Consider the following 56,543-nt stretch of genomic DNA (forward strand, 5'->3'; position numbering starts at 1 on the left):
CGCGGGCCGCAGGGGCCTATTGCAAGAGCTTGCAATGAATGCCACCGGCTGCGCCACCCAGAGCACTCAGTTTCTTATTGGCTTGGAAAAGCGACCCGAGGCGCTCGAGCATGGCGCGGTACTGATCTCTGGCATCTTTGCGATCGCGTCGTCCATGAGGGCGGCGGGCGGCTTGTCGATAGGCCTCCTGCTCGAAGAGCAGGTGCGCAACTATGAAACGGTGGTCGCGAGACTCGGCGACGAGCGTGATGTGCCGATCATCACCGACGCATTGCCGAAGCTGAGAGAGGCCGTGGCGGTGCTCAAGGAAGCAAATTCAGTGGCAGATCCACACCGCGACCCTTCCCCAGACACGGCCGCTGCTCGATCTGTTTCGGAAAGTGGCGGTGGTACTCATCCATCCACATCTGATTGATCTCTTCCAGCGCCGGCATGCCGGCCACGCGCATCCATGTCACGATGGTGTAGCGATGGCCGGACGTGACCGGGCGAACGCCGTGGATGTAGTTGTGATCGGAAGGGAAACACACCAGCGTGCCGGCTTCGGGCTCGATCGCGAGATCCAGGGCGGGAAAGAACAATTCGCCGCCCGCGAAATCGTCGTTGATGAAATATACCACTGACAGGTCGCGATCGAGCGTCTTCTCCCACAGCTCGAGTCCAATGTCGTCCTTGTAGAGCGTCTCCGCGTCGACGTGCGGAATGTAGTGGCCACCGACGCCGTAGTGCAGGATCTGCGACGGCTCGCGCTCACCCACCTCGACTTTGTAGAAGGGGTTGATGAACGACGCGATGCTCTTGTCATCGAGCGCGCGCAGTTTCTTTTCGATGGCTTTGGTGAGCCTCAGCTGCTGAGTGTCGCGGATCTGCTTGTTGACCACCCACTCGACCTCGCCGGTATCTTCGCTTTCGAAGTTCGACACCGGTGATTCGACCTTGACGGCGCTGTGCACGAAATCGGAGAGCACCGCCAGGTCCTCGGACCCGATGGCGCCGCGTTGAATCAACACTCCATCCAGCAATTGTTTGTTCGAACTCATGACTCGCGACGTGGTCGCCGAAAAACATCGGCGTCATCGTAGAAGCCGGGCGCCTCGTTGGCGGGCCACCATCCTGGCACGCCGAGCACCGGCAGGGGCAGAAAATCTTTCGCGGCGAGCCGCGAGGGATCAAGGCTGGCCGCCAGCGACTCGTCGCTGATGGCATCGACAACCCAAACATGCGCCGTGATGGCTTTGTAAGGCTGCAGCAACTTTTCCATCAGGGCGTGTCCAAAAATCACCAGCCGAGCCGCGGCCCACTGCTCGCGCTGATCCAGGAACAAACCCTTCCAATTACGCTGGCGCAAGGCTTCCAGCAGCGGTGTCGGAGCACGCAGTATGGCCGCGTTCTCGTCGAAGAGGGTCAGCGCATCCCGCAACGGGCCGCGCGAGCCGGGATTACCCCGCGTGGCGAGCTGCTGCGCCTGAAGGATGTTCAATTGGCGCTTGGTTTGTGGGTAGCTCAACCACATCAGACCGTTGAACAGATCGTGCAAGTTGTCGCGCGTGGGAATGCAGCCAGTGCGGAATATGAAAGATTCGTAGGGCTCGCCCTCGGGCAGGGCCGTCTGCGCCACAAAGCGCAAATCCTCCAAGCTAGCGCCGCGCGCGGTATTCAACGCGTCGGCGACCGAGCCGGACGGAGCAGCACTCGCCACCTGTCCAGCGATGGCAATGTAGGGATCGAGCCAGGGCGTCGGAGTTTTTAAAGCCTCGCCGAGCGATGCGAGTGCAGGCGTCATGACCGCACATATTACGCGGCGCTCGTGACAGTTCCACGCCACAGACGAAGAAGGCAATCAGCCTCAAGCGGCCGGGCCGCTGCTTTCCCTGACCGCCATCCACAAATCGCGCACGTAGTCGAACAACCAGCACGCCAGCTCGAGTCGGTGCCAGGTGGTCAGCTCGGTGAGCGCGGTGTAAGCGGCCAGCAGCTGTTCGCGCTGCAGCTTGTCGTACTTGTGATAAACGCACACCGACGCCAGATCGAACAATCGCTGCCCGACGCCGGCGTATTCCCAATCGATCAAGCGCAGCTTGCCGTCGTCGGTGACGTTGAGATGATGCACGTCGTTATGACACAGGGTGGCCGCGGAGTTCTCACGCAGCTTCAAGGCGACCTGCAGCGCCCGGTCGCGCAGGGTCTTGCTCGTCAGAGCTGGCTGGATGCCGCGCTCCTGGAGCGTGCGGAAATAACCCTCGAGCGTGTCGTTCAGCTCCACACGCCGTACGCCGGCGGGCGGCGGCACTCGATGCAGGCGACGGAACAACTGCCCGAGCCGCTGGATGTTCTGATCGTTGACCGCGTCGGCTTCGGCCCAGGTGTCACCGAGATAGCGCGTGACCAGCACACGCTCGGCCGGGTCGCATCGGATCACTTCCGGCCCGATGCCCGCCTCGTCGACTGCGGCCAGCACCAGCGCCTCGCTCTCGCGATCGATCTGCAACGCCTGCTCGGCCGTGTTGCTGATGCGGACCACCACGTCGTCCTGCTTGGTCCGGACCAGCCAGCTTTGATTGGTGAGCCCGTGCTTGATGGCCTCGCAGGAAAGAATCGCCTCGGCGGGGATCCGCAATGTTCTCGCCGCGACATCCACTGCGGCCGCGGCGTTAGCAGCCGCCGTCATGTCGGCTCAAATCGATGGCGCGGCAATCGCCGACTTGGTCTGCAACACCTGTTCCCGCCGCCACACAAAATATCCACGCACCACGATCCCGAGATAGATGATGAACAATATCGTGGTGGCGAGCAGCCCCTGGCTGAAATACAGCCAGGCGGCGGCGGCGTCGACCACGATCCAGTACAGCCAGTTCTCGATTATGCGTCGCGCGACCATCCAAGTGGTAACGATGCTGCCCCAAGTGACGAAAGAATCCAGGAAGGGCGCGGGCGAGTCGGTCCAGCGGGACAGGGCCCAGCCGTTCAATGCGCTCGCGATTATGACAAGCACGGCCACCGTCACGTGCTGGTTCACACTCCACGACTCGATGCGCACGTCGCCGGATTCAGTACGCCCGCGCTTCCAGTCGATGAAGCCGTACACCGCCATGACCAGGTAGAACACATTCAGCACCACCTGCATGTACAGCGAAGCCTTGACGAACAGCGCGATGTAAATCGAGGTGCTGACGAACGCGCACAGCCAGCACAGCAGGTTCCGTCGGACGGCGAGCAGCAGATAGGCGAGACCGAGCAGCGACGCCGCGGCTTCCCACGGCGACGTTGCGAGGAATTGCTCGACCACCGTTTGCCACATCGACGCCGGAGCAAGCGCTGTATTGAGGACGGCTTCTTCCATGGAAGCGCTCAGGCGTCCGGCACGGTGCCGCCGAGCACCTTCATCACGAACACCTTACGGCCCTGCTCGCCGAAGCTGACGGCAGTTTCCTTGCCGAGGATCTCAAACAAGCGCGCATGCTCGCCCGCGATCTGCGTGCTCATGGCGTTGGTCGTGACCTGCAGCTCCGGATAACGGTTGAGCCGATCGATGAAATCCTTGATGGGCGGAATGTAGTCCGAGTCGAGCGGATACAGGCTGATTTCGATAGCGGTGCGCATCAATTGAACTCCCAACGGAAGGTGACTCCGAACTGCCGCGGCTCGCCGAGCTGCGTGTAGCGTTGGTTGGCGAAATCGGGCGGCTCGTTGCCGAAGAAGAAACCTCGCACGACATAGTCCTCGTCGAACACATTGCGGCCCCAGGCGTACACGGCCCAGCGCTCGCCTTCGTAACCCGCTTTCAGATGAGTGAGCGAGTACGCTCCGGAGCGATAGCTGTCCTTGGCCGAGTCGGCGTCGGGCACGTCGAAGTAGTAGTTGTCGGACGCGATCACGTCGAGCCGCGCCATCCAGCCGAGCGGATGTCGCCACGTCGCATTCACGGACGCTTGATATTCCGGCGCGTGCGCCTGCTCGCGATTGCTCGGCCCGCTCTCATCGTCCGGACGGAAGCCCGAGTATCGAGTGCGCAGCAGTCCGAGCGTGCCGCCGACTTCCAGTTGATCCGTCGCTCGCCAGCGCACGCTGCTTTCGATGCCGGTATTGCGGCCGCCGGAGGCGTTGTCCGTGTACAGCAAATAGCTGCTCGGATCGCCGCGCACGAGTTGCCTGCTGATCGCCACCTGCATGTCGGTGCGCTTCATATGGAAGGCGGTGATATCCGTGTACAGCCGACCATCGAGCCACTCGGCTTTCATGCCCACATCGAGCCCGACCAGATATTCGGGCAGGAACTCGGCTTTGGCGTTGGCGGCGTTGCCGATGTTGAAGCCGCCGGCCTTGTAGCCACGCGAAACTGTTGCGAACCAGCGCATGTTCTCGCGCTGATCGAAATACACCGTCGCTTGCCCACCCCACATGGTGTCGCGCGCCGATTCGTCGATGTTGGTCACATCGCCCTCGTCGTTGCGAACATCGCTGTAGTCGGCATTGCGCTGCTCGCCGCGCAAACCGAATGACCACCCCCAGCGTTCGTTGAATGGCGCCTCCACTTGCGCATAGGCGGCGACGTTCTGCGCGTCGTAATCGCTCACCACACGATTGTTCGTGGAGCTGGACCAATCAGGGTTGAACGGATCGACATACACGCCGACGGACGTTGAATCGAGCTGCTCGTCCACATCGAGCCCATAGATGCCAGCGACCCATGTCAGTCCGTGCGCGGAGGCAGCCGAGTCGGACGTGAGGCGCGCTTCGAGGCTGCGCCCGCGACGATCGCGCTCCTGGCGATCGAAATAATCATAGGTGTAGGGCGCCCAGCTCTCCGGGTTGCCCCAATCGGAATCGAAGCTGTATTCGGTTTCGCTGTCGGACAGCGTCGCGGTCACAGTCAGTCGCCCGAGCCGCCCAGCCGATGTATCGACGCGAAGCGCCGCGCCGTCGGACTTCTGTGCATCCTTGCCTGGACGGTCGGCGAGCGACCTGCGTGTGTTATCGATCGACCATGCGTCGTAGCCATTGTCGAGATCGGCGTGCAGCCAGGTCAGATCGACCGTGGTGCTTTCGCTAGGTTGCCAGCGCCACTTGGCGCGAGAGGTGAGCTCGTGGCGACCCATGGTGTCGTCGCGGCCAAGATAAACATCCTCGCGAAAGCCGTCGCTGCGAAAGTTTTGAACAGCCACGCGCCAGGCCGAGTTCAGCGAGTCCACCGGCCCGGTGGCCACGGCTCCGATCGAGCGGCTGTTATATTCGCCGTACGACGCTTCGCTGGAGAAGCCGAACTCTTGTTCCGGGTCGCGGCCGCGCATCACGATGAGACCGCCGAGCGCGTTGGCGCCGTGGTGCAATCCTTGCGGCCCCCGCAGCACTTCGATGCGCTCGACATCGAACAACGTGGCGGGCATACCCATGCCGCTGAAATCGATGTCGTCGATCAGGAAGCCCACCGAAGGGTTCGGCGCGCCCTGCCATTCCTCGCGCTCACCGATGCCGCGAATCTGGAAGAAGCGCGGTCGTGAAGTACCGCCGGCATAAGAAAGGTTGGGCACGGCCGTGAGCACATCTTCGAAGTGCTGACGACCGGCGTCCTGCAACGTTTGCTGGTCGAGCACGGTCACGCTCACCGGCGCTTCGACCAAGGATTGCTGACGCAGTGTGGCAGTGACGACCACCTCTTCGATGAGCTTGTCGTCGGCGGCTACGGCGGCTGTCCCGCCATGCAAGCCCAAAACCATGGTGACAGCCGCACAAGTGACAGCCGCACAAGGGCGGCTTTTCATCGCTTTGTATTTATCGACAGGCATCGCCAGATCCTCACGGTGGAAGATCCGGGCACGAGCGCGAAGCAGAGGAGAAATGAACGGACTGCGAGTCACGACCTGCTCCCTACGCCGGTACTAACCGGATCAGGTTCAACGGGTCCGCCGATGAGCCCCAGCGCACGCTGGGCGGTCGGCATCTCAGGCCCCAGTCAGGGCCACCCCAAGGCGAGCGCGATTGTAACAGAGAGCGTCACTCACTAGGCATTCATCGCGTGTAGCGCTATAAGAGCGCTTTGTTTTTTTCTGGCTGCAACACCATGCCCAACCGACATTGCCGGCTGTTTCACGTCGACGCGTTCACGCGCACACGCTTTACCGGCAACCCCGCCATCGTGGTGCTGGACGCGGACAATCTGACGGACGAGCAGATGCAGACCATTGCCACCGAAGTGAATGGCGAAACCGCATTCGTGCTGGAAGCGGAATCCGGCGATCACGACCTGCACGTGAGATTCTTTACGCCGCGCCATGAAGTGCCATTCGTCGGTCATGCCACCGTTGCCGCGCACTACGTCCGGGCCAAGGCCGACGGCAAACCGGTCGGCAAGCTGCGGCAACGCACGGGCGCGGGCATCGTGGAAATCGAAGTCACCGAGGCGGACGGCGATCTGCGCATCGCCATCACCCAGAATCCGCCGTCGCTGGGACCTGTCATCCCGGAGCATCACCGCCGCCAGGTGTTGAACGCGCTCGGCATCTCCAGCCCCAGCCTGCACGTGGACTGTCCGTTGCAAGTGCTCACCAAGGGCGGCTCGCGACTGCTGGTCGGTCTGAAATCCAACGAACTGCTCGGCGCCATCAAGCCCGATTTCGAAGAGCTGGCGCGCCTGACTTCGCACGTGGGTGCGGAAGGTTATTTCGTATTCGCGATGGTCGAGCAGAACGGCGTCATCGGCACCGAGTCGCGCATGTTTGTTCCGGCGCTGGGCATTCGCGAGGACGCGGTCAGCGGCAACGCGCACGGCATGCTCGGCGTGTACCTGGTGAATCACGGTCTGCTGGCGCCGAAGGACGGCCGCGTCGTGTTCCAGGGTCGGCAAGGCATGTGGATGCGTCGACCCGGCATGGTTCAGGTGGAAGTCGAGTCCACCGGCAAGGTGGCCCAGTCGGTCCGGATCGTGGGCGACGCCGTGATCGTGTACGAGGCCGATATTCAGGCCTGAACGGCCCCACCGCCCGGGTTTTCGACAGAAAAACGCCTACTGACAGCCACTTGGGCCGGCCGACGTACGGCCAGCCCCCAGTCAGGGCTCCGGAAATTCCCGGCAACCTCGGAAAATTTTCTTTCGTTTACAACGACTTCGGCGGAAATTTCGGGTAGAATGCGCGCCCTTCGCCCGGGCGCCCCGGTTGGGATCGGCCTGGGTAACAGCATTGGCGCGGTTTTCCGCTAGAATCCGCGCCCGCCCAAATGACCCACAAACTCAACGCGCCGAAACCGTAACGGAACTTTGACATGCCCCGTACCACTGCCCTTGCCGATATTCGCAACATCGGCATCATCGCCCACGTCGACGCCGGCAAGACGACGACCACCGAACGCATCCTGTATTACACCGGTCGCAAGCACACCATTGTCGACGTTCACGACACCAAGGATTTGAAGTCCTCGACCACCACGGACTACATGGAGCAGGAGCAGAAGCGCGGCATCACGATTCAGTCGGCCGCGGTGTCGACCTTCTGGCGCAAGAAGAAGATCAACGTCATCGACACTCCGGGCCACGTCGACTTCACCATCGAAGTGAATCGTTCGTTGCGCGTGCTGGACGGCGCGGTCGTCGTGTTCGACGGCGTCGCCGGCGTGGAGCCGCAGTCCGAAACCAACTGGCGTCTCGCCGACAACTACGGCGTGCCGCGTATTTGCTACGTCAACAAGATGGACCGCAGCGGCGCCAACTTCCTGCGCTGCGTGGACATGATCAAGAAGCGCCTCGGCGCCCGTCCGCTGCCCGTCCAGCTGCCGATCGGCTCGGAAGACAACTTCAAGGGCATGGTCGACCTGGTGGAGATGAAGGCGCTGGTGTGGGAGTCCGACGAGCGCGACGCCGTGCCGGTCGCCCACGAAATCACGCCGGACCTGGCCGACAAGCTGGGCATCAGCGTGCCGAGCGATCGCAAGATCCTGGCAGACATCGAGAAGTTCCGCTCCGAGCTGGTGGACACCTGCCTCGAGATGGACGATGCCGCGATGGAAGCCTATCTGAACGACGGCACCGTGCCGTCGGCCGAGACGCTGCGCAAGGCGCTGCGTAAGGGCACCATCACGTCCGCGTTCAATCCGGTGCTGTGCGGCTCTTCTTATAAGAACAAGGGCGTGACCCAGATGCTGGACGCCGTGGTCGACTACCTGCCCGCCCCGACCGACGTCGAAGCCATCAAGACCGTGGACCAGGACGGCAACCCGAACGGCGAGCGCAAGAGCTCGGACGACGAGCCGTTCGCGGGACTGGCGTTCAAGGTGATCAACGACGCGTACGGCGCGCTCACCTTCGTGCGCGTGTATTCGGGCGTGCTCACCAAGGGCATGTCGGTGATGAACTCGACTCGCGGCAAGCGCGAGAAGATCGGCCGCATGGTGGAGATGTTCGCCAAGGAAGCGAACCCGATCGAAGAAGCCCGCGCCGGTGACATCATCGCGCTGGTGTCGCTCGCCGAAACCGAAACCGGCGACACGCTGTGCGATTCCAGCGCGCCGGTGATCCTGGAGCGCATGCGCTTCCCGGATCCCGTCATCAGCGTGTCGGTGCGGCCCAAGAACAAGGCCGACCAGGAGAAGTTCGGCGCCGCCCTCGGCAAGATGGTCCGCGCCGATCCTTCGCTGTATCTCGAAACCGATCGCGAAACGGGCCAGACCATTCTGCGCGGCATGGGCGAGTTGCACCTGGAAGTGACGCTCGACCGTATCCGCACGGAGTTCAACGTCGAAGGCGTCATGGGTCAGCCGCAGGTGGCGTACCGTGAGACCTTCACGAAGCCGATCTCCGAGCAGTACGTCCACAAGAAACAGACCGGCGGTTCCGGTCAGTTCGCCGAAGTGTGGATCACCTTCGAGCCGCTGGAGCGCGGCGCGGGCTTCCAGTTCGTCGACGAGACGGTTGGCGGCTCGGTGCCGAAGGAATACGTGCCGTCGGTGGAAAAAGGTCTGCGCATGCAGATGGAAGACGGCGTGCTCGCCCACTTCCCCACCGTGGACTTCAAGGCGCGCCTCACGGACGGCAGCTACCACGACGTCGACTCGAACGCGCTGACGTTCGAAATCGCCGCCAAGGCCTGCTTCCGCGAAGCCATCCGCAAGGCCGGCCCGATCCTGCTGGAGCCGGTGATGAAGGTCGAGACCGTGACCCCGGCCGACTACCTGGGCGACGTGATCGGCGACATCAACCGCCGTCGCGGCATGATTCAGGAGCAGCTGGAGCGCGGCACCAACATCGCCGTGGTGTCCACCGTGCCGCTGTCGGAAATGTTCGGCTACATCGGCCATCTGCGTGGCATGACCTCCGGTCGCGCCTCGTACACGATGGAGTTCTCGCACTATGACCCAGTGCCGAAGAACGTCGCCGACGTGGTGATCGAGGAAGCGAACAAAGCGCGCTCGGCGCCGAAGGCGTAACTTTCTCGTAACTCGCACGAACAAGGGCGGTGTCGCAAGACACCGCCCTTTTTGTTTGTTCGCTGTTTAGCGGGCCGGGTGCATCGCCGGCAGCAGCCGATCGCGCAGCCAGAACATCGGCTCGAGCATATCGGCCCGATTGAAGCGAGTGCCGGTGGTGACCATCACGGCCTTGAGCTCCGGCATGATCATCAGCACCGAGCCGCCATTGCCTTGCGCCCACCAGAGTCGAGTTTGCGGCAGCTTCGCGTCCTTGGTGTGATCCAGCCACCACAGATAGCCATAGCGCTGGCTCATGTTGGGAATCGTGGTGTGCTCTTGAGTCATCGCATCGATCCAGGCTTCCGACACGATGCGGTTACCTTTATATGTGCCGCGCGTGAGCATCAGGTCGCCGATCTTCAGCAGATCGTCGGGCTCCAGCCGCAAATGGCCGCCCGTGTCGACGCCACGCTTGTTGTCCCAGTACTGCCACTCGGCGCGCCGCGCTTCGATCGGGATGAACAGATATTTGAGTGCGAACGCGTCGGCGGATATGTGAACCGCCGAGGCCAGGATCTCACCCAACGCCACCACGTTGCCGGTGCAGTAGGAGAACTCCTTGCCTGGCTCGGCGCGCATGCGCTGTTCGCTCCAGAAAGCGACCCAGTCGCGCTGACGATACATTCGATCCTCGTGGCCCGCTGACTTCGGATCCCAGTCGTTGCAATCGAGCCCGCTGCGCATGGTAAGCAGATCTTCCAGCGTCATCGCCGCTTTGCGGGGATCCTGCTCGAAGGCTGTGCGATGGTTCGGCAGCAACTCCATCACCTTCGCTTGCACCGACGGAATGGCTCCCTTATCGATGGCGATACCGATCAGCAGCGCGGTAATGGATTTGGTCGCGGAGCGCAGGTCCGGCGGGCGCCTGGACAGCGTGGATGCTACGGAACGACCGACGACACGGCCGTCGACCTGCATGATGAACGACTCGAAGCCGGGATGAATGCCGCTGTCGACTTCATCGGCGATTTGTCTGGCGGGCGGCAACGTTGCATCGGCCTGCGAAACGCCGACGCACAGGAAAAGAAACAACGACGCCCCTATCGATCTCAGCATCGGCAGCCTCTGAAGTCCATTGCGGCAAGCGATGCTAGTCGATGTCGAAGAGCCGTAGCTGCCGCTTGTATCGATTCGCAACGCATGCCTCCTCGCAGCGACGCGCCAACTGGAGCCGCTCGCGAGTCGCTCCACCTTGCCGGGGCTGGCTACCAGCTGAAATCGATTGCGCCTGCTCCGCATTGGCGAGGCCGCTACCATTCGAAGTCGATTGCGACCTGCCTCATCTTGGCGAGGCCGCTACCAGCTGAAATCGATCGCGACCTGCTCCGCCTTGCCGCCGCGGCCGATGCGTAGCACATGTTTGACGGCCGGCACGATGTCTTCCGGATCGTGCACGGCCATCACGATCTGCGTTCCTTGCTCGGCCAGCTGCTCGATGAAGCCGAGCACGGTAGCTCGCACATCGCCGTCGAGGCCAGTGCACGGCTCGTCGAGCAACAGCAACTCCGGGTTGTTCATCATGGCGCGCGCAAAGAGCGCCATCCGCATTTGGCCGTACGAAACTTGCCGTGGCCCGCGAGCACGGAGGTGTTCGATATTGAAGAATTCGAGCCAGCGGTCGGCGACCTTGCGATCCGCGTCGGTTGGCGCGTCGTTCAGGCCGACGCTGGCGTAGCGGCCCGAAATCACGATCTCCTCGATCGACGTGGCTAGGTAATGATCCGCCTGCAGTTCGGGCGACACCCAACCGACGCGATGTTTCCAAGCTTCGATGTGCGTGCCCTTGGGAACACCGTCGCGCTCGATGCTTCCGCCCAGCGCAGGATGCAGATCGCCGTAGATGAGATTCAACAGCGAGCTCTTGCCCGAGCCGTTCGCGCCGAGAATGGCCCAGTTCTCCCCACGCGCGAGCGTCCAATCGAGGCCACGAATGACGGGCCGGTAGTCGCGATAGATGTCGGCGTTGCGAATCACGACCAGAGGTTTCAACTTAGCCCCGGCCGGAGTGTCGCCTTGATGCTGCGCGTTGGCGGCTCCCCTCGGCCGCGCCACTAGTTTCTCGCGCGCCTGCCCGGAAATACCGCGAAGCCGATTCGCCGCCTTGGCGGCTTCCCTCAGCCGTGTCGCTAAACCTGGTTTCTCGCGGCCAGGCTCGGAAACATCCCGCGGTTGGCTCACCGCCTTGCCGAGATGTCTCGGCGGCGAGGGTTGTTCGGTGTGCGCGATGGCGTGCTCATGGCCGATCGGCCCAGCCGACACGATGCGACCGTGTTCGAGGTGCGCGACGTGCGTGACGTTCTTCGGCAGCTCCTTGGGTCGATGTGACGTCAAGATCCAATCGTGCCCACCACGCGGTTGCTCGAGCGCTTTGCGAAGCTTTTCCTTGGCGCGCACGTCGAGGCCGTTGAACACTTCATCCAGCAACAACACCGGCGCGTTGCCAGCAAACAAACGCGCCACCAAGGTGAGCCGCCGCTGCCCATAAGACAGTGTCAGGATGCGCCGCTGCCTCAACCCCCACAGGCCGAATCTCTTCAGCACGCGCGTGACCCGCTCGCGTTGCGCCTGGGTAGGCTTGGTGAGCGGAATGTCCTCATCGAACAATCCCGTCGTGACGACTTGCGTGACGGTGAGATTCCAGCCGTAGCGAACATACTTGTCCTGCCGATCCGGCCCCACATACGCGATTTGTTCCTTCGCAAGCGAAGACGTGCGGCGCTGCCGACCGGTGGGCGTCGGCCACATGTCGCCGCGAAGCATCTTCAACAGCATGGTTTTGCCGGAGCCATTGGCTCCGATCAGCGCCCAGCGCTCGCCTCGCCGCAAGGTGAAGCTGACTTCGTCGAGCGCCTGGTGCGCATCGAAGATCAGCGAACAATGGGCAAGCTCGATCAGCGGGGCGGATGCGACGGATGTTTTAGCGACCACAGGGCGTTGCTGTCGGACGAGTCGCGCAGGACCCGACCGTCTTGTTCCAGTTTGAGCAGATGGGCCAGCAGCGAGCCTTGCGCCACTGGATGCAAACGAGGATCGACATCGTCATAGACGCTGACGACCAGGGTAGCCACGCTCGAGGAGCCGAGGCGGCTCAGCCGCTCGACCACCTTGGCTTCGCGCTGCAGCCGATGCGCGACGATGCGCACGATCTCGGCTTGCGCATCTTCGATCACAAGTCCATGGCCGGGTGCGATGCGAGTCGCGGGCTCCTTCTGCAGCCGCTCGAGCGAACGCAGGTAATCGCCCATGCTGCCGTCCGGTGGGCCGATCACCACGGTGGAGCCTTGCATCAAGTGGTCGCCGGTGAACAGCAGGCCGGCGCCTTCGAGCAGATAACAAAGATGATTCGAAGCGTGACCCGGTGTGTGCAAAGCACGCAGCGCGTACTCACCGACTGTGACGCGATCGCCATCGTTCAAAACATTGCTGGGCGCGAACCCGGCGTCCTGGCGGCCATGCACCGGGGCGGGCTTGCCCATCACCTTCGCACCGGTGGCCCGAGCGAGCGTGCCCGCGGCAGGCGAATGGTCGGGATGCGTGTGAGTCGCAAGCACCGCTTCGATGTGTCGGCCGGTCTCCTGCAGGATGCGCTCGATATGGACCTCATCCTCGGGGCCCGGATCGATGACCAGGTACGGGCCATCGCCGACCAGGTACGTGTTGGTGCCCGGCCCGGTCATGAACCCTGGATTGCGCGCCACCAGGCGACGCACGCCGGGCGCAATGTGATCCAGTTGACCTGAGGACAGAGACATGGGGTGCAAGATTAACACCACCGTCGCCGGCGATGCTGCCCGGCGGCCGCCCGCGAGCGCGGCGAGCTGCTGAAAAATGCGGTGCATGACCGTCGCCCGGCGCAGCACTTGGGTATCATCGGTGCACCCAAAGAGCTTCCATGAATTCGCAGCGACAGATCTTTAGCTGGCGTTAGCTGGGCTTGAGAGGAGCGACGGCGAGCGTGACCCTGACAATCGTTCTCATTGCGGCCGCGGTCGGCCTGGCGCTTTTCATGCTGGGAGTGCATTACTCGGCGGCGTCATCGAAACAAGCTTCCCGAGATAGCGCCCCTCCTCGCGCAGCGCCCGCCCTTGCGGCCCCGCCGGTCCTGGAAGGCTCGCCGTTCGAAACGGAAGCGACCGCCAGCGCGCTCGCCGAGTACTACAAGCTCGCGTTCAACGTATCCGCCTTCGATTACGACATCTCCGGCGAGCACGCCGCGATTCTGTCCAGGGTCAACGACAACGCCGCCGCGGCAGTCCATCAGCGTGAATATTTCCCGCGTCGGCCCATGCTGCTGCCGAAGCTCCTGCAGGTGCTCAACGACGACGACAGCACTCGCAAGGAACTGGTGCGACTGTTACTGGAAGATCCGGCACTGGCCGGCAGCGCGTTGCAGAGAGCCAACAGCGCGGCCTATCGATATTCGCCCGAGCCGGTGGATACGCTGGATCGTGCAGTTGTGATTCTCGGCAACGACGGCCTGCGCAGCCTGCTGGCCACCGCCATCCTGCAGCCGGTGTTCCGGCAGCCCAAAGGTTATTTCGACAACTTCGCCACGATCACTTGGGAACATGCGAGATGCACGGGCGCGGCGGCCGAAGCGTGCGCTCGCGCGCTTGGCAAAGCCGATCCATTCATCGCACAGGTGATCGGCCTGCTCGGACCGCTGGCGCGCATCGTGCTGTTTCGACTGACCATGGAAACATATCGCGAACATCGCGACCTGCAGCCACGCGCCGAAGTATTCATTCGCGCCATGCAACTGCATGCGCCGAACGTGGCCGGCTTCATCGCCTCGACCTGGGAGTTGTCCGATCCCTCGATCCGCGCCCTGCAGGAACAGACGGACAAGATCGCGCCCGCCACCATGAGCCCGCTCGGTCAGACCATTTATTTCGGCGAGCTTTGCGGCGCGCTGGCGCTGCTGGCCAAGCGCGGCAGTTATTCCGAGGATGGCGCCAAGGCCCTGCTGATGGAACAAGGCCTGGGCCGCGACACGTCCGGCAAGATCTGGCAGGCCGCGATGGCCGCCGCCGAGCAGGAATAACCCGGGGACCGGCCCGGAACCGGCTCGCAACGACAGCCGTTCACTGCATATCTGTAGTGAACGAGACCCCGCCATGCCTCCGAACCGACCGGAGCGCCCGCCGCCGGGCCTGCATCGACTGCTGAATTACGGGCGCGAGCGGGGTAAAGTGGGTTGGATCCTGCTATGGCTGCTGGGAGTCCCGATCCCGGTGCTGTTTGTACTGTTCCTGATCCGCGGCTGCACCTGAAGCCCGGATCGACTACCGAGACACCCTCGCCGAGACAAAGGACATGCTGGTCACCTTCCGCTCGACTGCCACCGAATCCATCACCATGTTCGAGGACGTGGCGGTTCAGTTGCTCAAACTCATGGGCGCCACTGGCCGCATCCCCGGTGCGCTCGGGCCGGACGACGTGGTGCTGGCGCTGCGCCAGCTGGAGCACGCCACCGAGCAGATCAAGGCCGGCACGCACGTGACCCCGGCGCGCCCGGCCGACAACGAAGACTCCAAGAACGAGGACGAAGACGACGAGGATCGGGAGCCGCCGGTGGATCTGGCGACCCGGGCCGTGCCGTTGTTGAGCATCCTCAAGCGGGCCGCCGCCGCCAAGGCCGAGGTCATGTGGGAAGCCAAAGGCAAATAGCCGCCCCGCCCTCACCCCGCTGATCTATCGGTCCCCGTCCCCTGACCTCGGCCTCCGACCGGGGTGCTAAACTGTGCGATCAGTTCATGGGAGCCATTCATGGGCCGCATTTTCGAAGTCAGAAAGCATGCGATGTTCGCGCGCTGGAACCGCATGGCGAAGCAATTCGCGCGCATCGGCAAAGACATCACCATCGCCGTGAAGGCCGGCGGCCCCGACCCGAACACAAACCCTACTCTGCGCCGCGTGATCCAGAACTCACGCGCCGTGAACATGCCCAAGGACAAGGTCGAAGCGGCCATCAAACGCGCCTCGGGCAAGGACGCGACCAACTTCACCGAAGTGCTGTACGAAGGTTACGCGCCGCACGGCGTCGCCGTGCTGGTCGAAACCGCCACCGACAATCCGACCCGCACGGTCGCCAACGTGCGCAGCATCTTCACCAAGCACAACGGCAATCTAGGCACCGCCAACAGCGTCAGCTTCCAGTTCAAGAAAATGGGCGTGTTCCGCCTCAACCCGGACGGCATCGACCAGGACGATCTGGAGCTGTACCTGATCGACCACGGCCTGGAGGAGATGGGCGAGAGCACCGGCGAAAAAGGCGAGCCGCAGATCGTGGCGCGTTGTAACTTCCCGGAGTTCGGCCAGATGCAAAAGGCGCTGGAAGATCGCGGCATCGCGCCGCTGTCGGCCGAGCACGAATACATCTGTCTGACACCGACCGAGCTGCCGGAAGAACAGGCCACGGAGGTGCTGGAAATGATCGACAAGCTCGAGCAGGACGATGACGTCCAAAAGGTCTACCACACACTTCTATGACTCGGGATCGGGCATTGCGCCACGACCCTGAGTTTGGAGTGAGCCCGTGTCCCTGAGCCGGCTGCAGGTCGCATTTGGCGATGACCTGTTCCTGGCCGCGCAGCAACTGGCACGCGGCGGTGCTGTCAGCGACCTGCGCATTCTGCAATCCGGGCTGGTCGTTACCGGGCAGGTGGCGGAAGGCGCGGCGGGACAGCGACATCGCGTTTACATCCGGCACGCGGCGCCCAAAGATTCACAAATTGCCGAGGCTGAGTGCAGCTGTGGCAAGGAGAGCCCGTGTCTGCATGTCGCGGCAGTCGCCATCGCTGCAGCGACCAATGCGCCGAGCGTCGCAACGCCTCAGCGGCCTGCGTCAGCATTGCAACGTGCGACCTCTGCTTCGACCGGGCCGCAGCTTCAGCAACGTCTCTATTACCTGCTGCAATCCACTTCAGCGGGCGAGCTGCAGTTATCGACTTGGGTAGGCCAGGCGCCGCCGGGCTCCACTCGACTGTCACGCGGCAGCTCCAGTCCGTTCGTACCGCGAAGTAACGGCGGCAATGATTTTCCTCGATATGTCGATACGCAGGATCGTCACATCCTGCAGGCATTGCTCGCACAAAGAACCGATGGTCCCTGGATTCTGCGCGATGACACTGGCGTGGCGGCGCTGAACGACGTCATCGCGACCGGCCGTGCCCGCTGGCAAACATTGGACAGTGCATCGCTGAAAACCGGCAAGCCGCGGCAGACGCGCTTGTCATGGCAGCAGTTGGAAAACGGCGATCAGTATCTGCAATGTGAAGTGCTCGTCGGGGACCAGCGCGACGACGCGGTGGTCACGTTCTTCGATCTCGATGTCGCAACCTATGTCGACCCTGCCAGCAAGGAAGTCGGCGGTCTGACGCTGCCCTGCTCGCTCGAAATATTCCGTCGCTTCTGGAACGGGCCGCCGGTCACTCCGGAGCACGCAGTGGAAGTGAACGCCGAGATCGAGAGCACCTGCCCCGCATTGCCGAAGCTGCGCACGCTCACGCCCCAGCCGCACAAGCGGCGCAGCCTGACCGCGCAGCTCTATCTCGCCGAAGATCCGATCGCCACGTTGTACTTCGTTTACAACGGGCTGCCGGTGTACAGCCGCTCGCTACGTGACGACATGACTCACGTTCGAATCGCGAAAGACACCAAGCTGTATGAAATCCCGCGCGATCGCAATGGCGAGCGTCGGATTCAGGAACGTTTCAACGCCGCCATCGCCGGTCATTCGCAGGGCCGGGACTTCTGGCTGGCTTTCATGCTGGACGGTGTACAGAAGCTGCGCGACGAAGGCTGGGACGTCGTCATCGATGACGCCTTTCCCTACCGCCTCGCTGACGCGGGCGACTGGTATGTCGACGCCGATACCGGGCGCGATCGCGAATGGTTCGATCTGAAACTTGGCCTGGTCGTGGATGGCGTGCAGATCAATCTGCTGCCCGCGCTGGTCGATTATCTGCAAGGCGCGCTCGGCAACGGCGAGGCCGGCGTGCATCGGATCGGCGATCGATTGTTCGTGCAGCTGCCCGACGGCCGCTATCTGCCCGTGCCGATCGAACGCATCCGGCGCATCGCCGATACGCTGGTCGAGCTGTTCGATCACGATGCGCTCGATAAGCAGCAACGACTGTCGTTGCCCGCATCTCAAGCCAGCCGCCTGGCGCAACTCACATCGGAGCCCGATGCGCCGGTGTTGCGCTCGGCGAATCCCGCGTTGCTCGAATCGGTCGCCGAGTTGCGCAACTTCTCGGCGATCGAGCCGCTGCAGCCGCCGGCGCGGTTCAATGCGACGTTGCGTACGTATCAGCAGGAAGGCTTGGGCTGGCTGCAATTCCTGAGACGCTGTCATTTGGGCGGCATCCTCGCCGACGACATGGGCTTGGGCAAAACCGTGCAGACCCTCGCCCATCTTGCCCTGGAAAAGGAACAAGGCCGGCTGACCAAGCCGTCGCTGATCGTGGCGCCGGTGAGCGTCATCGGCAATTGGCAGCGCGAGATCCAGCAGTTCGCGCCCCATTTGAAGCAACTGACGCTGCATGGCTCGCGGCGCAAGGAGCTGTTCGGCTCGATTCGCGATGTCGACATCGTCATCACTTCCTATCCGCTGCTGCAGCTGGATAGCGAAGTGCTGACGGCGCACGAGTTTTACGTGGTGGTGATGGACGAAGCGCAGGTCATCAAGAATCCCCGCGCCAAAGTGTCTCAGGCCGCGCGGGCGTTGCGCGCCGATCATCGTCTTTGTCTCACTGGCACGCCGATGGAAAACCATCTGGGCGAGCTGTGGTCGCTCATCGACTTTTTGCAGCCCGGCCTGCTGGGCGAGGAACGCGATTTCCAACGCCAGTACCGCAACGCCATCGAGAAGAACGACGACCGCGACCGCGCTCAATCGCTCAGCCGGCGCATAGCGCCGTTCATCCTGCGACGGACCAAGGACGCGGTCGCGCCGGAGCTGCCGGAAAAGACCCAGATCATCGAGACCATCGCGCTCGACGAAAAACAACGGGACTTCTACGACGGAGTTCGCCTCGCCTCGCATCGACGCGTTCGCGAGACCATCGAGGAACGTGGGTTGGCGCGCAGTCAGATCACCGTGCTCGACGCGCTGCTCAAACTCCGTCAGGCCTGCTGCGATCCACGCCTGGTCGCGTCGGGGGAGGAGAACGGCGAAGGCATTCCGTCGGCCAAAATGGATTGGCTCAGCAATGCGCTGCCGGAGATGATCGAGGAAGGCCGTCGCATCCTGCTGTTCTCGCAGTTCACTTCGATGCTGAGCTTGATCGAGGATCACGTTCAGCAGCTGGGCATCGATTATTTGTTGCTCACTGGCGAAACGCGCGACCGCACGCCGCTGATCGAGAGATTTCAGAGCGGCGCGGTGCCATTGTTCCTGATCAGCCTGAAGGCCGGCGGCACAGGATTGAATCTCACCGCAGCCGACACGGTCATTCATTACGACCCGTGGTGGAACCCGGCGGTCGAAGCACAAGCCACGGATCGCGCGCATCGCATCGGCCAGCACAAACCCGTGTTCGTGTACAAGCTGATCGCGCAAGGCACCGTCGAGGAACGCATCGTGCGTCTGCAAGAACAGAAACATGCCCTCGCCAGCCAGCTCTATACCGAAAAGAACGCCGCGCCCATGCAACTGAACGCGGCCGACCTGGATATGTTGTTCGCTCCATGATGAAGATTGATGCCGCGATACAAAAGCAGGTGGACGACCAGCTGCTGGAACAAGGCGCGTTCACGGTATTGGAACTGCTCCTGGCCACCGGCCGCCTCGCCTATAGCGACTACGAAAGCTGGCGGCGCCAGGAGATCGAGTTTCTCGACGGCGTGCTCATGGGCAGCCCGGAGAAGATTCGCGCGCAGATCGAACAATCTGTCAATTACGCGCGCAGCATCGGGCTGGTCGAGCAGCCGCAGGAGTTCACTGCGTGGCATTCGGATGCGCCAGCGAGCAACAAGCCTTTGCGCATCAGCGCGCAAGCCGATCTGCATCGGCTCATCGCTGGGCGGTTCATTCCTGCTCAGCAGGCGCCGCAGATGGATTTGTTCTTCGACAACCCGGTCGCTGCGCTGACGAATGGCATCGCGCGAGCACTGGCCGAAGCCAATGTCGCTGACGCTCAGCGGCAGGTCGACAGGCTGTATGAGATTGCACCCACGCACTCCGATCTGGCCGGTTACGACCGATTGATCGCGACGTTGTCACGATTGGATCAGCCTATCGAGGATCCGCGAGAGGCTCTGAAGTTCCTGCTCGACACCGCGCCCACGGCCAAGCGTTTGCTCGGCTCGCAGTACCGTGAGCTGCTGACGCCGCTATGGCGCCAACTCGCCGACGCATTGGCTGATCAGCCGTTCTCCGCCGACGAGCCGCAACTACATCGCAGCTTCGCGCTCAGCCAGGCGCAGGACTGGGCAGGCGTCAGCGCCTGCGTTCTGGAAGATCGCCAATGGTGGCGGCAACCTGCCCTTTGCTTGCTGCTCGCGCAGAGCGGTGCGTTTCAACATCGTCGTGTTGAATCTCTCACCGGCTGGTTCGCGCTTTGCTGGCACGCACCCGCGACTGCAGCGGAAGCATTGAGCAAACCTCAACAACCCGATGCCGGCGTCGGCAAGGCGTGGCAGGAGTTTCTGGCGGCAGAAGACGACCTGGCAGACGATTCGGACGACCGCGGACTGGCACCGCAGGATTTTCCTGCCTGGATGCTGCTGCACGAACCCGGGCTCGCCCGCCAGATGAGCATCGATCTCGCGCGCACAGAAACACCGGGCGAAGAACATTATCGTTGCGTGCACCGCTGGCTCGAAGCGCGCCGCACGCAGAAGAAGGAAGACGAACTGGCCCAACGGAAGATATTGCAAGCGGGCCATCCGCTGTTGTTTCGTTACCTCAAAAGCGTCGTCGGCTAACCTCGCCCGCCGCCGTCATTCACACGAGGCGCGGCACTCCCGCAACTCGTCCAGGCACATCTGATCGGACTCGCGTGCGTTGTCGTCGCAGTCCTGCCGGCGCGAGGCAACCGAGCCGCCGAGCACCTCGACGCAGGTTTTATATCGGGTGGTCATGCGCGCCAGACATGCGTCGCGATTCAGTGAGTAATCACAACGCGATTGCCCGAAGAATGCGCAGCTCGTCGCGGCCGGATTCGTTGTGGTGATTCGCGCGGAGTTGCCGCCGAACGCCACCGCTCTCATGCATTCCTGTTTGCCGCGGCGACTCAGGCTGCGGCACTCGCCGTCGTCTCGCTCGCACTGCGCGATACATTGCTGGCGGCGGGCGTCGATGCCGCCACCGGCAGAAGATGACGGCGCCGATTCGATTGTCGTCGCTCGCGCTACTCGTTGGATCGGTGGCGACGGCGTCTCGCTGACGACATCGGCTGCGGATTGCTCCACCGCGTGCGTCGGTCGCTCGGGCTCTTGTTCAGGCAGCGCGGCGGCCAGGGCAGATGTTTCTCCCGGCGGAGGCGGCTCTACGGGCGCGGAGCCGTCCGGCCCACCACCGCGATTTGATGCCTCTGTTCCGCCAGCCGCTGCAGCAGCTGACGCGGCCGCTGGTTCGGCCTTCGGAGCTTGGGCAACTGCAGTCGGCTGGGGCGCGCGCCCTTGATTGTTCAGAATAACAAACGCGCCCGCAGCCGCCGCCGCGAGGCCTGCGCCGATCAACACCAGGCTTCCGTACCGAAACTTCTTCGGTGGCGGCGCTTCGATCTCCGCCAGCATGTCGTTGAGCGACTGGAAACGATCCTCGGGCAGCACCGCCATCGCACGCATCAGTGCGTTCGCATAACGCTTCGGCAGATCGCGCCGGATCGTGTCGATCGGCCGCACAGCCCCCATCGGCAACGTACCCGCGAACAGTTCATAGAGCACCACGCCCATCGCGTACTGATCGGCGCGCCAATCAATTTCCTTCGAACCGATGCGCTGCTCTGGGGACATGTAGTAGGCCGTGCCCAGCACCATGCCCGTCTGCGTGAGCTGCGAATCGCTGAAGGCGCGCGCGATACCGAAGTCCATCAGCTTGAGCGTGCCGTCCTCGGCCAGCCAGATATTTTCTGGCTTGATGTCGCGATGAACGATGTATCGATGTGCGTAACGAAGCGCTTCGGTGAGCTGGCGCGCGATGTCGGTGACTTCGGCGATGCTGAACTCGCGATTGCTCTGCCGATACTGATCCATGCGTTGTCGCAGCGTGTGACCGTGCAGACGTTCCATGGACAAGTAATACAACCCGCCGCTCACGCCCACGTCGTGCACGCGCACGATGTTCGGATGTGACAAGCTGCAGGAGCCTCGGGCTTCGGCGAGGAAACGATCCTTGGCCGCGCCGCTGAACTGCAGATCCTGCCGCAGCACCTTCATGGCGATGTCTTGATTCTTCAGCCGGTCATGCGCGGCATACACGTTGCCCATGCCGCCCTGACCGAGCAGTTCGCCGATCTCGAAACGATCCGCGATGACCACGCCCGGCTCCATGCGGACAAACGTATCGCCCGCCGGCATCGACGCCAGCGCCGTGCCGGATCGGAGCTGTGTGTAGCGACCCGAACCCGTGATCAACTCGTAAGCTTCGCTCAACTCGGCGAGCTTGGCGCTTTGCTCGTTGCGTTCCGCATCCGTCTGCGCTGACGCGAGCTGGTCCTGCACGACCACCAGCCGCTCGCCGTACACGCGCGCTACCGTAGCGTGGTCCTCGTCGCCGTTCAGGCCGAGGCTTGCAAGCGCCCCTTCTTTGTTCATGGCCGGATTGTAAGCCCGGCGCTCGGCTTTTGGGGCCGACTTAAGGGAGGGTCGCGGCCGCGCCGTTCATTCCCGCGAGCAGGGATGTTGGCCGATGCGGTACATTCGTGGTTTCTGCCCCTTGTTCGATGAGCTTTACCGTGCGTTCTAGATCCCTACTGCTCCCGTTGGTCGTCTCCACCCTGCTCGCCGGCCCGGCCACTGCAGCCGAACTTCGCCTGCTCGAATTCGGCGCGCCCTGCGACCAGATCGTCAAACAGGAGTCCGCCAGCGGCGCGGAGGCCTACGAAGGCAAACTGCCCTCCGGCTATCAATTCGCGTTCCGCATCCGGGAACTGGATCGTGAAGCGCTGGCCGTTTATGCCTGCGACGGCGGCAAGCTGTACCGCACCGGCTATATCTTCGACGCCAGGGACGAGGCCGATGCGGCGGCCCTGTACGCCACCATCAAAAAACGCGTCAGCCGCGAGCGCGGTAAACCCTCCTACGATTTCGCCTCCGCCGCCCATCGCAAAAAAATGACCGACGCCGGCGCCACGCTGTCGCCCGTCGACACCATGGTCGCCTTCTGGGACGGCAAATCCTCCGAAGCCCACGCCTCGGTCTCCGAACCCTCCAAGGACCGCGGCTGGCGCGTCACCCTCAGCTACACGGCGAACACCCACGTCAAAGAGTGATTGGTGACGGCGCGGGAGCCTGCAGGTAGAATCCCCGTTCCTCCCGCGCGGCCGTAGCTCAGTTGGATAGAGTACCTGGCTTCGAACCAGGTGGTCGGGGGTTCGAATCCCTCCGGCCGCGCCATTCCCACATTCCTGCGCATACAATGTCCGACCTCCCCGCCTGTCCGAGCTGCGGCTCGAACCTCACCTATGAAGATTCGGGGCTGTACATCTGCCCGGAATGTGCGCACGAGTGGTCCAGCACACCCACTGCGGCGCCGGAAGCGGAGGAAGGCAAGCGTGTGGTGCGCGATGCCGTCGGCAACGAACTGCGCGACGGCGACGCCGTCACGGTCATCAAGGACCTGAAAGTGAAAGGCTCGTCGCTGGTCGTAAAGATGGGCACCAAGGTGAAAAACATCCGGCTCGTCGAGGGCGATCACGACATCGACTGCAAGATCGACGGCATCGGCGCGATGCAGTTGAAATCGGAGTTTGTGAGAAAGGCGTAGCGAGGGGACGCTCGCGGGCGGAACTTGGAGTGCTCGCGGCGCAGCCCATTCGCGGGTAGCAGCAACTAGCTGTGCTTTGCCGAGTGTCGGGGGATGGCTTTGGAAATCGTCAAAGCGCTGGGTTTGTTCGTTGTCACGGCGCTCGCTGAGATCATCGGCTGCTACTTGCCCTATCTCTGGCTGAAGAAGAATGCCAGCGTGTGGCTACTTATTCCCGCCGCCGTGAGCCTCGCACTTTTTGTTTGGCTGCTCTCGTTACATCCAACTGCTTCGGGACGGGTTTATGCCGCTTACGGCGGCGTCTACGTCGCAACCGCGTTGCTTTGGTTGTGGAAAGTGGACCGCGTACCCCTCGGGACCACTGACGTCATCGGCGCGAGCGTCGCTCTCTGCGGGATGGCGATCATCGTGTGGGGCGGTTGGCGGGGGTAATCCATCCGCAGATGGCTCGCCGCAGCACATTCTCGCGCGAGGCATCCGGATGTGCTTTACTCCAACCAGGAACGAAGCTATCTGTGGCGGTGAATAACAATGAGACCGAGCCACCTCTTTGCAATACTAGCGCTGCTCGTGACCGCGACTGTCAGCACCGCGGAAACAAACGCGCCGAAGCTGGTCAGGCTGCACGTGGAAGCTCCGGAATATCCGGCCAATGCGCGCCGCTTCAATCTATCCGGGACCGTGATCGCGAAGATGCGAGTCGAGATGGACGGCCATGTCTCGAAGACGGAGATCATTCAGTCGCCTGCGGACATTCTGTCTGACGCCGTTGTGCAAACGACCGCGAAGTGGAGATACCAGCCGATCGCGGAGCCCACCGAGGCGGTGGTTCAGATTCCATTCCAATTGAGCGAAACGGACGAGGGCTACGCATTCAGCACCGCTTCGCGAAGCCTGGCCGCGCCCGTGCCCTCGTCTGCTGCCGAGCTCGGCGTAAACTTGACGGAAGGTTGGAGTCACATTCGCCTGCTGATCGACGGCTCGGGCGCCATTCAAGGAACCTTACTCCTGAAATCATCCGGGGACGATTTCGACGCCAGCTGCAAGGCCATCCTCTCGGCTTTGAAGTTCACTCCTGCTCCGCCAGGCCTCCATGGCTACAAAACCACAACGGTGAACCTGTTCTTTATCCGCGTGCTTGAAGATGGTGAGATTCGCGTCACCCAATTGCCGGGGACATGATCCCCATCGGCTGATTCCGAGTGATTCGTTGAATCGCAGCGGGTGCCCCGATACTTGATCTGGATCAACGCGCGCCCATATCCGAAATCTATGCTCCGATCATGCTGGAGACCGGCGCTCCAGGGGCCGCTGTCCTCACTTGTTACTGACACCTTTCAGACACATGCCCGACACTACCTCCACTGATGAAGAACGTCGCGCCTCGATCGTCCAGCAGATGCGCGAGCAGACTGGCATCGACGAAGGAATGATCGAGCAGCTGGTTCGGGGCTTCTATGCGCGCATCCGCGAGGATGACCTGCTCGGGCCCATCTTCAACGCACGCATTCGCGACTGGGAACCACACCTGCAACGCATGTTCGCCTTCTGGTCCTCCGTCGTCTTATCGAGCAGCGTCTATCACGGCCAACCGATGCGCATGCATCTGCCATTGCCCGTGGACGCCCGGCACTTCGATCGGTGGCTGGATCTCTTCGAGCAGACCGCACGAGATCTGTTCAACGATCGGATCGCCGAACACTTCCTGGAGCGCGCGCGTCGTATCGCGACGAGTTTCGAGCTCGGCATCGCCAGCAGCCACGGCGTGCTGCTCGGAAAGGACGAGAGGTTCATCCGCCCGCAGCAGCCCAATAGGAACGATTAGAACGACTCTGCACCTCCGCCCGCTTCTCGCAAGAAATTCAAGAGGATGCGATTCACCTCGCCGGGCTGTTCTTCCGGAACCGAGTGGCCTGCCTGCTTCACCAGGTGCACTCCGAGCAGGCGGGTGCATGCCTGGTGCATGGTTTCAAACGCGCCTGGCGTTTGGTAGACCGCCCATTCCCGGTCGCCACCGATGTAACAAGCAGGAACATCGATAGTGCGCCCCGCGAAGACCCTGAGCTCGGCGCCCAAGCTGGGATGTTCGGCCACCCGGTAGTAATTGAGACCTCCCTGAAAACCGGTTCGCTCGAACTCGGCGCTATACACGTCCATGTCATCTTCCGTCAGCCACTGGCAGCGGGCGATCTGTTCCGCCGAAGGCATCTGTGCCGCCATCGTCTGCGCGATTCCCTGCTCGAGGTTCATGATGTAGTACGTCGGCAACTGCGCCAATTCCGCGGCTGCCCACGATTTCAGAGCAAAGGGTTTGTTGCCATTCCAATCGGCGCTCTTGAAGTGATACATCGCTCGCAACAGATCACGTACGCCTTGCCGGGCATGCCACATGTCCTCATTCGCGCCCCGAGTGGCGCTGTAGGCTGAATAGTGTTTTCGCGGATGTGGTAGTGCCGCGAGCTCACGATGAATATCGTTCCGGGGAGCCTTGGGAGCGTTCGCGGTGCCAAGCGCCACGATCGGCACGCGAAAGAAGGGCGTACTCATGGACACGACCGATTGGAAGACGTCAGGGCGCACACGCGCACACCATTGCGCCGTTGGCGCTCCCCAGTCGTGCCCAATCACAGCCGCGACCTTCTCATACCCCAGCGCACCAGCGAGTCCGAGCACGTCGCTCACTCGGTTGAGCATGGAATACGGTAGAAGATCATCACTATACGTGACGGGTGTCGTTACACTTTGGCCGTAGCCGCGCAGATCGGGCGCTACGACATGAAGGCCAGCTCGCGCGAGCGGCAGTAACTGATTTCTCCAGGTGTACGCCAGCTCAGGAAACCCGTGCAGGAGCATGACGCACGGCTTCCCGGGAACTCCTGATTCGAGAATGTGCAGGGCGATGCCATTGACCTCGACGTGGCGCGAGCGCACCCCAATAGGTAACGTGCGCCGACCGTAAAGAACGTCCGGGTTTTCAGCCGGCCGCCCGAACGCGGTCCTATAAGCCAGTAACGCGCCCGCGCCTTGCAATACGTGACGACGACTGAATGATCTTTGTCCTGCGCTCATAGCCTTCCCGCGAACCGCGTCGAATCCGCGAGCTCGGCGATTGCCAAGGTCAGTGGCCCGAAGCGCTATCGTTTATTGGCGCAACTGTAAGGCTTGCAGCTGACATTCACCACATCGCTGGCGGCTATGTTCGCTCAACGATCCTCATTGGATGAGGTTTTCACCGTGTCGAAGGGATTGTCGGGCGGAGTATTGCGAGCGGGGCCGGCCTCGATTTCTCGCTCGGCCTGCAGCCAATCGTCCAGTTCATGGCCCGCGCGAAAGTCGCGCTGCGCGGCGAGCTCGTAGGCGCGTTTCGCGATTCGATCGTGCTGTTCCGGTGACATGCGGGCGTTGTCTGGCGTGAGGCCAGGGCCGGAGGCTGAGGCATCCGACTTGCTCTCGGGTGCATCCCGAAGCTGCGGATCTTCGTACAAACCTTCGCCACCGAAGTGCGTCGGATTTTTCGGACGTTCGGGCGGGACGGGAGTCGGCTTCATGACAAGGATCTCGCAAGCACAATGACGTATGAGTAATGCTGCTCGCGAGCAATAGTTCATCGTTGCGACCGGCTTTCTCGCAGCATATTGCAGAACAGGGCACCCTGCTCGACCGCGTCGTCCAGAGCCACGTGACTGTGCGGCAGATCGTCGAACCATCGCTTCGGCATGTTGCGCTTGGTGCTGTGTCGGAAGTCACTTTTGAGCACGGCCATGGCGAAAGACTTGATGTCCAGCGCCGAGTGGCTGAAGGGGCTCTCCCCGACAAACCTGATCAGGTACCAATAGACGAACAGGAAATCGAAGCCCGCCGGGTAGGCAACGAACACAGGCTTACCTTCGATCGACTTGATCCAACTCACATACCGCGCCATCGCCTGCTCGGGCGGTTCAAGATCCTTCCGACACGCGGCCCATGCCTCGGGCTGGCTCGCCCACCACTGCGCCGTCTTCGGGTGCGCCCGCGCATCCGGCAATGTTTCCAGGTTCGCAGAGAATGTCGACAGCAGCACCTTGTCGGCCGTGTATGCAGCTGAGCCGATGCTGAGCATCGAGTGCGGACCGGGAATCGGGCCGTCGGTTTCGACGTCGGTGCTGATGTAGATCTCGCGCATGTGAAAACATCACCGGCAAATATCAGGACACAGAGTATTCGCGCATCTGTGCCTATCGAGCAAGGCGGCCATGTCCGAGGTCGCTACCGGCCAGGAGCCTCCGACCGGGCTCGATCTTCAATCAGCTTGCGCAAACCGAGCAGCACCCGCCGCAGCGACGCTTGCGCCGCAGGGTCGACGAGCTTCCCGTCGGCATCGAAAGCCGCCGCGGCGTTCGCCAGGTACAGCGCCGGCCCTGTGAGCACCAGCGATTCGGTGGCGAACAGCACCTGTCGCAAGGCTGCCTGTGCGAGTCGCGTTCCCCAGCGACCGGCGCTGGCGCCGATCAGCGCGACGGGTTTGCCGACGAGCACTTCGTCCGGCGCCGGGCGCGAGAGCCAGTCGATGGCGTTTTTGAGCACACCTGGCATCGACTGGTTGTACTCGGCGGTCGCGATCAGCAGCGCACTCGCGGACGCAACTTGATCGCGCAGGTCGCGAACCGGTCCTGCTGCAAGAGCAGCCGATTCGCGATCCTCGTCAAACATGGGAAGCGCAGCCAGCTGGTCGTAGATCTGTAGGCGCATGCCATCTGGAGCGCAGCCGGCAGCCGCATTCAATAACCAACGGTTGAAAGAATCGCGCCGGAGGCTCCCGGCGATCGCCAAAACATCTCCTTCCGAAGCATCGACGAACGGTATGGGGCCTTTCATCCAGCAAGATCCTCTCTGGTCATTGTTGAGTTAGTAATGCGAGCGCCGATGCACCCAGCAACACACCCATCGCACGATCGAAGCGGGCTCGCGCCGCCGGTTCTCGCAGCAGCGGCGCGATCAGTCGGCCGAATACGGCCCAGGAGACAAGGGCAGCCGATGGAATGGCGAGGAACAGCGAAAACAGCATCGCGGTCGATGCGAAACTCGCGACGCCGGAGGCCGCCGCGCTGACTGTCAGCACCAAGGTCCACGACTTCGGGTTGGTGAACTGAAAAGCGAACAAGGCAACCAACCCATCGGGCGCGCCACGCTCGGGGCCTTTGGAAGCGACGGAAGGCTCAAAGCTGCGAACAACAAGAGCAACGCCCAACCAAACAAGATAAGCGCCACCGACGACGGCGATCGCCCTCCGAAGCCACGGATGCAAGTCGATGAGCGCCGCAAGGCCAAGTTGCGCGAGTGCCAGCATCGCAAGACCACCCAGCACGATTCCTGCCATGGCGGGAATCGCAGGCCGCACGCCCTGAGCGACCGCGATCCGCAGTACGGCGAAATTGTTCGGTCCCGGCGTGATCGCTCCAAGAGCGATGAGGCTGGCGCAGGCGATCAGCGCTTCCATGGAAGTTTTCTGGTGTCATTGCATCTCATGACCCAGTGTGGGCCATTCGGCTGGTCCAAGGAGGGCGCCGTCTGGTCTAATACTTAGACCATGCTTCCATTGAATGCACTTCGCGCCTTCGCGCTGGCCGTGGAAAAGGGCGGCGTGCGCGCCGCTGCTCGCGAACTCGATGTCTCGCACTCTGCGGTCAGTCGACACGTTGCCGAGCTCGAACAGTGGCTCGGCGTCGCCCTGCTCGAGCGTGGTCACGGACCTCGCGCCTTCGTTCCGACGCCGCAAGGAGAGCGACTCGCCCGCACGACATTGAGCGCGCTCGGCGATATCAACCGCGCCGCCGATGCAGTTCGTGAACAGCGCTCGCGTGGTGCTGTGACGGTATCGACCACGCCTTCGTTTGCCGCACGCTGGTTGCTGCCGCGATTGCCGGCGCTGCAGAAAGCGCATCCGCGGCTGGAGGTATCAGTGCTGGTCGATCAGCGGCTCGACGATCTGCAGAACTCGGCCAGCGACTTCGCTATTCGCATGGGCGCAGGAACTTGGCCCGGCGTCACTGCGGAGCCGCTGATGGATGACGCGCTGTATCCTGTGATGAGCCCTGCTTATTGGAACAATGCCGGGCGGCCTCGCGAACTTGCCGACTTGCGACGGCTCCGGCTGCTGCACGATCGCGATCCGCGCGCCAGCTGGCAACTCTGGCGCGATGAGTTCGGCCCTCCGGAACTCGATGTTCGCAAGGGGACGCGCTTCACCTCGTCCGACCTGGTTCTGCGCGCGGCAGCCCAAGGCCTTGGCGTCGCGCTTGCACAGCATCGACTCGCTCTCGACGATCTTGAGGCCGGCACGCTGATCCGCCCGTTCGGATCGCATGCAGTTGCGCTGGCCGCGGCGTACTGGATCGTCACGCCACACGGAGCTGTGATGCGAGACGCAGCGAAGACCTTAGTCAGCTGGCTGCGCCGACAAGCAGGCCGTCAGGCCGGGGCGAACGCCTGAAGGCCGCACGCCTGACGAATCGCTATCTGTACTGGCGAAGGCGGCAACGCGGGATCGAACTCACCCTTAGGAAACAACGGCGGCTGCGCCATGAAACGCGGTCGCGTTCCGCGATGAGGTTGCGGGGAAAGCTGACGGAGCGTCGCGCCGGCTTCGCCATGGGGAAGCAGCTCGCGTGCGATCGTGAGATGCGAAGATTTCCGTATCCTGGTGGGTGCGTCTTCAGGGCCCACGTCAGAGAGCAGAAAGAGCATCAGCAATGCGCGCCCGCGGCTCTTCACATTGGCGCGCCACTCCATGAAATCGGGATTGTTCTCTCCGAAGCTCGCATCCACATGCCAACCATCGTCCCCTGGAGACTGTGACGACGGAAAGCGAATCGGGAAGGTGCCGAGCCCCCTGGGCGCAAGCCATCGCCCCTCCCCGACGAGTTGATCGTAAGCTCGATGCAGCAGCGGTGTATTGGCCGCTGCGACGAACGGCGGCGAAGCTTTGGCAGCCACGCGAATCACTGGTCGAGTCCAGTGCTCGGGGCAATCCGGCGATAAGCCGATCTCCGCCCATAGCTCGTGCCTGCATTGTTTCGCCAGGTCGGCGTCGAAGGCGTTTTCGATCTTGACGAAACCGCAGTCGATGAAATTTTGGACCTGCTGCGAAGTCAGGCCGAAGTGCTCGGATCGAGGCATCCCGTCACTATATTCGGCGGACGTACCCGACGCGAGCCCTTGGTTAAGCTGCGTTCAGCAACACCGGAGCAAAATTGCGAGCAGGGTTTCATCGAATGGATCGTCGTGGAGACTCCCATGCGCGCACTCGGGCCAGCGTTGCTGATCGTTCTTGGATTGAGTTCTGCCGCCTGCAGCAGCAGCGGGCCGACGTATTCAAGATACGATGTGCATCGAAGTTGGACGGTGCGCGAAGGCACGGTCGTGCAGGTGGTGGAAGCCACCATCGATGGCCGATCGTCGGTCATAGGAACTTACGGCGGCGGCTATGTCGGCAACACCGTCGGTAGAACCATCGGTTCAGGATCCGGATCGAGCGTGGCCGGCGCGGTGGGCGCAGTTGCAGGCGCGGTCGCCGGTAGAAAGGCCGAAAAAGAGGCTACAGAGCAGAAGGCCTGGGAATTGCTGGTCGAGATGAATAACGGCGGCGAAACCCTCGCGATCGTCCAACCGGCGGACCAGGACTTTGCAGAGGGCGAAAAGGTGCGCGTCTACACTCGACCGGACGGTTCGGCGCGCGTTGCGAAGTTATAAAGGCCGCTCCACTTTCAACGCTCCACTTTCAAGGTGACGCGGTACTGCTCCGGTGAGATCTCGCGTGTCGAGACGCGCTCGGGTCGAACCCGCACCACCGTCACGCGCAATCCGCCGACTGCTGCGTGCTCACCGGCCTTGATGAAGTGAGGCACGGCTTCGGATGCATCTCTCCGAGTCGACACTTCCACTTCGACCTCGCCCGCCCACACACAGGTCACATCGGTCGGACAGCGCGAATCCTGGACGACGCGCACGAACTCCACCTGCAACTCTTGCTGAGCGAACACGGCCTGCTGTTTCGGTGCGAGCTCGATTTCCTGATCGAGGCTCGCAGCGCGCACCGCAGAGTCGGAGCGACAAGCGACGAGCGCCGTGGCCAGCAGAATCGGAATGAGAGAACGATGCAGTGTCATGTTTCGATCATAGCAGCGCGGGCCCGAACAGGCCCGCGCCGCGTGGACTAACAATCAAACGTCACTGACGCGTGATCCGCACATCGTCGATGCCTGCTTCGACCAGGCTCGCTGTGCCAGCATCCGCCGCTTCGATCAGCAGACGCACGGTCTGCCCGGCGAACGCATTCAGACTGGCCGTCGCAGTCGACCAGGCGCCATCGACATCGCTCGCCGATGCAAGCCGCTGGAACACGACGCTGGTCGTTGTACCCACGACGCTCACACGCAGAAAGTCTGCGCTGGTCGCATTACTGCCGTGCGCGAGATACTGACTGAACGTGAGAGTCAACGTGCCCGCGGCCGGCAAAGTGATGGCCGGTGAGCGAATCGAGGTGACGCCACCATCGATATCGTTCACACCCGCACTCGAGCCTGCCAGCCGACCGGTCACCAACGCGTTGACGCCACTGGTGGTGGTGCCAAGCTGTTTTGTGCCGCTGGAACTGGTTGCTTCCGGATCGCCGCGCTCCCATGCGCCGGACACAGCAGTGTCCGTGCCGTTCGGGTTGGTCTGCCAGCCAAGGTTGGTCTCGAAGTCATCTTCGAAGACCACGTCGCCTCCGCCGCCCTGGCAAGAGGCCGGAACATTGAAGCCATTCGTCGGCGCGGTGCTGCCGGAGCCGCCGCTGACTGCGTTCGAGCCCAGACCGAACGCCGCGAAGGCTTCCCAAATGCGACAAACATCTTCGCCGCCATGATTGTCGATGGCGGCCTGAATGATGCCGTCGCGCACTTGAGTAAACGTCGGGTTGCAGGCGGTGTTCTTCAACCCTTCGTTGACGTACAGCATCATACGTTGATTGCCGGCGCTGCCGGTTGCATTGTAGAGATTGGCGCTGAAGCCCCACTCATCCACTAGCTTCCAATACACCTCCCAGGCTGCCTGCGCCCAGACCGAGCCTACCCCGTGCGGAACAGCCATGCCGTTGATGCTCGCATACGTCCACGTATTGACGCCTGGATCGGTGCTGTAACGCTGCGTGCGAATGCCGGTGCCTGTGGTGGCCTGCCCTAACGAATAAGTTCCCATGCCACGAGGAGTCGCGCCGGTATCCGACGCTCGGGCCGTATATGCAAGCGCCCACCAATCGGACAAGCCCTCGCCGGGCTGCTGACGATTCGTGAGGCAGTTGACGTTCGACGGTCCGCCGACGAGCCGATTGGAAATGCCATGGCCATACTCATGGACTACGATGCCCGCATCCAGATCGCCGTCGCGATCCGGGTTGGGGCTGGTCCATATATACATTTGCATGCGCGGCCGCGATCCATCCGCCGGTGTGAAGAAGTTTGCATTGTTGGTTCCACCGCCATCCTGGGCTTCGGCTCTCACGGAATCGTTGCCCGCTCCACCACGCCCATAGTTGTTCAGTTGAAAGTTGCCGGCGGCCTCGTCGAATCCATACTGATACTGTACGTCGTGGATGATGTTATTCCAGTAGAACAGATTGGTGACTGCGCTCGGCCGATACGTGCTCGGCGCTCCCGAGAGGTTAATTGCGAAGTCGAAGTTCAGTGATGCACCGCCGCTCGGGCTGGAGCCGCTGTCCGGCGAATTGTTGTTGTCGGTATCGGTGTAAGCGTGGACATTGTTGCCCTCGGTGGTTGTGAACTCCGCCCCCGCCGAACCGTTGGTATCGTGCCATCCAAAAGGAGACGCGGTGCTGTTGGCGGGATTCACAACCAGCGTGCGGCCGTCGGACGGCGGCAGTGGGCTGGTGTGATTCGGGCTCTCAACCGGGTGGGCATAGACCCGATACTGATCCGCGACTGTCTGATCGAAGCGCGTCCAGACCTCGGCGTTCTCGGCGTCGACCGTGAAATCCCAGGCGTGCTGTTCATCGAGCGTCTGGATCTGGAAGTTCCAAACCAGGCGCGCCTCCCCTCGCCGGATGGGCAACAACATCAGCCGTCCATTGATCGGCGCCAGCGACAGCCCCTCATGGCTCATCCGCGTCGCGCGCTGCGGGCCAGTGTCCGATTGCACCACTTGGAGCTGCGTCGGAACGGCGATGCCCGAAAACTTCGCGGCCGCCGCGACTGCCTCGCCAAGTTGTATACGCGGATGGAGTTGCCGCACCGACTGCGCAAGTCCCGGCAAAAATGAATTGTTCACGCTGATGACGCGGCCGTCTCGATTTACGTTGACCTGCAGCTGGGCGTTGTACACCGGAATGCCGGCATGACGCTGCTGTAGATAGATGTGTGTGGCGCCAGTAACGCGCGAATAAACAGAGTCCGTCACCACATATCCCTGTAGATCGGCGGCCTCGAGCCCAAGCGCAGCTGCGTTGTTGCGAATGAACTCGGTTGCCACATCCATCGGGCGCCCTCTCGTCGCGCCCGTCAGATAGCCACGCTGGCTGGATAGCGAGCTCACCGCGCCTGTGGTTTCGTTGGATTCCACAGTGAGCTCTTCCACATTGGCGACCAACCCTTGAATGGCTCGAGGCTGAAGGGTGGCCGCGGACCGCGCGGCGGTGAACGCGCGGTTGAGATCGAGCCTTGCATCGAAATGACGCTCGGCGTCCTGCGTCGGAGATATTTCTTGTGCGCCAGCGAGCGCTGACCAGCATAGACCGCAGGCTATCGACAATGACGCGACAGCGAATCCTCGGCATCGGTTCATGATGCAACTCCTTCCGTGAGTAACCATGAGGACTGTGGGCGCCTGGGATTCAGCGCGAGGAACAATGTTGTGTCAACAGTTGATTCCCCTTGTTTGGAGGCAACCGCAGCGCGCCATCGAGTGTCAGAGACGGCCTCGTGACAATGTTCAGTTGTTCTGTATACCGCTCATGATTCGAGCCGCGTGACACCTTGCAATGTCACGGCTTCGATTTGTCGACAACAGCTTGCTCGTGGATTCGGATGGCGGCGGCCACGACCGGCCTCGCCCATTCAGGAGTCGTTGAAATCAGAGCGTCGAGCGGGCCATTCACGATATGTTGTCGTGACATGCTCAACACCAGGCGAGCGCGCGGCGTGCCGTCCGCGGAATCGAGCGAGTTGTCGTAGACACGCACTTCTTTGGCGCAGCCGAGCAGCTTGATCAGGTTGGCGAGACTCTTCGGATATCGCTCTCGAATCTTCGCCGAAGGGATGGGATGACCGCCCCGGGCCACCCGCGCGGCCACGCGGGCGATGTGCCGTTCCGGCGAGTCCAGCCCCACGTAGAAAACAAAAACATCCAACCCGGAGGCGGCGGCACGCAACAGAGCTTGCGTGATGCTGTTACCACCCAACGTCGACTCGAAGCTGAAATCCTGATTGCGCTCGATGGAACGGTTTAGAAGCTGGAAGCCTAGATTCCAGGCTCGGGCATTCGCCTCCTCCAGCGTGATGCCGTCACGCTCCACCATCGCCTTCGCCGCGAGATCCGGATTGAAATAGATTCCTTCGGCGCGCGCGGCGAGAAACTCTCCCGCGATGACGCTCTTGCCGGCACCATTGGTGCCGGCCGCCACCACGATGCGGCCGCGACGTTCCGCCACTCGCTCAGGTATCTCGGCGATTCAGCTCAGCATCGGTGGCGGAGAACAAAGCATCCACCGCCCGCCGCGCCTTGTGAGATTGCATCCTGGCATGCAGCGAATCGAACTCGCGGGCCCAATGATCGAGCTCGCGTTCCTGGTGGGTGCGCTCGTTGGAGGTGAGCTTGTTATAAGTGTCGATATCGAGCACCACGGCCTGCGCCTGACCGTGGCGTTCGATGAAGACGGGACCGGAGTCCCGCGCGGTCTGCAGGATTTCACCGAAGCGGTTCTTGGCCTGCGTGGCAGGCACCGATCGCCGTGCTGGTGCGTCCGCCGTCGGGGCGGATTTGGGCTTCAGAACCGAGGCCTTGGGCAGGTTTGCATGGGTGCGTCTGGCCATCACTGCAATCCTAGGACGGCAATCCTTCATCGCCGGACTGCAGTTTAGCTAATCTCCACTGAATTAGCCAATCTCGACTCAGCCCGGGCCCGCCGGCCGGCCACCGAGCGCGCCAGGCGCTCCAGGATCTGCACCGACGTCGGCCAATCGACGCAGCCGTCCGTGATGCTCTGGCCATACTCCAGGGGCTTGCCCGGCGTCAGATCCTGTCGGCCGGCCTTGAGATGACTTTCCACCATGACGCCGCAGATCCGTTGTTCGCCGGCCTCGATGCGGGCAGCGATATCGGCGATCACCATCGGCTGATTCTCGGGACGTTTGCTGCTGTTGCCGTGGCTCACGTCGATCATCAAGCGGGCCGGCAGCTTGGCCGCGAGCAGTTGCTGAGACACCGCATCCACACTCTGCGCATCGTAGTTTGGAGCCTTGCCGCCGCGCAGGATCACGTGACAATCCGAATTGCCAGCGGTGGTGGCGATGGCGCTGTGGCCTTGTTTGGTGACTGCCAGAAAATGATGTGGATGAGAAGCCGCCTGAACCGCGTCGATGGCGATCTTCACATTGCCATCCGTACCGTTCTTGAATCCGACCGGACAGGACAACCCCGACGTCATCTCGCGATGAACCTGACTTTCCGTGGTGCGCGCACCGATGGCGCCCCAAGCGACGAGATCCGCGATGTATTGCGGCGTGATGATGTCGAGAAACTCACAGCCCGCAGGCAGGCCGAGATCGTTGATGTCCCGTAACAGCTGGCGCGCGATGCGCAGGCCCCGATTGATATTGAAACTTCCGTCGAGATCGGGATCGTTGATGAGTCCTTTCCAGCCGACCGTGGTGCGCGGCTTCTCGAAGTACACGCGCATCACGATCTCGAGCTCGCTCTTGAAGCGCTCGCGCTGTTCCTGCAGGCGCCGCGCATAGTCCATGGCCGCGACTGGATCGTGAATCGAACAGGGCCCGATCACCACCACCAGCCGATCGTCACGGCCGTGAAGGATCTCCTGCATTGCTCTGCGACCCTGCGCCACCGTGGCGGCAGCAGTGTCCGTGGTCGGGTACTCGCTCATGACCTCGTGAGGCGTGACCAGCTCACGAATCTCACGAATGCGTAAATCGTCGGTGCGGGCGTGCATGGTGAACTCCAGCGGCCAGGTCCGGCGGAAAAAAAAACCGCCAGAGGGCTGGCGGTTTTTCAGGTGTACTCGGTGGGTTGGGTTAAATCGAGTGCAATCCTTCCGCCATTGGCTTCGGATACCAGAAGTAAAAGTAGAACCAATAGCGGGCAGATGCGAAATTCATGGTGCTTTGATAACACACGGCCATGGGATTCGGCAACAACCCCTTTGGGCCATACCGACTGCCAGACTGGCCAGCCGCACCGGCGAGGTCTACCCTCGCTGTGTTGTCATGCAACCAAATGCGAGGCTGCCATGAAGACCCCACTCTCTTTTCTGAGCCGCCGCCGATTCCTCCAGGTCACCGGCGCGACCACCGCATTGCTGACCGCCGGGCTGCGCGCACATGCGGCAAGCTCGAAGAGCACGCGGATCGGTGTCATTGGCTCGGGCAATGTCGGCAGCGCCATCGGCCGCACGTGGGTAAACGCCGGTCACGAAGTCATGTTCTCGTCTCGCAATCTGGATCGAGACAAGACACTCGCTGCCGAACTCGGCCGCGGCGCTCGAGCCGGCACGCCCAAAGAGGCCGCCGCTTTCGGCGATGTCATTTTGATTGCCGTTCCTTACGGCGCGCTGCCCGAGCTCGGGAAGTCTCTCCGTAACGAACTCAAAGGCAAAGTCATCATCGACGCCTGCAATCCATTCCCTTCGCGCGACGGCAAGATCGCCGACTGGGCTCGTGACAAAGGCGCGGGTCTCGCTTCAGCAGAGTTGCTACCCGGCGCTCGCATCGTTCGCGCCTTCAATGCCATCGGCGCGGCTCGCATGGGTTCGGCGCATGAAGCACCAGGGAGGATTGGAATGCCGATCGCTGGCGATGACAAAGAAGCCATCGCGATCGCTTCCGCCTTGATACGGGATGTCGGCTACGAGCCGGTACTCATCGGCGGGTTGGCCATGGGGCGACATCTCATTCCCGGCACTCCGCTCGCCGGTGAACATTCGCCCGATGAAGTTCGCGAGCTGGCAGCGAAGCTCACAGCGGAGTAAGCAGCCCGCTTCGACCGTGACTCGCAGCGGCTGTGCTACGCTTGCGCGGTTGCACAGACAGCGGCGAGATCAGCCGCATGACAGAATCAGCGGGAGTGGAGATGCAAGTCACGGACTCGGCGTCGAATGTATCGACCGGATTACATAACAATGCCTCATGGACCCGGCGGGGTCTGCTGCTCATCACCTTTGCGCTCGGCGTAACAAACGTCGCCGCCGCAGGCACCAATACCTGGACGCCGCTCGGCCCCTCGGGCGGTTCGATTTTTGACATAGAGTTTCATCCCACGGACACCGCGACCATGTACGTGGCGACCTCGAATGGGTTCTATCGTTCCAGCGATTCGGCATCGTCCTGGCAACACACGAGCACCGATGGCTTGCCAATCTACTTCCGCCCGACCGAACTCGCGGTGGACCCTGTCCATCCCGATCGCGTGCTCGTTGCCTCTGCATACATGAGCACATTGCGCAGTGACGACCGCGGGCAAACGTTGCAAGTGATGACCGGCCTGCTGCCTTGGGCCCCGTTATACATCGACTACCATGTGATGGCCGCGGCAGGAGATGGCTCGACTGTCTACTACTCGATGGATGACTTCGTTTATCGCAGCACGGACGGCGGCGCCTCACGACAGGTGCGCGGCCAGCTGTCTTTTTCGACAGGCGAATTCATTGTGACGAAGCTGCTGGTCGATCCCACCAATCCCCAGAACGTTTATGCGACCACCTATAGGCGCGCCTATCGCAGCACCGATGGAGGTGAGAACTGGACGGTCATCTGGGCGCCGACCCTCGGGGAAGAAAACACCATAGCGGCGATGACCATCGATCCACAGAATCCAAATCGCCTGTGGCTGGCAACGCAGACCACGCTTCTCACCAGCGACAACGGCGTTCTCTGGTCGCCGGCACTGACCGGCTCGGCCGTCGATGTGGACGTGGATCCAAACGATTCCCAGATTGTTTACGCGGCCATGTCCGATCAGACACTCATGCGCACCACGAACGGGGGCGCGAGCTGGAGCGCAGTACCTGCGCCCCTGGCAGCCGACACAGCCCGTAAGCGACAACTGGAGATTCACCCGAGCGACAGCGCACGTTTGTATCTTTTCGGGCCCAGCGGCATTCTCGCCAGCACCGACGCAGGAGCGACCTGGAATCGGGCTGATGCCGGCATTGCGGCCACGTCTGCGGAAGGCTTCTCTCCGACGGCGACCTCGTCGGGACACTATTTCTTCCGTGTTACTGGGTATGGCATCGCGGGCGTGCGCCCCGGCCAGGGCGATGTGGACATCGTGGTCGACTCCCCGCTTCCAGATCCCGGTACCTCCGCCCCACACAGACTCACGTCGGTGTTGTCACTGCCAAACACGCTGATTGCGAGCTACGTCGACTCGACCGTCGCGCTGTCTTCGGACCTCGGCGCCACCTGGACGATCGCAGCCGCGCCACCCTCCAGCTGGATCAACTCGCTGGCCGCTGCTCAGAATGGAACAGCGACGACGGTCTATGCAACGACCGCAACGGGCATTTTCCGCTCCGACGATCTGGGCGATCACTGGTCGCGAATGAGCAATGGCCTGCCCAATACAGGCTCTGTCAACGCCAGCTATATCACTGTGGGCGCCGATCAGACACAGCTCTATGCGCTGCTGCACACTGGAGGAGACGTTCTCTATCGATCGACCGACGGCGGTCAAAACTGGGCGCCGGTCGCAGGGACGGAACCCGCCAGCAGCTCCATCCAGTCGGTGACCGCGCATCCATCCGATGCACAAACCCTGCTAGTTGGAACGTTTGAAGGCGCCTACCGAACGACGGACGGCGGCGACACCTGGCAGATGCTCGATCTACTGCCAGGCAAGCCCGATGCGCCAGTCGAGGCGATCGCGTTCGATCCGGTGAATCCGGACATCATCTATATCAGTTCGCCGCTCGACGCTTTCAGCTCCGCGCGCTACTTCGGCAACGTGTTTCGGTCGGTCGACGGTGGCGCCACCTTCCAGCGACTCATGCCCAACTACTACCCAGGGGGACGCATCACGTCGCTGAAAGTGACGTCCGATCATCCGCATCGCATTCTGGCAGCGAGTGCAGGCCACGGCGTCATTGAAATGTCGATCGAGCCCGATCTGGAACTGACGCTCACGTCGCAGCCTAGTTCGGCGACGGTCAACTCGTCGCTCGAGTACACCATGACGGCGACCAATCACGGTCCGTTCGACGCCACGCAAGTACAGGTTGAAGTGCAGCTTCCGACGGCCGCATCGGCCACGACTGCCACCATCGATGGCAGCCCGTGTGTCGTTGCAAACAATGTCGCCAGGTGCACGGCCAGCGTTCTGCGCAATGATCAGTCAGCCACGATTGTCGTCCGCACGACTCCTTCTGCCGCCGGCACTTTCGCGGTCAACGTCGATGTGACAGGTGCACAGCCCGATACCAATTCCGCAAATGACACAGCGTCTGCGTCCGTCTCGGTTGCCGGGCTTCCGCCCACCAACCCCGGTGGTGGTGATGGTGGCGGCGGCACCGGCGGCGGCGGCGGTGGCGGCGGCGGCGGTGGCGGCGGCGGCGGTGGCGGCGGCGGCGGTGGCGGCGGCGGTAGCTTCGGCATCCTGGCTCTGATCGCGCTGTTGCCGTTCGGTCTCGCGAGGCGGAGGCGCTGCTAACGGCGCCTCAAGGCCCCTCGGCTTTATTAGATAAATGAACGCCCGCAAGAAACATTTGCAGGCGCGGGAAAGCGCTGCTATCTTCCCGCGCCTGATTTGAACCGCGGCTCCGGCCGCAATATTGAAGCGAAACTGAAATGCTCTCGATCCACGGAACAGCCATAGAAAGACTGAGCGCGCAACGCGCCGCGGTCGGCTGCCCGTCGCATCCGGGTAGCTGGTCACGGCCGTTTGCGAATGAACGTCGCAGCTTCGTGATCGAACTCGATCGGTAGCGCCTTCCGGGCTCCTTGCCCCGAAGGCGCAAGCCGGACGGGGCACCCACGGGAGCCTTCAGCCACCTCGGATCTTCCAAACGATCCGTTTCAGGCGGCAAAACCTTCCAAACAGTGCTCCGTCCGCGAGGTAACGCCCTCGATCCGGACGCGTACGCGCATGCGTATGGTCCCCTGCTCCGCACGCTCGGACAGGACGCTGTTTAACAATTTGGAAACATCGCGGATGCTCACCCTTGCATCGCCTCGGCGCATGCGAGCGTGAGCACCCACAGAGCAGTGAGATATTTTTGCAGCACGTGCAAGCGTGAGGGCCTCGCTCGCTCTGAAATATTCCATCGCGCGACGTTAGCTCAGTTGGATCAGAGCACCGGTTTGCGATGCCGGAGGTCGAAGGTTCGAATCCTTCACGTCGCACCATAGACAGTCATTGGTGGCGTTAGCTCAGCAGGCCAGAGTCCCGAGCTGTGAACTCGGAGGTCGCGGGTTCGAGTCCCGCACGCCACCCCAATCTCAACCGCACGATTCACCAACCAAAGGAGGAGTAACGATGAGTCCGCACATTCTCGCGCTAGACATCGCCGGCGCTCCGCACCGGTGGATCAGCGTGCGCGAAGCGGCGCATTACTACGCGACCGACATGATCGCGTGGGCGACAGGCACGAATGAGTTTCTCTTGCGCGGAGGCAGGCAGCGAGCGACGGGCATCCAGTCGTTGATTCGGGCGAACTCGATCATCGCGATCAAGGGCAAGGACTACATCGTCCGCAACTTCGATCACGTGCCGATGCTCACCAAGGACATGCTGCTCGCGCGCGATCGTCACATTTGCGCTTACTGCGCGCGGCGGTTCAAGGCCGCGGAGCTCGATATGGAGCATATCCAGCCGCGCTCCAAGGGCGGTGAAGACTCGTGGATGAATCTGGTCGCAGCCTGCAAGGCATGCAATCACCGCAAGGCCGACCGCACGCCGGAGGCCGCAGGAATGAAGTTGCATTACGTGCCGTATGTTCCCAATCGGTACGAAGCATTCATTCTGAGCAATCGCAAGATCCTGGCCGACCAGATGGAGTTCCTGCTCCAGGGCGTGCCAAGAAACTCACGGTTGCACCTGTCATAGATTGGAAATATCGGCAGACGAAACAAACCCGTCTGCCGCATTTATCGAGAATTCAAGGATCCTGCTGCGCGCTCATCGCACGTGAACGCGCAGCGGTACCGTGGTCCAGGCCAGCGTTTCGTGTCAGCGGTTGTGGTTCGAACCACACTGGCGCACTGCAGCCCTGCTGCTGTGTGTACCGCGCGAAGCGCGAACCTAACCTCCATGCAATGTAGCTCAGTGGGTAGAGCAGGCAACTTCGATTGCCAGGCCGAGGGTTCGACTCCCTCTATTGCAACGGCAGGCCGCAAGGCCGGGGTTCGACTCCCCCTGTTGATGCCAGAAGCATCCCTTGATGACACGAAAGTGTCGACCGAAGCGCCCCAGCGCTCTCGATCCTCATGCACGGCAGTGGATGAGATAGGGAGCGCAGCGCGTATCACGCTCTGCTCGTCGATGCTCGACGCGCCCGGGTTCAGTGATGAAACGTTTGCAGAAACGCCCCGCGCCAGGGAGGCACGGGCGAGGAAGCCGCGGTTCGCACTGTCGAAAGGCGCCTCGACCGCGACGACCGCGCGATAGGCGTGGGGTGGCTTCGGACTTAATTCAAAAATTGCAGTCGCCAGGCGACTGCATTGGGCGAGTGACAGAAACAACAAGGAGACGATCATGACCATCAAGCGAATCACCGTCGCCCAGCATGAGCGTGCACTGGTTTGGAAGAACAAGACCTTTGCAGGAGTGCTGGAGCCGGGTAAACACTGGCTCGTCGCGCCGATGAACGACATCGCGGCGCAGCTGTACGACCTCACGGTGCCGGAGTTCGAACACGCTCGCGTGGACTTCCTGGTGAAGGAAGCTCGCGCGACCATGGAGCGGTACTTCGACATCGTCGAGCTGACCGAAAACGAAGTCGGCCTGGTTCACAAGAACGGCAAGTTCAGCGGCGTGCTGGCACCGGGCAAGCGCCAGCTCTACTGGAAGGGCCCGATCGAGGTGAAAGTCGAGAAGATCGACATCTCGGCGGATGTGGAAGCGTCGGAGCCGGTGGCCAAGCTGCTTGGCCGCGCACGGCAGCCGCTGCTGACGCAGGTGCTCGATGCGGCCAGCATCGTCGAGGTGCCCGACACGTCGGTCGCCCTGCTGATCGTGGACGGCAAGTTCACCAAGCTGCTCGAGCCGGGCCTGCACGTGTTCTGGAAATACCAGCGCACTGTGAAGGTCGAGCTCGTGGATCGCCGTATGCAGACCATGGAAGTGTCGGGTCAGGACATCCTGACCAAGGACAAGGTCAGCCTGCGCGTCAACCTCACCGCCCTGTGGCAGGTCGAGGACGTCGTGCAGGCGCGCGCCGGGCTGCAGAACTTCGTGGAGTACATCTACAAGGAGCTGCAGTTCGCGTTGCGTGAGGCGATCGGCAGCCGCACGCTGGACGAGTTGCTGGGCGCCAAGGGCGATCTGGACCGCGAGATCCAGGCGTCGGCGCGCGGCAAGATCGAACAGCACGGCATCAAGCTGGCCAGCGTGGGTCTCAAGGATGTGATCCTGCCGGGCGAGATGAAGGACATTCTCAACCGGGTCGTGGAAGCCGAGAAGGTCGCGCAGGCGAACCTGATCAAGCGTCGCGAAGAGACCGCGGCAACGCGTTCGCTTCTGAACACGGCCCGCCTCATGGACGAGAACCCGACGCTGCTGCGCCTGAAGGAGCTGGAGACGCTGGAGAAGGTCACCGAAAAGGTCGACAAGCTCACCGTCTTCGGCGGCCTGGATGGCGTGTTGAAGGACGTCGTGCGCATTCAAGTGCCCGCGCACTGAATGAGCCGCGACCCTCCAGGGAGCCCGGTCGCAAGACCGGGCTCTCTTTTTGTTTCTAATGCACCAGCGCAGTCAGCGGCCAGACATACGCTTGCCCCAGCACGAGCAGACTCACCAGCAGCGCGAGCGCGATGCTGTGGAAGAACACGTAGCGCAGAATCTCGCTTTCGTGGCCATACCAACGCGTAGCGGTGGAGGCGACCACGATGCTTTGGGCGTCGATCATCTTGCCCATCACGCCGCCGGAGCTGTTGGCGGCGGCCATCAGCACAGGATTCAAGCCCAGTTGTTCGGATGTGATTTTCTGTAAGCCGCCGAACAGCACGTTCGACGCAGTATCCGAACCCGTCAACGCGACGCCCAGCCAGCCGAGCATCGTTCCGAACAGCGGATAGAGCCAGCCGGTCTGCGCGAACGCCAAACCCATCGTGGCGTCGGCGCCGGAGTAACGCGTGACGTAGCCGAGCGCGAGCATTGCGGCGATGGTCAGCAGCGACCAGCGCACGATCACGAGGGTAGCCACGTACTGTCGCGCGAACTCTCGAAAGGAGAACTTCATTAGCACACTGCTGATGATCGAGGCGAGAAGAATGCCGGTGCCGGTCATGGACAGGAGATTGAAATTGTAAATGGCGGACTCGGCGGTGGCCGTGGCCACCACCGGCGGAACCTTTTGCACGAGTTGATGCAGCCCGCCGACCGGTATGGAAAGCGTGAACACGGAATCCAGCCAGGCCTTGACCTGCGGTATTCCCCACAGGAAAACGCAAACGCTGAGCACGATCCACGGCAGCCAGGCTTTGAACACCTGCTCTGACGTATATGTGTTCGTAGCAGCCTCGGCGAGCGGCCCGTCGTGCGCCTCGCCCCGCTTGGTCGATCGCCAGATGCTCGCCGGTTGCCACACTCGAAGAAACAACGTCAGCGCGCCCATCGAGCAGATCGACGCGATGATATCGACCAGCCACGGGCCGTGGAAATTGGAAACGATATATTGCGGAATGGCGAATGCCACGCCGGCCACCAGAATGGCCGGCCATACCTGCAGCATGCCGCGCCAGCCAGCGAACGCGCAGATCAGCCAAAACGGCACGATCACAGAAAAGAACGGCAACTGTCGCCCCACCATCCCGCTGAGCTCGAACAGGTCGAGGCCTGTCACGCTCGCAAGCGCCAGCACCGGCGTGCCTAACGCGCCAAACGCCACGGGCGCGGTATTTGCGATAAGAGACAGACCGGATGCGGCCAACGGCGTGAAGCCCAGGCCGATCAACATCGCGCCAGTCACCGCCACCGGCGTGCCGAAGCCCGCCGCGCCTTCGAAGAACGCGCCAAATCCAAATGCGATCAGCAACAGCTGCAGACGACGATCGGGCGTGATCGCCGCGATGCTGTCCTGGAGAATTCGGAACTGCCCGCGCTGCTCGGTCAGCCTATATAGGAAGATCACATTGAGAATGATCCAGCCGATGGGCATCAAGCCATAGGCGGCGCCGAATGCGGCAGCCGTCGTGGCCATGCCGGTGGGCATACCGAAAGCAAAGATGGCCACGATCAGCGAGCTGGCGATGCCAAGCAGGGCTGCGACGTGCGCCTTCATCTTCAGAAAGGCGATGCACCCGAGCAGCACCACCACCGGCACCGCGGCGGTGAGCGTGGACAGCAGAGGATTGCCAAAGGGATCGTAACCTTGTGCCCACATGAGCCGCTCCACGGTCGAGAGAACTCAGGCCTGAATCGCTCCTTGCCGGCGCCGGTAGGCCTCGAGCCCGGCGATCCATGCCGCCACCCAGGCCGCGCCGAACGCATAGCCGCCGAGCACGTCGCTGAAATAGTGGACTTGCAAAATCACTCTGCTGAAACCTACACATACGATCAGCGCCATCGCCACGATCGCCACCGGCACATGAAAACGTTGCGGCGAATGAACCACCGCCAGATAGGCGAGCAGTCCATACACGATGAACGCGCCCGACGAATGCCCGCTGGGAAAGCTAAAGCCATCCGCGGCAGCGAACTCATGCAACCATTCTGGGCGCGCACGTTCGAAGAACGCTTTGAGTGCGGTGTTCAACAGACCGCCGCCCGCCGTGGCAATGGCCCAGATCGCAGCCAGAAACCAGCGACGACGGAACATCAGATACAGCGCGACCACTGCCCCCAGAGGGATCAGAAAACGTTTGTCACCTAAATCGGTGAGGAACGCGAACACACGCAGTTGAGCATCGCTGGCATGCCGGCTCAGCGAGTCGCTCAACGACGTGTCGAATCGCCCCAGATCTTCATCCACGGCGATTTCATCCGCGATTTCGGCGAATCCAATGCAGGCCGCGACAGCGACCGCGATGCTCACCAGCACCTGTATGCCGAGCTGCCGCACCGCGCGCCACATTCCGTGCACACGGGAAGGTAACGACAGCCGCTTCGCGTGCGGGCGAACGCGATCGATCCACTTCCGCAGCAGCGCCGTCAACGGTGCGCCGAAGCGTTGCAATCCCGACCAGAGCAACCACGTGAGCAGCAGCATGGTCACCGTGATGGCGGAAAGAACAGCCCACAGGTGGGTCGCAATGAGCTCTGTCAGTTCCGCGGTGGACATCATTCAGTAGTCGCGTCGCTCAGCCCGGCCTGCAGACAAGAAGTGGGGGCCGATTCTGTCTTGAAGCGGCGGGCTACTGCAACCGCACCGACGGCTCGCTGGTGAGAGATCCCCTTCCATGCGCACAGATGCTGGATCGAGGAGAACCGCCATGAACACGCATGCCGCGAGCTCGAATACGTCATCGCCTGCCCCGACGCTCGTCGCCAAGCATGACGGCCTGAAGGAGTACGTCGCCGCCGTGCTGTCCATCGCCATCGTCGGCTTCACGTTGTACTTCATGTGGGGGATGTTCGGTCGCGTGCACGACGATGCGATCAAGGAGGGCAAGTGGAACCAGCAATCCGCCATCCTGCAACTGGCGGTCGCACTGGCCGGCACCGTCACCGGATATTACTTCGGACGCATTCCGGCGGAACGAGCGGCGACAGCGTCGCAACAGGCGGCCGCGACCAGTAATGCATTGGCTCGGCAGGCAGCAGCCAAAGAGGCGCGCATCCGTGATCAGGTGCGCGATCTGCGCCTGCAGATCCCGAGCGCCAACGGAAAAGAGTCTTTGGATGCCAACGCCCTGCGCAACCTGGAAGTGCGACTCGAGGAAATACTCAGAACCTGACCCGAATCGAGGGGCTGGTGACCGGAACAAGACGTAGAGCCCGCGCACCGGTTGTTGCAAAGCCCATGACGGGCTCGGGCCGTTGTCGAGTCGTCTTACAAAACATTGCCCGGGATGACGCCGGCGCGAACTTGCGGTTATTCTTCCCGGACTGCCTTCAATGGACCGGGACAAAGATCCGTGGGCGATGATGCGATATCCGATGAGTTCGTGCGGCGGCACTATGCCGGACTGCAATCGCTCCTGCGCCGTAAGATTGGAGACCCGGCGATCGCGGCGGATCTGCTGAACGAGGCGGTGGCGACCGCCATGTCACATTCCCGCGATGGCCGCGTCGAACAGCCCGAGCGCATGGCGGGTTACGTGTATCGGGTCGCGCTCAATCTGTACCGCAACCATCGTAGGGAATTCGCCAACCGTCCCGACCTGCGCGCCGGCCCCGAAGACATCCACAGAATCCCGGACCGCGATGGCGAGAGCGAGCCGGTCGACCTCGGCCTGCTGCAGCGGGTGCGCACCCTGATCGGCGAGTTGCCGACGCCGCGGGATCGGGAAATCGTCAAGCGCTACTATCTCGACGAAGAAGAAAAAGAGAGCATCTGCCAGGCGCTGGAGTTGTCGCCGTTACACTTCGACCGTGTCATTTTCCGAGCCCGCCAGCGGCTGCGCACCTTGCTGGAGTCCAAGGGCTACGTGAAGTCCGATTTTTTCAATGTGCTGCTGGTCTGCCTGGCCTGAACTGTCCGGTCTGCTCTGAACTGTGTGGCCGGCGGTGGGAGATCGGCCCGGCCCGGCACAGATCGGCATGGGGATGGATCGATTCGAGGTGTGATGCATGATGGATTGACGATATGGACCGCGAATACATCGACCGGAACCACATTGTGGCGCGATATCTCGCCGATCAGCTTACCGACGACGAACGGGAAGCGTTCGAGGCTTACTACATGGAGCACCCGGAGATGGTGCGCGAGATGGAAGCCACCGCGCGATTCAAAAGCGCACTGGCAACGTTGGCCGATCGAGGCGAGCTGTCCACGTTGATCCACTCACACCCCACCCGTCGACCGTGGCAGTGGGCTGCGCTCGCTGCCACGGTCGCGGCTATTGCGATCGGCGTTAGCTACGTAGTGCGGACACCGACACCGCGCTCCCAAATGGTGGCGCACATGGAGGCGCTGCAACTTCCTATCGGCCGCATGGTGCGAATCGAACGCACGCGCGGCCTCACCGATGCAGAGTTCGAATTGCCCGCGGCCGGCACGGCCATTGGCTTGCAAATCGTGGCGGATTTCGAAGCGAGCCCGGCGGAGTATCGGGTCTCGCTGCTGCGAGAAGCGCAGGATGCTCCAGGCGCAATCGCGAAGCTCGAGCGCGTTGCGGCGAACGACGGCATCGTCACCGTCTATCTGGATCGCGCCGTGGTCCAGCCCGGAGTCTATCGCCTCAGCATCGAAGGAGCGAAAGGCACGGACGCCGAGGATCAGCGCTCCGACTTCCGCATACGGCTGCGCTAGGCGGAGCTCACATCGCTCGTTTCATGGGCTGAGCTGTAGCGTCGCGCGATAGTCCTGCAGATCGCGTTCCGAATGAACGCGCTCCTCTTCGAGTTGTTTGATCTCGGACTTCAGCCGGCCAACGAGCTCGCCGAGCTGCTTCACATCCACCACCGCCTGCGCTCGCTCCTCGACCGTCGCGTCACTGCTGATGGCAACGGCCGATCGCGTGACGATGTCGGCCTCGGCGTCACGCAGCTTCTCGCGCTTCGAGTTGAGGCTATGAGTCACATTCGACAGCCTCGACTCCAACGTGTACAGCTGCTGGCCCGATCGATACGCATCGGCAAATGCGGGCTCCAGATCCGCCGGGCAGATGCCGCTGTAGCTGCCGCCTTGCGACCCCAATCGGAAACCGTTGGCAGGCACGCAGAACTCGCGCAGGCCTGCTTCACGACCGGCCTGATAGGCGGCGAAATCGGGCGTCACGCCATGCTTGGCACACGCCTTACGATGCTGACCGATGCGGTCGCCGGCATATCCGCGAACGCCATCTTCGAAGCCGACGGTGCGCCAATCGACGGTGAGGCATTCCTCGCGATCCATCGTCGCGCAGGCGCCGAGCGCAAGCAGCACCATCGCGGCGCTTCCGCGCAGAATCGATCCAAACAGCGTCGGCATGTGCCCGCTCCCAGAAAGGCCCGGAGCGTAAAGTACCGACGAGCTGGAGCCGACTACGTGCGCCAGATCACACTTGAGGCGGGCCCTGATGGGGATCAATAGACTTTCAGACCGCCAAACTTTCGACGCAGCTTGCGAGCGAGCGTCTGGTAGCCACTTGCGTAGCCCAACGCGCCGGTCAGTATCACGGCAACCATCCATGCCCATGGCCCGCCGCCACCCGAACCATCCATTGTTTGCTCGGATACGACATCGGCGGCGTTGGCGGTCATGATCTGCACATGATCGTTGGCTGGGGGCGGAGGCGGTGCCGTGGTTGCAGCCGTTTTCAGCTGATCGACCTGGCCACGCAAGGTCATGTTCTCTTTTTTCAGAGCCGCAATCTCTGCGGTCAGTGCTTTCTCTTTGTCTGCGCCGCGCGTCGCGGCCTTCTGTTCCCGCTGCAATTCACGAAGCCGCACGGCAGCCGGCTCGTCGCTCGTCAAATAATTCGCGCCCACCCAACCTTCGCGCCCGCTTTCCAGGCGCACCCGAACCATGTTGCCCGAGCGCTCGAGCTCTTCGACGACATCGCCGGTTTGGATCGTCGCCACACGCTCCGTGCCCTGTGCAGGCTCGGCATAGACGTTCAACACCAGCTTGTCCGAAACGTAACGGACCTGCGCCACTGGCGGCGCAGCCGCCGGGAGGTCATTGGGCACAGCTTCCTGCCCGACGCCGACAAGCGGCACGGTCGCCCAGATCAGCGAGACTGTCGCTATTAGCTGACAACGCGTGGCACGGAATGTTTTCATAAACCCATGCTTCCAGAGTTGCCGCACTCGGGCAACCTCCGCAAGCTGAACGGCGCCGTTCATTCGACCGGCGTATGATTGTTTGCTCGACTCGTTTCCAAGGACACCGGCCATGACCAAGCTGTCGCTTCTGGGCATTCCCAACGACGACAATTCGTCGTATCTGAAGGGTTCGTCGCAGGCGCCGGATCCGATTCGCCGCGAATTGGTCAATGACGCCTATAGCATGTGGAGCGAAACCGGCGTCGACCTGGGCGCGCCAGGGCGACTGGTCGACCACGGCAACGTGCTGTTCGGCGACGGCCGTGACCCGTGGGAGCTTATCGAGCAGGCGGTGGACAAAGCGCTGGAGCCCGGGCATCCGCTGATTTGCCTCGGCGGCGATCATGCGATCACGCATCCGATCGTGCGCGCGGTTCGACGACGATTTCCCAGCCTCACGATTCTGCACATCGATGCGCACGCGGATATCTATCACGCGTACCAGGACAATCCTCGCTCGCATGCATCGCCCTTCGCGCGAATCATGGAACAGCGCCTGGCGGATCGGCTGATACAAGTGGGCCTGCGCACCATCTGCGATGAGCATCGCGCGCAGTTCAAACGTTTTGGCGTGGAAGTGATCGAAGCCGGGCGGTGGCAGGAGTGCATGCAACTGGAGTTCTCAACCCCGGTATATATCTCCTTGGACATCGACGGCATTGATCCGGCCTTCGCGCCCGGCGTTTCGCATCGGGAGCCCGGCGGCCCCTCGCCCCGCCAGGTGATCGATCTGATCCAGAGCATCCGCCAACCCATCGTCGCGGCCGACGTGGTCGAGTACAACCCGCAATGCGATATTTCCAACCAGACGGCGCTGGTGGCGGCCAAGCTGGTGAAGGAGATTGGGGGCATGATGGTGAAGAATCGCTGAGCCGCTGTCATACCAGCGACTGTTCCAACGATTGCGCCATGCGCACCAGATGGGCGAACGAGCGGGCGCCCATCTTCTGCATGATCCGACCGCGGTGGATTTGCACCGTGATTTCGGTTATGCCGAGCTCGCGAGCCACTTGTTTGTTCATCAGGCCGCTCACGATCAACTGCATAACCTGGCTTTCTCGCGGCGTGAGACTTCGGTGGCGCCGTTGAAGCTCCGTCAGCGCCGCCCGAGCCGCCTGCATGCGTCGATACTGATCGAGCGCCGAATGGACGGCCTGCAGCAGGCTCTCTTTCGGCAACGGCGACAGGAGGAAATCGACAGCGCCGGCTTTGATCGCGCGCACGGTGGCAGCAATGTCGACGCGAGCAGCGACGAACAAGGTTGGAACTCCCATCGTGGCCAGCTGCGCCTGCAGATCGAGTCCGCTCATATCCGGCAGATCGACATCCAGGATCACGCACGCTGGATCGGCAGCGGCCGATTCGGTGGTGAACTCGGCAGCGGAGCTGCACGCGATAGCCGCAAGCCCTGCGCCTTCGAGATACTCGCAAAGGGTATCGCGTGTCCGCGCGTTCTCGTTCACCACATAAATGAAATCGCCGTGCGCGCTCATCCCCGAGCTTCCGAACTTCGCAGCGAAGCACACTGCGCCAGAACAATGCATGCATATGCGCAGCAGCGCATCCTACGCTCCGGGAATCGCTCGATTACACTTTGGGGTGAGGCCGCGGCTCCTTAGTGCGCAGACCGGCGTTCTCGCCGCTCCGTTGCATAGGCAATAGATGCGCGAACTCTCAACTCGATGCTCGTGCCGGCGTCGGGCTTGCTTGCGATCTCCAACTGCGCCTGGATTTTCCGAGCGCGCTCGCGCATACCGGCCAGGCCCCAATGACCATCGGCCGCCGCGACCTTGAGTACCTCCACGTCGAAGCCTCGGCCGTCGTCGACCAGCCGCACTACGAACTCCCGGCGGGAGTAGATGATTCCGATATGTATGTTGCGAGCGTTGGCATGGCGAAGCGTGTTGTTGAGCGCTTCGGTCAGAATGCGTTGGGCTTCCTCCCCGACGACCGGGTGCAGCATTCGCGGCTCCCCTTCGACGCTCAGGCGCACGTCGCCCTTGGCATCTTCCGCCACGCGCTCGGTGAGCATGCGGATGGCGGCAGTGAAGTCGTGCCGTCCTTGCGTCGAGCGGCGCAGCGCCGTGACCCGAGTGCGTCCTTCCACCATGACTTCGTCGGCGCGCTCCAGCGCCTGCTCCATGATGTGGCGGGCCGGCTCGCCGACCGGAATCTTTTCCATCGCGCTCTGAAATTTGAGCATCAGTCCCTGCACGCTCTGCAGGAATGTATCGTGCAACTCGCGAGCGATGCGCTCGCGCTCCTCCAGGCTTGCCTCGAGCCGGGAACGCAGCCGGACGGCCACCTGCCTGAGTCGCCACGCGAACAAGGCCCACAACAGCGCCGCTGCGGCGAGCGCCACGATCACGCTGAACCAGGGTGTTTGATGGAAGGCCGGCAGCACCGCGAACGCGACGGTGGCGCCCTGCGCGTTGCACGCTCCATCCTGAGTGCACGCAGTCACGTGAAATCGGTAGTCGCCGGGCGGCAGGTCGTTATAGAACGCCTGGCGGCGCGCACCTACTTCCTGCCAGTGTTCGTCGTAGCCCTCGAGCCGATAACGAAACGTGAGCTTCTGTGGCAATGCCAAGCCCGGCGCCGTGTATGCCAACTCGATATCGCGCGTCAGTGGCGGCAGCTGCAGCTGCGAGCCCATGCTGTACGATTTGCGATCGGCGAGGATCGCTTCGATATGCACCGGTGGTACGAAGTCGCCCCGATCGGCTCGAGCAGGATCGATCATTTGCAAACCGTTGGCACTGGCGAACCACAGTCTGCCGTCGCGTGCGCGCGCGGCTTCTGGAGTAAAGGGCACGCGCGAAGTCAGCGATCCATACAACGTATCGAACAGGCGCACCGCCACACGTCGCGACGGGTCCGCGCGCCAGGCTGCCAGCTCGCTCTTGCGAATTCGAACCAGACCGCACTCGAGGTACAACCACAAATCTTCCGCAGCGTCGAATAGCATCGAGAAGGTGCGCTCGCAAGGCAGTCCGTTCGCGTGAGTCAGGGTGCGACGCTTTCCCGCCTGCGCTTCGATGAGACCGAATTCGGTTGCGCCGAGCACGGCGCCATCCTGCTGCACCAGGAGTTGATTCACTCGCCGATCCTGCACGGTGGGATTGATCTCGGCATACGAGAGCACGTCGAGCCGGCCGTTTCGAAAGTGAGCGAGATCGCCGCTCACCAGCCCAAGCCAGATGCCGCCCGCTGGATCCGCCGCCACTTTGCGCGCGGCCGGAATGTCCGGCGCGGGGAACTGCTCCCGAACCTTCGATCCTGCGACGCGCATCAGTCGGTGCGGTGTGATTGCCTCCATCCACACGTTGCGATCCTGGTCTTGCGCCAAGCCCACCACCAGGCCAGGAGGCCTGCCCTCGGCGTCGGCGACCGGGGTGAACTTGCTGCCGTCGTACAGCATCATCGACTGCTCCACGCCGATCCAGACCCGACCGGCGGCGTCTTCCAGCATCGATGTGATCTGCGCATTTCGTATGCGATGAGGGGCGTCGACCGTGGTGATCTCACCGTCTCGCAACACATTGAGACCGCCAATGGTGCCGATCCAGATCGAACCATCGGCGCGTGGCAGAACCGCGCCGACGCCATCAGAGCTGAGGCCTTCGCGAGTCGTGTATGTGACCACCTCGAGATCGCGAAACCGGTCCAGCCCTCGGGTGGTCGCGACCCAAACGTTGCCCTCGCGATCCTCGTAGATCCGCAACACAGTGTCGCTGGACAGTCCGTCGCTGCTTCGGAAACGTTCCACCCGATCGCCATGGATACGCAACAACCCCTGATCGCCCGTGCCGACCCACAGTGCGTCGTGGGAATCCACGAAGAGGGTGTAGATCATCAACGCGCTCGAATCGAGCTCGGGCGACAGCAAGGGTTGTAACTTTCCGTCGACCACGCGCTGCAGCCCGCCTTCGTGACCAGGAGTGTTCATGCCGACCCACAGATCGCCGCGCCTGGTTGCGACGATGGCACTGATGCCGCCCATGCCGCGGTTGGCCTCCAGCGCAGCCGGACGAATGACGTCTGTCTTGCCATCCCGCCAATTCAGCAGCGCCATGTCCGCGCCTACCCAGAGGCTGCCGTCGGGTCCTTGCGCGAGCCCGTGCGTACAACAGGAATTCGCGCTGAGATCCAGGCCGGGCAGCGGCGCCGGACATTGCAGGCGATCGTCCTGAACCACGCACAGACTGCGCTCGATGGGCGACGGGTTGCCCTGGACCGCCCACACCCGCCCGTCGCGGCCGACCTGGATCTTGAGCACCAGGCCGGGCCCGGTCGAGATTCTGGTCAGGCGCCCGTCGCGCAGTCGGTCCAGCCCGAGGATGCTGCCGATCCACAGGCTGCCGTCGTCGGTGGCCAACAGCGAAGTGATGTACTTGGAAGCGAACTGCTCGCCGTGCGCGGACGTCCAGGGCACGAAGCGCACGCCGTCGAATCGCAACAATCCCCACGTCGTGCCGATCCATAGATACCCATCGATGCCGTGCGCCATCGCCTCGGGCACGGCGGGCAATGCCCCGTCCTGCACTTTCCACACCGAGTGTCCGTATTGAGAGAGCCGATGCGAAGGCTCCAGCGCGTAGCCACGCTCGCAGGTGAGCGCGAGACAGACAAAGATCAAAATGAGCCGGGCCAAGCGGTCAGATCTCGATGATGCCGCGCTTCACTGCCATCACGACGGCATGCGTCCGATCCCGCGCATCCAGCTTGGCGAGGATGCTCTTCATATGCGCTTTGACGGTGTCCTCGGAGATGCCGAGCTCGGCCGCGATCGACTTGTTGGCATTGCCGCCGGCAACACTGCGGAGAACCTCCAGCTCCCGCAGCGACAAAGTTTCATCGCCCACGTGCTCCGCGAGACCTACTGCGACCTCCGGCGGAATCACCCGACGCCCGGCGTGCACGGCCCGAATCGCGTCTCGCAGTTCCTTTCGCAGCGTGCCCTTCAACAGGAAACCGCTAGCACCATGACGGAGCGCGCCGCTCACCTGCACGTCGCCTTGGAACGTGGTCAACACGAGGATGCGTGCGTCCGTAAACTCTTCCCGGATGATACGAATGGCTTCGATGCCGCTCATGTCCGGCATCTGCAGATCCATCAGCGTCACATCCGGCCGTACGCGCCGGAACTGTTCGATACCGGTCCGGGCGTCGACCGCCTCGCCCACCAGCGTCATGTCCGCCTGATCGGCCAGCGCCGAGGCGATGCCTTCGCGAAGCAGGGGATGATCGTCGATAGCGAGCACGCGGATGGGTCGCGCAGAAATGTTCGCAGACATGATGGACTCCAGACTGCGCGCGATTATGTCTTAACAAACAGCGCAAGTCGGAAGATAGCCTACCGCGCGGGCCGCTGCATCCTGGAAATCGCCAGCGAGCGATTACCCGAAAGGGTGAATGGAACACTGCTCGCGAGTGGGTGGTCGCTTGCGACCACCCCTCCTACGCTGCGCCGGATGCAGGGATTTTTCTCCATGTTCCCGACCGGACAACCAGGTATTGCGCTGCTGTTTCTGCGCGCTTCGGTGGCGGCCACGCTGCTGTTCGCCGTCCTTCCCGCGCCATTCACATTGTCACTGAAACTGGCCGGCGCCGTGATCGCGCTGGCATTGCTGGTCGGCATAGCCTCTTCGGTGTGCGCGGCGCTGTGCTGTATCGCCGAGCTGGCGTTCATGCTCACCTCGAGCGGGACTGTCGCGATCTGCTCGGGACTGGCTGCGCTGATCTCGCTGGCGCTCGCATTGCTCGGCCCTGGTGGGTATTCAGTGGATGCGCGCGCGTTCGGCCGGCGCAGGATCATCTTCACTCGCCATGGCGGCGACGAGGAGCGATAGCGCGACCGCTTGCGCGATCCCAATCATCGAAACATATGATTGTCACGTCCATGGCGCTGCTTACGATGATCGAACGCCTTCAGGAGCCTCGCTCATGGCCCACGACATCGAAGCCCGCAACAAGGACGTCATCCGCAAAGCCTTCGCCGCCTGGGCCGCCGGCACTGGCGGTCCGTTCGAACTGCTGACACCGGAAGCGACCTGGACCATCGTCGGTCGCTCCGTTGCCGCGAAGACCTATCCCAATCGTGCGGCATTTATCAGCGAAGTGATCGCGCCATTCAATGCGCGCATGCGCGAGCGCTTGGTTCCGACGGTCCACGAGATCTTGGCCGACGGCGACAAAGTACTGGTCTTCTTCGACGCACGCGCCACCACTCACGACGGCACCCCCTACACGAATACATATGCATGGCTGTTGACCATGCGGGACGAGATGATCGTCAACGCGACCGCATTCTTCGACAGCATCGCGTTCGATGAGCTCTGGCATCGCGTGCAGCCGCGGGAGAGCGGCGCCCGATAGTGGATTCTGCAGAGACGAGGAACGAATATGCCAACACAAATCAACGTCAACGGCGCCATGCACTCGGTGGACGTGGATGACGACACACCGTTGCTATGGGTACTGCGCGATGTCGTCGGGCTCACAGGAACGAAGTTCGGCTGCGGCGTGGCCCTTTGTGGTGCGTGCACGGTGCATATCGACGGCGTGCCGCGACGTTCGTGCATCACTACAGTTGGCTCCATCGGCAACGCTTCGATTCGCACCATTGAAACGCTCGACGCCAATCCGATCGGCAAGGCTTTGCAAAAGGCCTGGCTCGATCTGGAAGTCGTTCAATGCGGCTACTGCCAATCCGGCCAGCTCATGTCCGCGGCCGCGCTGCTCGCCGGCAATCCCAAACCCAGCGACGCGGATATCGACACGGTCATGAGCGGCAACATCTGTCGCTGCGGCACGTACGGGCGCA

Annotated in this window: 55 protein-coding genes, 4 tRNA genes and 1 riboswitch (2 of these 60 cut by a window edge); of the genes, 31 read left to right on the forward strand and 28 right to left on the reverse strand. The window is 62.3% G+C overall.

What is annotated here, in order from left to right:
* Positions 1 to 415, forward strand: partial view of a hypothetical protein gene (locus tag JM946_RS00530; RefSeq protein WP_203165191.1) — the end only. Its footprint begins 488 nt before the window's first position; the window shows 415 of its 903 coding nt (coding positions 489-903); its start codon lies beyond the left edge, outside the window; it ends in the stop codon at positions 413 to 415.
* On the opposite strand, the gene JM946_RS00535 is transcribed toward JM946_RS00530, so the two are convergent.
* The 6 genes from JM946_RS00535 to JM946_RS00560 all read right to left on the reverse strand — a co-directional run bounded on the left by JM946_RS00535 (position 303) and on the right by JM946_RS00560 (position 5,714).
* Positions 303 to 1,040, reverse strand: coding sequence for a prolyl hydroxylase family protein (locus JM946_RS00535; RefSeq protein ID WP_203165192.1), 738 nt, complete (start codon positions 1,038 to 1,040; stop codon positions 303 to 305). The genes JM946_RS00530 and JM946_RS00535 overlap by 113 nt on opposite strands.
* On the reverse strand, positions 1,037 to 1,783 hold the full coding sequence (locus tag JM946_RS00540; protein WP_203165193.1) for a DUF3025 domain-containing protein: 747 nt from the start codon (positions 1,781 to 1,783) through the stop codon (positions 1,037 to 1,039). Before JM946_RS00540 ends, JM946_RS00535 begins: the two co-directional genes overlap by 4 nt.
* A 63-nt stretch (positions 1,784 to 1,846) precedes the next feature.
* The gene (locus JM946_RS00545) at positions 1,847 to 2,668 is read right to left on the reverse strand and encodes a choline/ethanolamine kinase family protein (protein WP_203165194.1); all 822 of its coding nucleotides are present in this window, start codon (positions 2,666 to 2,668) and stop codon (positions 1,847 to 1,849) included.
* A 6-nt stretch (positions 2,669 to 2,674) separates the two neighbouring features.
* Positions 2,675 to 3,340 carry a nicotinamide riboside transporter PnuC gene (pnuC, locus tag JM946_RS00550; protein ID WP_203165195.1) on the reverse strand — a complete coding sequence of 222 codons (666 nt, stop codon included), beginning with the start codon at positions 3,338 to 3,340 and terminating at the stop codon, positions 2,675 to 2,677.
* Between the two features lie 8 nt (positions 3,341 to 3,348).
* Positions 3,349 to 3,600: a YkoF family thiamine/hydroxymethylpyrimidine-binding protein gene (locus JM946_RS00555; RefSeq protein ID WP_203165196.1), complete on the reverse strand. Its 252-nt coding sequence runs from the start codon at positions 3,598 to 3,600 to the stop codon at positions 3,349 to 3,351.
* On the reverse strand, positions 3,600 to 5,714 hold the full coding sequence (locus tag JM946_RS00560; RefSeq protein ID WP_203165197.1) for a TonB-dependent receptor: 2,115 nt from the start codon (positions 5,712 to 5,714) through the stop codon (positions 3,600 to 3,602). Before JM946_RS00560 ends, JM946_RS00555 begins: the two co-directional genes overlap by 1 nt.
* 129 nt (positions 5,715 to 5,843) lie before the next feature.
* Positions 5,844 to 5,974, reverse strand: a riboswitch (TPP riboswitch).
* Between the two features lie 84 nt (positions 5,975 to 6,058).
* Here JM946_RS00560 and JM946_RS00565 point away from each other — a divergent pair.
* Together JM946_RS00565 and fusA are read left to right on the forward strand one after the other, a co-directional pair.
* Positions 6,059 to 6,964, forward strand: coding sequence for a PhzF family phenazine biosynthesis isomerase (locus JM946_RS00565; RefSeq protein WP_203165198.1), 906 nt, complete (start codon positions 6,059 to 6,061; stop codon positions 6,962 to 6,964).
* 293 nt (positions 6,965 to 7,257) lie between these two features.
* The gene (gene fusA, locus JM946_RS00570; RefSeq protein WP_203165199.1) at positions 7,258 to 9,414 is read left to right on the forward strand and encodes an elongation factor G; all 2,157 of its coding nucleotides are present in this window, start codon (positions 7,258 to 7,260) and stop codon (positions 9,412 to 9,414) included.
* A gap of 66 nt (positions 9,415 to 9,480) precedes the next feature.
* On the opposite strand, the gene JM946_RS00575 is transcribed toward fusA, so the two are convergent.
* The 3 genes from JM946_RS00575 to JM946_RS00585 form a co-directional block, all read right to left on the reverse strand.
* On the reverse strand, positions 9,481 to 10,512 hold the full coding sequence (locus JM946_RS00575) for a serine hydrolase domain-containing protein (protein ID WP_203165200.1): 1,032 nt from the start codon (positions 10,510 to 10,512) through the stop codon (positions 9,481 to 9,483).
* Positions 10,513 to 10,752: 240 nt separating this feature from the next.
* Complete coding sequence (locus JM946_RS00580; RefSeq protein ID WP_203165201.1) at positions 10,753 to 12,384, reverse strand: ATP-binding cassette domain-containing protein; 1,632 nt, start codon at positions 12,382 to 12,384, stop codon at positions 10,753 to 10,755.
* Positions 12,348 to 13,208 (reverse strand): MBL fold metallo-hydrolase, encoded by an 861-nt coding sequence (locus tag JM946_RS00585; protein ID WP_218042532.1) that lies wholly within the window; start codon positions 13,206 to 13,208, stop codon positions 12,348 to 12,350. The genes JM946_RS00580 and JM946_RS00585 overlap by 37 nt, the downstream gene beginning before the upstream one ends.
* 203 nt (positions 13,209 to 13,411) lie before the next feature.
* Here JM946_RS00585 and JM946_RS00590 point away from each other — a divergent pair, with 203 nt between their 5' ends.
* The 6 genes from JM946_RS00590 (at position 13,412) to JM946_RS00615 (ending at position 20,388) form a co-directional block, all read left to right on the forward strand.
* Positions 13,412 to 14,500, forward strand: coding sequence for an HDOD domain-containing protein (locus JM946_RS00590; RefSeq protein ID WP_203165203.1), 1,089 nt, complete (start codon positions 13,412 to 13,414; stop codon positions 14,498 to 14,500).
* 73 nt (positions 14,501 to 14,573) lie between these two features.
* Positions 14,574 to 14,729, forward strand: a complete 156-nt coding sequence (locus tag JM946_RS00595; RefSeq protein ID WP_203165204.1) for a hypothetical protein — start codon at positions 14,574 to 14,576, stop codon at positions 14,727 to 14,729.
* Between the two features lie 43 nt (positions 14,730 to 14,772).
* Entirely contained in the window at positions 14,773 to 15,126 is a 354-nt protein-coding gene (locus tag JM946_RS00600; protein ID WP_203165205.1) for a DUF1840 domain-containing protein, read from the forward strand.
* A 99-nt stretch (positions 15,127 to 15,225) separates the two neighbouring features.
* Positions 15,226 to 15,948 carry a YebC/PmpR family DNA-binding transcriptional regulator gene (locus JM946_RS00605; RefSeq protein ID WP_203165206.1) on the forward strand — a complete coding sequence of 241 codons (723 nt, stop codon included), beginning with the start codon at positions 15,226 to 15,228 and terminating at the stop codon, positions 15,946 to 15,948.
* Positions 15,949 to 15,994: 46 nt separating this feature from the next.
* Positions 15,995 to 19,153, forward strand: coding sequence for a DEAD/DEAH box helicase (locus JM946_RS00610; protein WP_203165207.1), 3,159 nt, complete (start codon positions 15,995 to 15,997; stop codon positions 19,151 to 19,153).
* On the forward strand, positions 19,150 to 20,388 hold the full coding sequence (locus JM946_RS00615) for a hypothetical protein (RefSeq protein ID WP_203165208.1): 1,239 nt from the start codon (positions 19,150 to 19,152) through the stop codon (positions 20,386 to 20,388). Before JM946_RS00610 ends, JM946_RS00615 begins: the two co-directional genes overlap by 4 nt.
* A 15-nt stretch (positions 20,389 to 20,403) precedes the next feature.
* On the opposite strand, the gene JM946_RS00620 is transcribed toward JM946_RS00615, so the two are convergent.
* On the reverse strand, positions 20,404 to 22,221 hold the full coding sequence (locus tag JM946_RS00620) for a serine/threonine-protein kinase (protein WP_203165209.1): 1,818 nt from the start codon (positions 22,219 to 22,221) through the stop codon (positions 20,404 to 20,406).
* 167 nt (positions 22,222 to 22,388) lie between these two features.
* Here JM946_RS00620 and JM946_RS00625 point away from each other — a divergent pair, with 167 nt between their 5' ends.
* The 6 genes from JM946_RS00625 (at position 22,389) to JM946_RS00650 (ending at position 25,217) form a co-directional block, all read left to right on the forward strand.
* Entirely contained in the window at positions 22,389 to 22,898 is a 510-nt protein-coding gene (locus JM946_RS00625) for a hypothetical protein (RefSeq protein WP_218042533.1), read from the forward strand.
* Between the two features lie 47 nt (positions 22,899 to 22,945).
* Positions 22,946 to 23,022: transfer RNA gene (locus JM946_RS00630), tRNA-Arg, on the forward strand.
* A 22-nt stretch (positions 23,023 to 23,044) separates the two neighbouring features.
* A complete protein-coding gene (locus tag JM946_RS00635; RefSeq protein WP_203165211.1) occupies positions 23,045 to 23,392 on the forward strand; it encodes a zinc ribbon domain-containing protein YjdM in 348 nt (115 codons plus the stop codon).
* A gap of 105 nt (positions 23,393 to 23,497) precedes the next feature.
* Positions 23,498 to 23,824, forward strand: coding sequence for a YnfA family protein (locus JM946_RS00640; RefSeq protein ID WP_407700497.1), 327 nt, complete (start codon positions 23,498 to 23,500; stop codon positions 23,822 to 23,824).
* Between the two features lie 138 nt (positions 23,825 to 23,962).
* Entirely contained in the window at positions 23,963 to 24,574 is a 612-nt protein-coding gene (locus tag JM946_RS00645) for a TonB family protein (protein WP_203165212.1), read from the forward strand.
* A gap of 163 nt (positions 24,575 to 24,737) precedes the next feature.
* Positions 24,738 to 25,217, forward strand: a complete 480-nt coding sequence (locus tag JM946_RS00650) for a group III truncated hemoglobin (protein ID WP_203165213.1) — start codon at positions 24,738 to 24,740, stop codon at positions 25,215 to 25,217.
* Here the strand turns inward: JM946_RS00650 and JM946_RS00655 are convergent.
* From JM946_RS00655 to JM946_RS00675, 5 genes are all read right to left on the reverse strand, one after another.
* Positions 25,214 to 26,323 (reverse strand): alpha/beta hydrolase, encoded by a 1,110-nt coding sequence (locus JM946_RS00655; protein WP_203165214.1) that lies wholly within the window; start codon positions 26,321 to 26,323, stop codon positions 25,214 to 25,216. The two genes, JM946_RS00650 and JM946_RS00655, sit on opposite strands and share 4 nt — an antisense overlap.
* Before the next feature lie 272 nt (positions 26,324 to 26,595).
* Positions 26,596 to 26,940, reverse strand: coding sequence for a DUF2934 domain-containing protein (locus JM946_RS00660; RefSeq protein WP_203165215.1), 345 nt, complete (start codon positions 26,938 to 26,940; stop codon positions 26,596 to 26,598).
* Between the two features lie 56 nt (positions 26,941 to 26,996).
* Positions 26,997 to 27,554, reverse strand: a complete 558-nt coding sequence (locus JM946_RS00665) for a 3'-5' exonuclease family protein (protein WP_203165216.1) — start codon at positions 27,552 to 27,554, stop codon at positions 26,997 to 26,999.
* A gap of 83 nt (positions 27,555 to 27,637) precedes the next feature.
* Positions 27,638 to 28,246 (reverse strand): NAD(P)H-dependent oxidoreductase, encoded by a 609-nt coding sequence (locus JM946_RS00670; protein ID WP_203165217.1) that lies wholly within the window; start codon positions 28,244 to 28,246, stop codon positions 27,638 to 27,640.
* Positions 28,247 to 28,265: 19 nt separating this feature from the next.
* A complete protein-coding gene (locus JM946_RS00675) occupies positions 28,266 to 28,868 on the reverse strand; it encodes a LysE family translocator (RefSeq protein ID WP_203165218.1) in 603 nt (200 codons plus the stop codon).
* A gap of 90 nt (positions 28,869 to 28,958) precedes the next feature.
* Between JM946_RS00675 and JM946_RS00680 the strand changes: the two genes are divergently transcribed.
* A complete protein-coding gene (locus JM946_RS00680; protein WP_218042534.1) occupies positions 28,959 to 29,861 on the forward strand; it encodes a LysR substrate-binding domain-containing protein in 903 nt (300 codons plus the stop codon).
* Here the strand turns inward: JM946_RS00680 and JM946_RS00685 are convergent.
* Positions 29,840 to 30,547 (reverse strand): phytanoyl-CoA dioxygenase family protein, encoded by a 708-nt coding sequence (locus JM946_RS00685; protein ID WP_203165220.1) that lies wholly within the window; start codon positions 30,545 to 30,547, stop codon positions 29,840 to 29,842. The genes JM946_RS00680 and JM946_RS00685 overlap by 22 nt on opposite strands.
* Here JM946_RS00685 and JM946_RS00690 point away from each other — a divergent pair.
* Positions 30,440 to 31,120 (forward strand): outer membrane lipoprotein, encoded by a 681-nt coding sequence (locus JM946_RS00690; protein ID WP_218042536.1) that lies wholly within the window; start codon positions 30,440 to 30,442, stop codon positions 31,118 to 31,120. The two genes, JM946_RS00685 and JM946_RS00690, sit on opposite strands and share 108 nt — an antisense overlap.
* Before the next feature lie 14 nt (positions 31,121 to 31,134).
* On the opposite strand, the gene JM946_RS00695 is transcribed toward JM946_RS00690, so the two are convergent.
* From JM946_RS00695 to JM946_RS00715, 5 genes are all read right to left on the reverse strand, one after another.
* Positions 31,135 to 31,536, reverse strand: a complete 402-nt coding sequence (locus tag JM946_RS00695) for a hypothetical protein (protein ID WP_203165222.1) — start codon at positions 31,534 to 31,536, stop codon at positions 31,135 to 31,137.
* Between the two features lie 61 nt (positions 31,537 to 31,597).
* Positions 31,598 to 34,207 (reverse strand): M36 family metallopeptidase, encoded by a 2,610-nt coding sequence (locus JM946_RS00700; RefSeq protein WP_203165223.1) that lies wholly within the window; start codon positions 34,205 to 34,207, stop codon positions 31,598 to 31,600.
* Positions 34,208 to 34,406: 199 nt separating this feature from the next.
* Entirely contained in the window at positions 34,407 to 35,072 is a 666-nt protein-coding gene (locus tag JM946_RS00705) for a zeta toxin family protein (RefSeq protein ID WP_203165224.1), read from the reverse strand.
* Between the two features lie 4 nt (positions 35,073 to 35,076).
* Complete coding sequence (locus JM946_RS00710; RefSeq protein ID WP_203165225.1) at positions 35,077 to 35,454, reverse strand: type II toxin-antitoxin system prevent-host-death family antitoxin; 378 nt, start codon at positions 35,452 to 35,454, stop codon at positions 35,077 to 35,079.
* A 44-nt stretch (positions 35,455 to 35,498) separates the two neighbouring features.
* Positions 35,499 to 36,590: a 3-deoxy-7-phosphoheptulonate synthase gene (locus JM946_RS00715; RefSeq protein ID WP_203165226.1), complete on the reverse strand. Its 1,092-nt coding sequence runs from the start codon at positions 36,588 to 36,590 to the stop codon at positions 35,499 to 35,501.
* Between the two features lie 297 nt (positions 36,591 to 36,887).
* On the opposite strand from JM946_RS00715, the gene JM946_RS00720 reads away from it, so the two are divergent.
* From JM946_RS00720 to JM946_RS00750, 7 genes are all read left to right on the forward strand, one after another.
* Positions 36,888 to 37,625: an NADPH-dependent F420 reductase gene (locus JM946_RS00720; protein WP_203165227.1), complete on the forward strand. Its 738-nt coding sequence runs from the start codon at positions 36,888 to 36,890 to the stop codon at positions 37,623 to 37,625.
* Positions 37,626 to 37,702: 77 nt separating this feature from the next.
* Positions 37,703 to 40,300 (forward strand): VPS10 domain-containing protein, encoded by a 2,598-nt coding sequence (locus JM946_RS00725; protein ID WP_203165228.1) that lies wholly within the window; start codon positions 37,703 to 37,705, stop codon positions 40,298 to 40,300.
* A gap of 617 nt (positions 40,301 to 40,917) precedes the next feature.
* Positions 40,918 to 40,995 (forward strand) — tRNA-Arg (locus JM946_RS00730).
* A 13-nt stretch (positions 40,996 to 41,008) separates the two neighbouring features.
* Positions 41,009 to 41,085, forward strand: a tRNA-His gene (locus JM946_RS00735).
* Between the two features lie 40 nt (positions 41,086 to 41,125).
* A complete protein-coding gene (locus JM946_RS00740) occupies positions 41,126 to 41,695 on the forward strand; it encodes an HNH endonuclease (protein WP_230979416.1) in 570 nt (189 codons plus the stop codon).
* A gap of 205 nt (positions 41,696 to 41,900) precedes the next feature.
* A tRNA-OTHER gene (locus JM946_RS00745) sits at positions 41,901 to 41,972 on the forward strand.
* A 371-nt stretch (positions 41,973 to 42,343) separates the two neighbouring features.
* The gene (locus JM946_RS00750) at positions 42,344 to 43,489 is read left to right on the forward strand and encodes a slipin family protein (RefSeq protein WP_203165229.1); all 1,146 of its coding nucleotides are present in this window, start codon (positions 42,344 to 42,346) and stop codon (positions 43,487 to 43,489) included.
* 55 nt (positions 43,490 to 43,544) lie between these two features.
* Here the strand turns inward: JM946_RS00750 and JM946_RS00755 are convergent, their stop codons facing one another.
* Positions 43,545 to 45,191 carry an L-lactate permease gene (locus JM946_RS00755; protein WP_203165230.1) on the reverse strand — a complete coding sequence of 549 codons (1,647 nt, stop codon included), beginning with the start codon at positions 45,189 to 45,191 and terminating at the stop codon, positions 43,545 to 43,547.
* A gap of 24 nt (positions 45,192 to 45,215) precedes the next feature.
* Complete coding sequence (locus JM946_RS00760; protein ID WP_218042537.1) at positions 45,216 to 46,088, reverse strand: phosphatase PAP2 family protein; 873 nt, start codon at positions 46,086 to 46,088, stop codon at positions 45,216 to 45,218.
* 151 nt (positions 46,089 to 46,239) lie between these two features.
* On the opposite strand from JM946_RS00760, the gene JM946_RS00765 reads away from it, so the two are divergent.
* The 3 genes from JM946_RS00765 (at position 46,240) to JM946_RS00775 (ending at position 48,221) form a co-directional block, all read left to right on the forward strand.
* Positions 46,240 to 46,704 (forward strand): hypothetical protein, encoded by a 465-nt coding sequence (locus tag JM946_RS00765; RefSeq protein WP_203165232.1) that lies wholly within the window; start codon positions 46,240 to 46,242, stop codon positions 46,702 to 46,704.
* A 180-nt stretch (positions 46,705 to 46,884) separates the two neighbouring features.
* Positions 46,885 to 47,442, forward strand: a complete 558-nt coding sequence (locus JM946_RS00770; RefSeq protein WP_203165233.1) for an RNA polymerase sigma factor — start codon at positions 46,885 to 46,887, stop codon at positions 47,440 to 47,442.
* A gap of 113 nt (positions 47,443 to 47,555) precedes the next feature.
* Entirely contained in the window at positions 47,556 to 48,221 is a 666-nt protein-coding gene (locus tag JM946_RS00775) for a hypothetical protein (RefSeq protein WP_203165234.1), read from the forward strand.
* Between the two features lie 21 nt (positions 48,222 to 48,242).
* On the opposite strand, the gene JM946_RS00780 is transcribed toward JM946_RS00775, so the two are convergent.
* Both JM946_RS00780 and JM946_RS00785 read right to left on the reverse strand, forming a co-directional pair.
* The gene (locus tag JM946_RS00780; protein ID WP_203165235.1) at positions 48,243 to 48,881 is read right to left on the reverse strand and encodes a DUF2799 domain-containing protein; all 639 of its coding nucleotides are present in this window, start codon (positions 48,879 to 48,881) and stop codon (positions 48,243 to 48,245) included.
* 95 nt (positions 48,882 to 48,976) lie between these two features.
* A complete protein-coding gene (locus JM946_RS00785) occupies positions 48,977 to 49,675 on the reverse strand; it encodes a TIGR04211 family SH3 domain-containing protein (RefSeq protein WP_203165236.1) in 699 nt (232 codons plus the stop codon).
* Between the two features lie 112 nt (positions 49,676 to 49,787).
* Between JM946_RS00785 and speB the strand changes: the two genes are divergently transcribed.
* A complete protein-coding gene (speB, locus tag JM946_RS00790; protein WP_203165237.1) occupies positions 49,788 to 50,588 on the forward strand; it encodes an agmatinase in 801 nt (266 codons plus the stop codon).
* Between the two features lie 7 nt (positions 50,589 to 50,595).
* Here speB and JM946_RS00795 read toward each other — a convergent pair whose 3' ends face one another.
* The 3 genes from JM946_RS00795 to JM946_RS00805 form a co-directional block, all read right to left on the reverse strand.
* The gene (locus JM946_RS00795; RefSeq protein WP_203165238.1) at positions 50,596 to 51,210 is read right to left on the reverse strand and encodes a response regulator transcription factor; all 615 of its coding nucleotides are present in this window, start codon (positions 51,208 to 51,210) and stop codon (positions 50,596 to 50,598) included.
* 122 nt (positions 51,211 to 51,332) lie between these two features.
* The gene (locus JM946_RS00800) at positions 51,333 to 54,371 is read right to left on the reverse strand and encodes a sensor histidine kinase (protein ID WP_203165239.1); all 3,039 of its coding nucleotides are present in this window, start codon (positions 54,369 to 54,371) and stop codon (positions 51,333 to 51,335) included.
* A 4-nt stretch (positions 54,372 to 54,375) separates the two neighbouring features.
* Entirely contained in the window at positions 54,376 to 55,014 is a 639-nt protein-coding gene (locus JM946_RS00805) for a response regulator (protein WP_203165240.1), read from the reverse strand.
* A gap of 195 nt (positions 55,015 to 55,209) precedes the next feature.
* Between JM946_RS00805 and JM946_RS00810 the strand changes: the two genes are divergently transcribed.
* The 3 genes from JM946_RS00810 to JM946_RS00820 all read left to right on the forward strand — a co-directional run.
* Entirely contained in the window at positions 55,210 to 55,569 is a 360-nt protein-coding gene (locus tag JM946_RS00810) for a hypothetical protein (protein ID WP_203165241.1), read from the forward strand.
* 94 nt (positions 55,570 to 55,663) lie between these two features.
* Entirely contained in the window at positions 55,664 to 56,095 is a 432-nt protein-coding gene (locus JM946_RS00815; RefSeq protein WP_203165242.1) for a nuclear transport factor 2 family protein, read from the forward strand.
* A 27-nt stretch (positions 56,096 to 56,122) separates the two neighbouring features.
* On the forward strand, positions 56,123 to 56,543 hold the 5' portion of the coding sequence (locus JM946_RS00820) for a (2Fe-2S)-binding protein (protein ID WP_203165243.1). Its footprint extends 59 nt past the window's final position; only the first 421 of its 480 coding nucleotides appear in the window; its start codon is at positions 56,123 to 56,125; its stop codon lies off the right edge, out of view.

Source organism: Steroidobacter gossypii (genome assembly GCF_016801985.1).
GTDB lineage: Bacteria > Pseudomonadota > Gammaproteobacteria > Steroidobacterales > Steroidobacteraceae > Steroidobacter > Steroidobacter gossypii.

Coding starts and splice junctions, on each gene's coding strand:
- JM946_RS00780 (WP_203165235.1), bottom strand. CDS start 48,881: ATGCCGACGCTGTTTGGATCGATTCTGCGCGGAAGCGCCGCGATGGTG.
- JM946_RS00685 (WP_203165220.1), bottom strand. CDS start 30,547: ATGCCTCGATCCGAGCACTTCGGCCTGACTTCGCAGCAGGTCCAAAAT.
- JM946_RS00755 (WP_203165230.1), bottom strand. CDS start 45,191: ATGTGGGCACAAGGTTACGATCCCTTTGGCAATCCTCTGCTGTCCACG.
- JM946_RS00540 (WP_203165193.1), bottom strand. CDS start 1,783: ATGACGCCTGCACTCGCATCGCTCGGCGAGGCTTTAAAAACTCCGACG.
- JM946_RS00710 (WP_203165225.1), bottom strand. CDS start 35,454: ATGGCCAGACGCACCCATGCAAACCTGCCCAAGGCCTCGGTTCTGAAG.
- pnuC (WP_203165195.1), bottom strand. CDS start 3,340: ATGGAAGAAGCCGTCCTCAATACAGCGCTTGCTCCGGCGTCGATGTGG.
- JM946_RS00695 (WP_203165222.1), bottom strand. CDS start 31,536: ATGACACTGCATCGTTCTCTCATTCCGATTCTGCTGGCCACGGCGCTC.
- JM946_RS00740 (WP_230979416.1), top strand. CDS start 41,126: ATGAGTCCGCACATTCTCGCGCTAGACATCGCCGGCGCTCCGCACCGG.
- JM946_RS00635 (WP_203165211.1), top strand. CDS start 23,045: ATGTCCGACCTCCCCGCCTGTCCGAGCTGCGGCTCGAACCTCACCTAT.
- JM946_RS00720 (WP_203165227.1), top strand. CDS start 36,888: ATGAAGACCCCACTCTCTTTTCTGAGCCGCCGCCGATTCCTCCAGGTC.
- JM946_RS00810 (WP_203165241.1), top strand. CDS start 55,210: ATGTTCCCGACCGGACAACCAGGTATTGCGCTGCTGTTTCTGCGCGCT.
- JM946_RS00680 (WP_218042534.1), top strand. CDS start 28,959: ATGCTTCCATTGAATGCACTTCGCGCCTTCGCGCTGGCCGTGGAAAAG.
- JM946_RS00650 (WP_203165213.1), top strand. CDS start 24,738: ATGCCCGACACTACCTCCACTGATGAAGAACGTCGCGCCTCGATCGTC.
- speB (WP_203165237.1), top strand. CDS start 49,788: ATGACCAAGCTGTCGCTTCTGGGCATTCCCAACGACGACAATTCGTCG.
- JM946_RS00805 (WP_203165240.1), bottom strand. CDS start 55,014: ATGTCTGCGAACATTTCTGCGCGACCCATCCGCGTGCTCGCTATCGAC.
- JM946_RS00565 (WP_203165198.1), top strand. CDS start 6,059: ATGCCCAACCGACATTGCCGGCTGTTTCACGTCGACGCGTTCACGCGC.
- JM946_RS00815 (WP_203165242.1), top strand. CDS start 55,664: ATGGCCCACGACATCGAAGCCCGCAACAAGGACGTCATCCGCAAAGCC.
- JM946_RS00620 (WP_203165209.1), bottom strand. CDS start 22,221: ATGAACAAAGAAGGGGCGCTTGCAAGCCTCGGCCTGAACGGCGACGAG.
- JM946_RS00725 (WP_203165228.1), top strand. CDS start 37,703: ATGACAGAATCAGCGGGAGTGGAGATGCAAGTCACGGACTCGGCGTCG.
- JM946_RS00715 (WP_203165226.1), bottom strand. CDS start 36,590: ATGCACGCCCGCACCGACGATTTACGCATTCGTGAGATTCGTGAGCTG.
- JM946_RS00675 (WP_203165218.1), bottom strand. CDS start 28,868: ATGGAAGCGCTGATCGCCTGCGCCAGCCTCATCGCTCTTGGAGCGATC.
- JM946_RS00785 (WP_203165236.1), bottom strand. CDS start 49,675: ATGAAAACATTCCGTGCCACGCGTTGTCAGCTAATAGCGACAGTCTCG.
- JM946_RS00660 (WP_203165215.1), bottom strand. CDS start 26,940: ATGAAGCCGACTCCCGTCCCGCCCGAACGTCCGAAAAATCCGACGCAC.
- JM946_RS00600 (WP_203165205.1), top strand. CDS start 14,773: ATGCTGGTCACCTTCCGCTCGACTGCCACCGAATCCATCACCATGTTC.
- JM946_RS00775 (WP_203165234.1), top strand. CDS start 47,556: ATGGACCGCGAATACATCGACCGGAACCACATTGTGGCGCGATATCTC.
- JM946_RS00665 (WP_203165216.1), bottom strand. CDS start 27,554: ATGCGCGAGATCTACATCAGCACCGACGTCGAAACCGACGGCCCGATT.
- JM946_RS00545 (WP_203165194.1), bottom strand. CDS start 2,668: ATGACGGCGGCTGCTAACGCCGCGGCCGCAGTGGATGTCGCGGCGAGA.
- JM946_RS00560 (WP_203165197.1), bottom strand. CDS start 5,714: ATGGTTTTGGGCTTGCATGGCGGGACAGCCGCCGTAGCCGCCGACGAC.
- JM946_RS00595 (WP_203165204.1), top strand. CDS start 14,574: ATGCCTCCGAACCGACCGGAGCGCCCGCCGCCGGGCCTGCATCGACTG.
- JM946_RS00700 (WP_203165223.1), bottom strand. CDS start 34,207: ATGAACCGATGCCGAGGATTCGCTGTCGCGTCATTGTCGATAGCCTGC.
- JM946_RS00765 (WP_203165232.1), top strand. CDS start 46,240: ATGAACACGCATGCCGCGAGCTCGAATACGTCATCGCCTGCCCCGACG.
- fusA (WP_203165199.1), top strand. CDS start 7,258: ATGCCCCGTACCACTGCCCTTGCCGATATTCGCAACATCGGCATCATC.
- JM946_RS00615 (WP_203165208.1), top strand. CDS start 19,150: ATGATGAAGATTGATGCCGCGATACAAAAGCAGGTGGACGACCAGCTG.
- JM946_RS00605 (WP_203165206.1), top strand. CDS start 15,226: ATGGGCCGCATTTTCGAAGTCAGAAAGCATGCGATGTTCGCGCGCTGG.
- JM946_RS00555 (WP_203165196.1), bottom strand. CDS start 3,600: ATGCGCACCGCTATCGAAATCAGCCTGTATCCGCTCGACTCGGACTAC.
- JM946_RS00575 (WP_203165200.1), bottom strand. CDS start 10,512: ATGCTGAGATCGATAGGGGCGTCGTTGTTTCTTTTCCTGTGCGTCGGC.
- JM946_RS00750 (WP_203165229.1), top strand. CDS start 42,344: ATGACCATCAAGCGAATCACCGTCGCCCAGCATGAGCGTGCACTGGTT.
- JM946_RS00670 (WP_203165217.1), bottom strand. CDS start 28,246: ATGAAAGGCCCCATACCGTTCGTCGATGCTTCGGAAGGAGATGTTTTG.
- JM946_RS00795 (WP_203165238.1), bottom strand. CDS start 51,210: ATGAGCGCGCACGGCGATTTCATTTATGTGGTGAACGAGAACGCGCGG.
- JM946_RS00585 (WP_218042532.1), bottom strand. CDS start 13,208: ATGTCTCTGTCCTCAGGTCAACTGGATCACATTGCGCCCGGCGTGCGT.
- JM946_RS00535 (WP_203165192.1), bottom strand. CDS start 1,040: ATGAGTTCGAACAAACAATTGCTGGATGGAGTGTTGATTCAACGCGGC.
- JM946_RS00760 (WP_218042537.1), bottom strand. CDS start 46,088: ATGTCCACCGCGGAACTGACAGAGCTCATTGCGACCCACCTGTGGGCT.